Source organism: Hymenobacter taeanensis, from assembly GCF_013137895.1.
GTDB lineage: Bacteria > Bacteroidota > Bacteroidia > Cytophagales > Hymenobacteraceae > Hymenobacter > Hymenobacter taeanensis.
In genome coordinates this window covers 1,394,230-1,450,513 of the sequence record NZ_CP053538.1, presented here as the reverse complement: position 1 = coordinate 1,450,513, position 56,284 = coordinate 1,394,230, and the positions used below count along the sequence as shown (strand labels likewise).

Sequence of the window (56,284 nt, the reverse complement as noted above, 5' to 3'; positions counted from 1 at the left end):
GCGCTTCCTCTCCTGAATAATACACCGTATAGCCAGTCTCCTCTCCAATTAAAGCCATCAATCTTGCATTTTTGCTCAGGTCTTTTTTAATCGTGAATAAAAACTGAGGTGTGCGTACGAAGATGAAATAAACTGCACACCCCAAAGCAAAGGCGAAGCAGAATGCTATAAAGGCGTATGACAGATAAGTATTTAGTGCAAGAAACCGTTTAAACAGGCTCATATCAGGCGATAAATCAGGTGGCGCATGATGCCAAGTGACTCAAAAGTGGCACATAAATGCACAAACGCAAACAGCCGCTCCGGGTATTCGGAGCGGCTGTTTTGTTGCAATGGTGTGCGAAGTTGGGTTTACACAGCTGCTTCGGCAGGCTGGGGGTGCTGGGTTGGCATTTCTACATCAACTCCCAGACCTTTGGCGATGTACATGCCCAGGCGGATGTCGGCGCGGAACCAGTGGCAGAGCTGGCGCTGGGTGATGAGGTCCTTTTTCGGACCGTTGATGCCGCTCATGGAGCCGACGATGTTGTCGATGAGGTTGCGCTGAGCCTGGGCGTCGAGGAGGCGGAACAGGTTGCCGGCCTGGGTGTAGTGGTCGTCGTTGCCGGGGCCTTCGTTGCGGTCGTAGCGGGCAGCAAAACCGTTGAGCTCCTGGGCGGGCTCACCCTGGGTTTTGTCTTCCACGGGGCCGTCGAAGGAGTTGGGGAAGTAGTTGGGGCCGGGGCCGCCGTTGTCGCCGAGGGCCATTTGGCCGTCGCGCTGGTAGTTGCTGAAGCCGAAGGGGCAGGCGTTTACGGGCAGGTGCTCGTAGTTGGCACCCAGGCGGTAGCGGTGCGCATCGGGGTAGCTCAGGATGCGGCCCTGCAGCATTTTGTCGGGCGAGTAACCGATGCCGTCTACCACGTGGGCGGGGGCGAAGGCGGCCTGCTCTACATGCGCGTGGTAGTTGTTGGGCACTTGGTTCAGCTCCATCACGCCTACCTGCTGCAGCGGAAACTCGCCCTGGGGCCACACTTTGGTCAGGTCGAAGGGGTTCCAGCGGAAGTCGCGGGCCTGCTCCTCGGTCATGGTCTGGATGAACATCGTCCAGCGCGGGAAGTCGCCGTTGTCGATGGCCTCTACCAAGTCCTGCTGCGCGAAATCGGGGTTTTCACCCTTCAGGCGGGTAGCCTCTTCGCTGGTTAGGTTCTTGATGCCCTGCTGGGTGTGGAAGTGGAACTTCACCCACACGCGCTCATTCTCGGCGTTGATCAGGGAGAAGGTGTGCGAGCCGTAGCCGTGCATGTGACGGTAGCCGTAGGGTGTGCCGCGGTCCGACATCAGGATAGTGACCTGATGCAGGCTCTCGGGGTTCAGGCTCCAGTAGTCCCACATCATGGTGGGTGACTTCAGGTTGCTGCGCGCCTCCCGCTTCTGGGTATGAATGAAGTCGGTGAACTTCAGCGGGTCTTTCACGAAGAATACGGGCGTGTTGTTACCCACCAGGTCCCAGTTGCCATCCTCGGTGTAGAATTTCAGGGCGAAGCCGCGGGGGTCGCGCTCGGTGTCGGCTGAGCCTTTCTCGCCGCCTACGGTGCTAAAGCGGGCAAACATCTTACACTCGTTGCCTACTTTGCTGAAGAGCTTGGCGCGGGTCAGGTGGGTGATGTCGTGGGTGACGGTGAACTTACCGTAGGCGCCGCTGCCCTTGGCGTGCACTACGCGCTCGGGGGTACGCTCGCGGTTGAAGTGGGCCGACTTCTCGTGCAGGAAGTAGTCCTGGAGCAACAGGGGGCCGCGTGCGCCGGCCGACAGAGAATTTTGATTGTCGAATATGGGGCGACCAGAAGCAGTGGTAAGCTTCTTCGGTTGAGTTGATTCTTCCATAGGAAAAGAGAGTAAGGGGTGTCGGCTGCGGCCCGCTTTGGTAGCAGATCTGCGGCAAAGGTTGAGCTTAGTTAGGTATAAGTAAAATCGATTGTTTTTATAGTAGTATAGTGTGTGTCTATATTTGTTCTGATGCAGATTCCCGCGGAGGGCGCGGAGTTGTTCAAAAGGTTAATCAATGAATATTCAGCAGCTTGAGTACTTAGTGGCGCTTGATACCCACCGGCAGTTTGTGCTGGCAGCGGAGAAGTGCCATGTCACGCAACCTACGTTGAGCATGCAGCTGCAAAAGCTGGAGGAGGAATTGGGCGTATTGCTCTTTGACCGCACCACCAAGGGCGTGCAGCCCACAGCGGTGGGCGCGAAAGTGGTGCAGCAGGCCCGGCGGGTGCTGCGCGAGGTGCAACAGCTGCGCGAGGTAGTGCAGGTAGAGAAAGATGAGCTGGTGGGGGAGTTGCGCCTGGGCATCATCCCGACTTTGGCGCCTTACTTAGTGCCGCTATTTCTGGTGGAGCTGGTGGAGCGCTACCCCAAGCTGAGGGTGCAGGTAGAGGAGTTGCAGTCGGCCCAGATTATTCAGCAGCTCAAAGACAACCAGCTCGATATAGGCCTGTTGGTAACACCCCTCGACGACCGGCAGCTGCGCGAGATTCCGGTGCTGGAAGAACCCTTTCTGGGCTACATTTCCGAAAACCACGAGCTGTACCCGCAGGCCACCATCAGCCCCCAGGATATGGGGGCCCCAGGCCTATGGCTGCTGCAGGAGGGCCACTGCTTCCGCCACCAGGTGCTCAACATCTGCTCCCCGGCCCCGTGGATACCACCCGACCCTTCACCTACGAAAGCGGTTCTATTGAAACGCTCAAGCAGCTGGTGCGCCACAACCACGGTTATACTTTGGTGCCCGAGCTCTCGGTGCTGCCCGAGCTCAATAACCCCATGGTGAAGCGGTTTGAGGCGCCTGAGCCCGTCCGGGAAATCAGCCTGGTGGTGCACCACGGGTTCGTGCGCCTGCCGCTACTTACCACCCTGCGCGATATTATTCTGCGCCAGGTGCCCGAGCGGCTACAGGCGGGCAAGGCCCAGCAGAAGATAAAGTGGCGCTAGGCCAACTATAGCGCAACTGCCGGACCCGAAACGCCTAGTTCGCGTAGAAGCAGGTATGCCCGACTCCCTCACGTTTATCGGCCTGCACTACTGGGCCGGCTCCGGCCGCGAATTTCAGCAGGTGGCGGCGCTGCTGGCCCCCGCCTACTCCTTCCTGGCCCCCGACCTCTCTGGCTTTGGCGAATCGGTGCCGCCCGTTGGGGGTGGTTATTCAATTGATGCCTACGCCGACCAGATAGCCAGCATCATTGCGGAAAAGCAGGTGGGGCGCTACGTGCTGGTGGGCCACAGCATGGGCGGCAAAATTGCGCTGGCGCTGGCGGCCCGCCAACCCGCGGGCTTGGTGGGCGTGGCCCTGCTGACGCCCTCGCCTCCCACCCCAGAACCCATGACCGATGAGGAGCGGATGGCCAGCATGCGCAGCTACGGTAAGCTGGCCGAAGCCGAGAAAACCTTCCAGAAAATAACCGTCAGGCCACTGCCAGAAGATATCCATCAGCAAATTCTGAAGGACAACATGCAAACCACCCGCCTGGCCTGGGATGCCTGGCTGCTGCACGCCAGCCGCGAAGACATCAGCGCCCGGATGTGCAACGTGCTGGTGCCCTGCACCATCGTGGCCGGCGACCAGGATGATGTGATGTCGCCCTCGGTGCACGGCCTGGAAACTCTGCCGTTGCTACCCACAGGTACGCCCCTGGAAATTATCGGCGGCACAGGCCACCTATTGCCCTATGAGGCCCCAGAAGAGGTTGCGCAGCTGCTACGCGCATTCGCGCAACGATTGTAGCCACGCAGCTGCTTTCCAAAGAACTGTCATTCCGAGCAGGTTGCGCATCAAGCCGGGAGCGAGGAATCTAGGTCGGCTGCCAGGCCAGTCTTGTACCCGGTAAGCTGCTTGACAAGCACGACTGGCTGTCATGCCTGATCTGGCCAGAGAAAATCCGATAAAGCAACTGCTACACCCATAGGCCAGTCGGGCACCTGAACACGCATCGTGCAACGGTTAAAACTCCGAACTTGTGGACCCATTCCCGCTCCGCATGAAATCCTGGCTTTTCCTACCGCTGCTGCTCTCCTTGGCGACGCTCACCACCTGCCGCACCGCTCGCATTACAGACCCGTATGCCCTGTACCCTACCTATGATGGTCCCGACCTAGGCCTGACGTTCGTGCGGGGCCAAGCGCACCTGCGGGTGTGGGCGCCTACTGCGGAAACGCTGGCGCTGAAGCTCTATGCGGAAGGCGCTGGGGGCACGCCGGTGGCCGAATACGCCATGCAGAAATCAACGGGCGGCACCTGGACTTACACGCTGCCGGCCCAGCCGCCGGGCCGGTTCTACGTGGTGCAGGCCACCATTAAGGGCAAGCAGCTGGCTGAAGTGCCAGACCCCTACGCCCACGCCGTAGGCATAAACGGCCACCGGGGCGCCCTGCTAAACCCCGCCACCGTGAACCCGCCGCAGTGGGAAGACGACCTGCGCCCCAGACTCAGGCAGGCCACCGACGTGGTAATTGGCGAAGTGCACGTGCGCGACCTGACCATGCACCCGCAGTCGGGGGTGCAGCACAAGGGCAAGTTTTTGGGCGTGGCTGAAAGCGGCACCCGCGGCCCGGAAGAGGTAAAAACTGGCCTAGACCACCTCACAGAGCTCGGCCTGACCCACGTGCACCTGCTGCCCACCAACGACTTCGCCTCCGTAGACGAAAGCCTGCTCCAGCAGAACCGCTACAACTGGGGCTACGACCCGCTGAACTACTCCGTGCCGGAGGGCTCCTACGCCACCGACCCCGCCGACCCGGCCAGCCGCATCCGGGAGATGAAGCAGATGGTGCAAACCCTGCACGGCAGTGGCCTACGGTTGGTGCTGGACGTGGTGTACAACCACACCGCCGACGCCGGCCGCAGCTCCTTTGAGCAGCTGGTGCCTGGCTACTACTACCGCCACAACCCCGATGGCTCCTATTCTGATGCTGCCGCCTGCGGCAATGAAGTAGCCTCGGAGCGGCCCATGGTGCGCAAGCTCATCGTGGAGTCGGTGGCCTACTGGGCCCGGGAGTACCACGTTGATGGGTTCCGGTTCGACCTCATGGGCATTCTGGATATCCGGACGATGCGGGCCGTGCGCGTGGCCCTGGATCAGATTGACCATAGCATTTTCGTGTACGGCGAAGGGTGGGCCGCCGGCGCCAGCCCCCTGCCTGAGCAGGAGCGGGCCGTGAAAGCCAACGTAGGCCGTCTTGACCGCATTGCCGCCTTCGGCGATGAGCTGCGCGACGGCGTGAAGGGCCACTACGCCCGCCAGACTGAGCCCGGCTTTGCCAGCGGGCAGCCGGGGCTGGAGGAGAGTGTGAAGTTTGGCATTGTGGCCGCCACCCAGCACCCCCAGCTTGATTACGCCAAGGTCAATTACTCGAAAGCGCCCTGGGCCACTTCACCTATGCAGGCCATCAACTACGTAGCCTGCCACGACGACCGGGTGCTCTGGGATAAGCTCACGGTTTCCAACCCCGGCGCATCAGAAGAGGAGCTGATAAAGATGGATTTGCTCAGCAACACCATCGTGTTTACCTCGCAGGGTGTGCCGTTCCTGCCCGTGGGTGATGATTTCCTGCGGACTAAAGGCGGCTCCCACAACTCCTACAACCTCCCCGATAGCGTTAATCAGCTTGATTGGGCGCGGAAAGCGCAGTACCTGCGCATCAACCAGTTTTACCGCCAGCTCATTGCCCTGCGGCGCGCCCACCCGGCCTTCCGGCTACCCACCCAAGAGCTGGTGCAGCAGCACCTGGAGTTTTTGCCCAACCTGCCGGCCACTACCATCGGGTACCGCCTGAAAGGCTACGCCGGCGGCGATACCTGGAACAACATTGTGGTGCTCTTTAACGGTAACCGCCAGACCGCCAGGCTGCCCATTCCCGGCGGGCGTTACTCCGTGGTGCTGGCCGGCGACCAAATCAGTCAGCAGGGAATCCGGACGGTAGAGGGCGCGGGCGAAACCCTGACCGTGGAAGTGCCTGCCTCCTCGGCCCTGATTCTGGTGCAGCGCTAGGCCAGGGGCGGGCAGCTGTAAGCTCGGGCGTAGTAACTGCGTACGGTGGGTTTCGTTGTAGCTAGGCCACTCTTCCTGCCCGTGGTTGCTCCATGCTCTTCCTCACCCAACTTCGTTCCGCCTTCCGTCGTCATTGGTCTCATTACCTAGCCGAAGCACTCGGTATTGGCTTCTTTGTGACGAATGCGGGACTCCTGACTACTCTGCTGGAGCACCCGGCCTCACCCGTGCGGCAGGCTCTGCAAACTAACGACACGGCCCGGCACTGGCTGATGGGCCTGGCCATGGGAGTAGTGATTGTGCTCATAGTGTACAGCCCCTGGGGCAAGAAATCGGGTGCTCACATCAACCCGGCCGTTACGCTGGCCTTCTGGCAACTAGGCAAAATCCGGACTGCCGATGCCGTGTGGTACGTGCTGGCTCAGGTAGCCGGGGCCATTAGCGCGGCGCAGCTGCTGAAGCTGATACTAGGCAAGCTCTACGCGCATCCTACCGTAAACTACACCGTTACGCAGCCCGTACCGCTGCCGCGGGGCGTGCTGCTGGCTTTTGCCGGAGAATTTGTCATTTCCTTTATCCTGATGCTGGTGCTGCTCCTGGCTCTGCATTCCAAAAAGCTCAAGGAGCTGGCCGGTTGGCTGATAGGTGCCCTGCTGGCTCTATACATCGTGTACGAAACGCCCTATTCAGGCATGAGCCTGAACCCGGCCCGCACGCTGGGCTCGGCAGTGGCCGCTGGTGAGTACTACGGCATGTGGGTATACTGGGTGGCGCCTTCGGTGGCCATGTGGCTGGCTACCGTTCTGTTCCGGCGCTTCCATCACGGCGAGAACCTGCAATGTGCCATCGTGGCCGGCTGCAGCCCCAGCCCTTCCTCACCCCATTCCCCCGGCGAAGAGCCCCCGCAGTACCCAAATGAGGGAAATACGTGATGAGGTGATGGCGTAATTAAGAGATGAGGTGACAAAGGAGTACGGGTGATGTGCTATTCACTTCTTACCTCTCCCTGTATCACCTCATCTCATAATTACGCCATCACCCCTATTCCAGTGACCGTTCGCGGAAGAGAACGTACCCGATATGGGCAAATACGCCGAAGCGGTGGTTGTCGTCGTCGTAGTGAATGGCTTGCACGGATAAAGGGCCCACGGGGGTCTGGTAGACCAGGCCCGTCATGAGGGTCAGGTAGGGGCGGCTCACACTATTGGCGCGGCGCACCAGCACGGGGTTGTCGTAGGCCTCTTTCCAGGGGCGTACCAGCACGTGCGCGTAGCCTTCGGTGCGCCACTCCAGGCCCCGGAAGATGCCTCGGACGTAGCGCAAGCCAACTGCGGCGTAAGCTGTACCCCGGTAATTATCCAGAAACAGCGTGCGAGAATCGGGCAGGGGCAGGAAAGCAGCGGAGGTAGTGAGGGAAGAACGGTACGTAGCAAACGCACCCTGCGTGCTGGCTACGGCATCAACCAGATAGCCCCAGGCATTGGTTTTAGCCCCTACCGAGTCGCTCTTGCTGAGCGAGTAATACTGCTCCGAAAAGATAGAGCCCCGCACCCATTGTTGGTTTTTAGTGCGGGCGAGCACCCCATTCGCGGTAGAGCCCGGACTGTATTTCTCCTGGCCCGTCACTCCCCGGAAGGTAAATTCTACCCGGCGGCCCTTGGTGGAGTACTGGCGGCGGTCGAGGGAGTTGCGCTCAAAGCGGACGCCCGCCGTGATGCCCTGAAAGCGGTTCAGGTCCAGTACGTCGGTGCTACTTAGCTCCTGGGTGTTGGCAAACCGGTCGCGGTTGGTAAACGCGGCTATATCCAGTATATATCGGCTGCGGTAGTTAGGGCTGATACCAACGGTGAGACCCGTTTTTAGGTCGCGTTGTACCAGCTGGCTGGTTTTGGCATTCTCCCCAAGCAGCCCGCCGGTATCTTGGTAATTAAGGTTGTTGAAGGTAACGATGGGCTCAAAGTAGAGTGGAATCTGACCCGGCACACTCACTCGAAAAGCTCCCTGCACTGCATTGTAAAAGCGGCCAACGGTGGCATTAGCGCGCACCGTATACAGGTAGCGGCTCAGGTAGCGGTAGGCCCCTCCCAGGTAAAAGTTGCTCATGGAGCGCGACGAAAGCAGCACACCCAGGTCGGCGGTGAGGTTATTGGCCTGGCGGGCATCAATGCGAAGCCCGTAGCCCTTTTGCTCTTCAGAGTAACGCACCCGGGGGTACACGTTGGTAAAAAAGTCGTTGCTGACCAAGCGGAAGTAGCCCTCCTCAATGTCGCTGGGGGAGTAAGCAGAGCCACTGCGCTGGAAGAACCGGCGCACAAACTCCTGCTGCTGCCGCGGCAGGCCCTGCACGGTTACGCTGGTAAACGTGGGGCGGGGCGCCCGCTCCTGAAACGCCCGCCGCCGCTGCTGCAACGACACGGTATCCTCCCGGCGCTGAATGCGCTTGAGCATAAGGGGGAGCTTCTCGTTGGCTGCGTTTTCCCCCAGGGCTACCAGGCGGCGCACCCGTCCAAAATCAGCGGCCGTGAAGTCCGTCAGGTCTGGCTGAATAAAAATGCCGTTGGGTCCTACGGAGGTGGTATCGGCCCCGTTCGAACCCAGGAAGAGCAAGGTGCTGGTAAGCAGCTGGTCGTCTTTCTCTTTAGGATATTTGTTGTAGGCCACATCCCCCACGTTCACCCCAATAATAATATCGGGCTTAAACTCATTCTTGATAACCCCGGTAGGAAAATTGTCTACCACGGCCCCATCAAACAGGTAGCGGCCATCTTCCTGCCGAATGGGGCGGAAGGCCAGCGGAAAGGCCATGGAGTTACGCACGGCATCGGAAAGGGAGCCGCTGCGCTGAATAACCTTCTGGCGAGTAAACACCTCTGAGGCCACGGCCCGGTAAGGCACAAACAGGTTATCAAAGTTGTAGTTGGAGATGGCGCCGGCCGGAGCCAGCATAGTGGCCAGCACGTAGTTTAGGGTGGCATCGTTAATGATGCGCGGCGTTACGCGCGTGCGGAAGGCTGAATCGACGGCCAGGCCCAGATGCAGGGCAGCGGGGGAGGGGTCGGCATCGTAGAAGTTGAACACCTTGCCCTCCAGGGGGCGGTTGGCCACCCAGTTCTGAAACTCCGGCTTCAGCACAATTTCCTCAATTTCCTGGGGGGAGTAGCCGGCCGCGTACATACCGCCCACAATGGCACCCATGCTGGTGCCCACAATGTAGTCGATGGGGATGCGGTTTTGCTCCAGCACCTTCAGCACCCCCACGTGTGCCAGGCCCTTCGCGCCGCCCCCACTAAGCACCAGGCCCACCTTTTGTGCGTGCGTAGTAGGTAAGTGCAGCAGCCACAAACAGAGTAGCAGCAGAAAATAGTATTTTTTTGACATACGCAGGGCGGAGAACAGAAACATGAAAAGCCCCTGTAGTGGGGCGCGTTTCCGTACGCATACGCAGCAGCGGGGTTGCCTGGCCAGGGCCAAAAATTACTATTTCCTGTGAATGCTTACGTAAACAACCCGCCAAGAAAGCTCAACACTTGGGTGGGTATGCAAACATCACTAACAAGGGACTCTGCGAGGCTGCACCCTCTTACCATTTCTTGAATATTACGTACACGGCCGCCACCAGCAACACAAAGCCGACCACGTGGTTCCAGGCCAGTTTATCCGTCTTGAAAACAAACACGGCGCACAGCGTGAATACCGTCAGCGATACTACTTCCTGAATCACCTTCAGTTGAAACAGGTTGAAGGGGCCACCGTTCTCCTCAAACCCCATACGGTTAGCAGGCACTTGAAATACATACTCAAAAAGCGCCAGACCCCAGCTAATCAGAATTACGGAATGCAGGAATAAAAAGCAGTAGATACGCCAGCGGCCGGAGCCAGGGCTTGCGCATCTACTGCAACCATAATAAATCGTTTCGGCCTCGGGCGGTGGCGTAGCTCCTATTCCTCGTGGCCAGGTACGGGGGCTTTAGTAGTTGGCTCGGCCGTTTGCTTGGCCTCAAGGGCCAGGCGTTCCTGTTCCCTTCTGGAGGGGGAGCGGGGCAGCTTATCTAGGTCGGGCTGGCCGGCATCAACCCATGCGGTGTACCAGAAGGCACCCACCAGCCGCAGCGCCAGTCGCATTTGCCGCTCTACCTGCCCGTTGAGGCGCTGGTGGTACTCGCGGGCGAAGTCGCGGGAGTAGGCGCGCACCGTTAAGTTGCCGCGCTGCTCAAACCCATACTTGCGGTCTTCGGGGAATTTCAAGGTCAGTTCCCGCTCAAAGCGGAGCACCGAGTCGGTGGCCGCCGCCGAGCGGCCCACCGCGGCCCAGATAACATCCGTAGGCCTATCCAGGTAGGGGGCGGGGCCGGTAAAGAAGTCGTAGCCCGAGCTCAGCAGCTCCGGCAGGCGGCTTTCCCAGAGGGCATGAATACCGCGCTGGTTGGTAAGCTGCCCGTTGTAGTTGTGGGTGGCGTGCAGCGGCACGCAGGCATCGGCAATGTAGTGGCCTAGGTCGGCGGAGAGGTGCAGGATCCGGTCGGTTTCGTGAGCCCGGAAGGCTTCCGTCAGCTGGCCTTTCATGCGGACCACCTGCCAGGGTACTATACCGTGGCGCAGCAAAGAGTCTTCGCCCAGCAGGGCCACCGCATCGGCGTAGGAGCGGGGCAGCTTGTACACGGCGGAGTCGCCGTACACGTCCACGTCGAGGAAGTGGCGCGGGGCTTCGCCGGGCACCACCGTGCGGCGGGAGTCGGGGCGGGTGGCGTTGTCGGTGAGGTAGTCAATGTTGGCTTTATAGAACCCAATCATCTCCCGCGGCAGCGTGTACACCGCCAGCCGGTTGATGAGCCTATGGCTAAAGAACCCCCAGGCCCGTGCTGGCTGAGCAGCCACGAGATACGCGCACAACATAATATATACTCGCCAGTACTGCATTACCTATACGCTAAGGCACATAAACTATTGCCAGTTAATAAGCTGAAAATCAGTTAGTAGCCGGCAGGGGCGGTTTTGGGCATCTAGGCCCACATAGGAAGCATAAGTACCATCGCCCAGGCCAGTAGAGAAAGTAGCAACGGTATCACGTGGGGTGGCATACAACAGGCCTAGCAGCGGGGAAGATGTTTCCAGCCGGAAGCTCTTGATAAATAGCTGCTCCCAAACGGCATTATCTTGCAGAAAAGTAGTGAATGGGAGTAGGCGGTGGGCATCGATAAACAGCCCTGTGCCCCCATCTACGGGGTAGCCATAATACTTTTCTCCAAACAAAGGCAGCGGTTGCTGGCCGGGCAGCAGGGCCGGCTCCCACTTCACCACAGGCGCTTCTGAAAAAAGAATGCGGGCAAAGGCCACCCGCTCGTCGCCGCCGAATTGGGCCACGGTCAACTCCACCGGAAAGCGGCCCTTGGGAAACAGGGTAGTAAAAGCTTGCGCCCCGCCCGTCAGCGGCTCACAGGCAACAACCCTTCCTGAGTTAATTGGGAGGTTGCCGAGGAAATTGCGGTAAAAGCGAAACGTAAGGCTGTCCTGCGCAACCTGGGCATCGGGGAAAAAGCTGGATTCAAATATCTCCGGCTTGGCTGTTACCTGATAGGGCTGCCGGTTCAGGGTCATGCGCCCCGGCGATAAAACAGTGCCTTCTATTGGCTTAGTACAGCCCGCTAGCCCTAGCGCCAGCCAAACGGCTGCAGCGCCAATCAGTCGTCGCATAGATATAGAGTGGGTAGAAATAGACCTATAAAAAAAGCTGAGTAACCGCCAGACAAAGTACGGTTACTCAGCTTTGTAAACCTACTGCGGCTACCTGGCCTAGCGGCGGCCCTGCCCGGCAAATTTCATCCGGTAGTCGGCCTTCACGTCGCCTTTGCTGATGCGGCTGAGCTTGCCCTTCAGCAGCTGCTTTTTCAGCCCCGATACATAGTCGGTGAACAGCACGCCTTCCAGGTGATCATACTCGTGCTGAATCACGCGGGCCGTCATGCCCGAGAAGGTTTCCTCGTGCTGCTGGCGTTCTTCATCCTCGTAGCGGAGCGTAATCACTGGCTTGCGGTACACCGTTTCCCGAATGCCGGGAATGCTCAGGCACCCTTCCTCAAAGGCCCATTCCTCGCCGGTTTCCTCTACTATTTGGGGGTTGATGAAGGCGCGCTTTACGGGCGCCGCCGTAGGCTCCGGGATAATAGGGTTGCCTTCTTCGTCTTCATCCAGCATGGGCTCAGAGTCAATCACAAACAGCCGGATGCTCTTGCCCACCTGGGGCGCGGCCAGGCCCACACCGTGGGCGTAGTACATGGTGTCGTACATGTCCTGCACCAGCTGCTTGAGTTCAGCCGGGGAGAAGTCAGAAGCTATGGGTTTGGCCGGGGCTTTCAGCACCGGGTCGCCGAAGGCAACAATAGGGTAAATCATCGGGATTCGAGGAAAGATTGCAGAATGATAGTAGCGCTTACGCGGTCTACGGTGGCTTTGTCGCGGCGGTCCTTTTTGCTTAGGCCCCCGGCCAGCATGGCAGCATGTGCCATGCGGGAGGTAAACCGCTCGTCAATCTCATGCACGGGCACCTCCGGAAACTCCCGCCGCAAACGCCGAATGAGGCCTACTACGGCGCTGGTGGAGTCGGTGGCCTCGTTGCTCAGGGTGCGGGGCATGCCTACCACCAGCGCCTCCAGCGGCTCACGCAGGTGGTATGCCTTCAGGTAGGCCACTACATCCTGACTATGAATGGTTTCGAGGGGAGTGGCAATCAGCTGAAGCGGGTCCGTTACGGCCAGCCCCACGCGCTTGTTGCCGTAGTCGATGGCAAGAATTCGGCCCATCACAAAAGAATTGACTTGAAAAAGCAAAGGTCCGGTACGCCAAGAAGTTAAGCGAACCAAGGGGCAAAGATACGGCGCTGCGCCGGAAAGATGACAGTGCTCTCCTGGTACTGGTAAATCTGTGGCGAGAGGCGCTGCGTAGGTGGTAGGGCCCCCATGAAGATGCTCATGAGAAGGGTTTGCCTTGATATAGTTACAAAAAAGTGTTGTTTGTGTATCGGCTATCAAGTTGCTAAGAATTGTATTTTCTATCTAAAATAGGCTCATTTTGGTATTAAATAATAAAAAATTGCACTGATATTTGAAGTTTATGGTTGTTATTGAAAGATGACGTGTTTCTTAGAAAAGTTTCAATAGTTTTGAATACATATTTGTTACATTTCCGCCGCACATAGTAACAACATTTACTTTCTCAACGCCTTATGAACACCGAGCCGAACGTCTCGCCGCTACCCGCGACGGAGCCGGCCCCGCGAAATACGCGGCGGCAGGTGCGCCAGCCATTGCTGCTGGCTCTGGCGTTGGCTTGTGGAATATTGCTGGGGGCCAACCCCTTTCGGCCTTCCAGTCAAAACCCCGATGGCACCGCCCGGGGCTACCTCAAGTTCAAGGAAATTCTGAGCTACGTTGACCGCGACTACGTAGACTCGGTGAATGCCGAGGAGCTCTCGGACTACGCTATCAGCCGGATGCTGGAGCGCCTGGATCCGCACTCCGTCTTTATTCCGGCCAAGCAGCAGCAGCAGGCTTCTTCGTTCCTGCAGAGTGATTTTGACGGTGTAGGAGTGGAGTTCAATATCTTCCACGACACCGTAACGGTGGTGTCGCCGGTGAGCGGCGGGCCCGCTGAACAAGCAGGGCTGCAACCCGGCGACAAAATTCTGGCGGTGGCCGGCGAGAAGGTGTCCGGGATTCATACCACCACTGAGCAGATGTTTAACCGGCTGCGCGGGCCCCGCGGCAGCAACGTGGTGCTCCAGATTGTGCGGCGTGGCATGGCCAAGCCCATGAACGTGCAGGTAACGCGCAACCGCATCCCAAACTCCTCGGTAGACGTGGCCTACATGGTGGATAACCAGACTGGCTACATCAAGGTAAGCCGCTTTGCTAGTGGTACTTACGACGAGTTTAAGGCTGCCCTCGGTGATTTGCGTCGGCAGGGGCTTACCCACCTCATTCTCGATTTGCGCGGTAACCCCGGCGGCTACCTCGACCGCGCCACCAAAATGGCCGATGAGTTTATCGGGGGCACCAAGAAGATTGTATACACCGATGGTAAGGGTGACCAGTATGACTCCCAAACTTACTCCCGCGTAGCCGGCGAGTTTGAGCAGGGCCCGCTGGTGGTGCTGGTAGATGAAGGCAGCGCCTCCGCTTCTGAGGTACTGGCCGGCGCCCTCCAAGACCATGACCGCGCTCTGCTGGTAGGCCGCCGCACCTTCGGAAAAGGCTTGGTGCAGCAGCCTATTGCGCTTAATGATGGCTCAGAGCTGCGCCTCACCATTGCCCGCTACTACACGCCCTCAGGCCGCAGCATTCAGAAGTCGTACCAGGGTGGCCTAGAGGCCTACGAAAAGGACCTGGTGAACCGGCAGCAGCACGGCGAGTTCTTCCACGCCGACAGCATTCACTTTGCCGATTCTCTGCGCTACCGCACCACGCACGGCCGCACCGTGTACGGCGGCGGCGGCATCATGCCCGATGTGTTTGTGGCCCGCGACACCATGGCTTTCTCGGCATACTACACCCGCCTGCAAAGCCACAACCTGATTCGCAAGTATGCCCTCGACTACGTGCAGGACCACAAAGCGGAGCTGGAAGGCCTGCGCTTCGAGCAGTTCAACCAAAGCTTCCGTATTACTGATATTCAGCTGCAGCGCCTGGTAGGCATGGCCACCCAGGATGGTATACCCGCCGATGCTGCAGGCCTGCGCCGCTGCGCCACGCTGGTGCGCAGCCAGCTCAAGGCTCTCATCGCCCGGACTACATATGGCAAAGCTGCCTACTTCCAGGTCCTGAACCAGAACGACGCCGAGATGCAGCAGGCCCTGCAGGTCATTCATGACGGCCGCGCTACCCTAATGCAAGGCCTTTCAATGAAATAACCGACCAACCTAACACCTAAATCCAAAAAGAAAGCGCCCGCAGCTAGTAGCTGCGGGCGCTTTCTTTTTGCTATAAATAGCAGCCTTACTTAACCGCTACGAGGTCTTGCACCCGGAACTGCTGCTGTAGGCCACTCACCGGCTGGCCATCGGCTTCGGCGTAAGGATAGATGAAGTAGTTGAGCGCCCCACTATGCTGACGCGGGGCTAGCACCAAGTCGCGGCCCCGGGTAAACTCCAAGCGGTTTTCGTCGTGGGCCCCGAAGAAGTAGGCGCGTTTGGCGGGGTTCTTGGCTGCCTCGGAGGCATCAACGGGTACCCAGCCGGTTTCCTTGGTGTAAAACTCGGCCCAGCAGTGGTAGCCTTTCACCTCGGCAGTGCCGCGCTCAGGTGGCAGCGGGAAGCCAATGCTGAAGCGCGCCGGAATGCCCACTGCCCGGCAGTAGCCAATGAACACAGCGTGAAAATCAGTGCAGTTGCCGCGGCGGGCGTCGCAGGCGTAGTAGATGTCGCCGCGGCCCCAGCCCTGGCCGGTCTTGTCGTAGGTCACGGTATTTACTACGTGCTCATAAATGGCCTTGGCTTTTTCCAGATCAGTTTTGGCGTTGGCTTTCGTGATGACCTCGTGCGCCCACAGCCGGATTTTGGGGTCTAAGGGCACGAGACTATCCGGGGCTAGCCAGCGGTTCATGTTGGGGTCGGCGGGGGCCAGTTCTTTGCGCGACACGGGCTGGCCCGTCAGCGTAGGGTTAAGGTGCTCCCGGCGCGTAGCCTGCAGCTTCATGCTCACTGTGAAGCCCTGCAGTGCCGCGCCCGTGGCGTGCACGTGTAACACACGGTTGCCATAAGAGCTGGTTTTTACCTCGTAGGCTACGGGTGCCGTGATTTTGAGGTCCCGGATGTCCTGCGACTTGTCATCGTGCGGCACGGGTAGCCACAGGTCTACCTCCTTCACGCCAGCACCCTGGGCGGGCACCGTAGCAGTGTACTCGAAGTTAAACGTGCGGGTACGTGGCTCCGCTGGTTTAGGCACTGAGGCAACGGATAACAGGCCTAGGCCAGTTAGCAAGAGCGGCAGCAAGCGGGACATAGAAGAGGGCACGGGCAAGAGGACTAATAAGCGGCTGGAATAAAACGCAAAGATACTATAGGAGTGAGGGTTCAACCATGATAAGATTCAAATGGTTGCAAGCTTTACCCCACCCCCCCCAGTCCCACGCTGGGCTGGGGGTGGGGTCCCGCAAACCTTCTTACCTTCACGTAACCTACCTACCCACCGTATTTCCCACCCAACTCATTTCTGCACCATGGCTTTCTACCACCGCCTCGGCCAGATTCCGCGCAAGCGCCATACCCAGTTCCGCCAGCCCGATGGCTCCCTGTACTCGGAGCAGCTGGTGGGCACGCTGGGCTTCCACGGTGTCTCGTCGCTGCTCTACCACAAGCATCCGCCCACCGAAATCAGGACGGTAGGCCAGCCGGAGCCGTTTGCGCCCAAGCTGCTCAAAGACCGGCCCCTAGAGCCCGCTCATCTGCGCACCTTAGCCCAAACCACCACCGGCGGCGACTACCTGCAAGCCCGCCAAACCATGCTCGGCAACGCCGACGTGACGCTCAGCATCTGCAACCCCACGGAGCGGCGCATGGAGTACTACTACAAAAACGCCTTGGCCGATGAGGTTATCTTCGTGCATGAAGGCCGTGGCGAGTTGTGGAGCCAGCTGGGCAAGGTGAAGTTTGAGCCCGGCGACTACGTTATCATTCCGCGCACTATCATTCACCAGCTGCACTTCGAGGAAGGCCCCGTGCGCCTGCTCATCATCGAGTCATTTAGCCCCGTGGAGACGTGCCGCCGCTACCGCAACCACTTCGGGCAGCTGCTGGAGCACTCGCCCTACTGCGAGCGGGACATTCGGCCTCCGCATGAGTTGGTGGAAGGTGACGAGCGGGAGTCGGGCGAGTATGTGGTGAAGATCAAGAAAGATGGCCTGCTGCACACGCTCACCTATGGCCACTCACCGTTTGATGTGGTGGGCTGGGACGGCTACTTCTATCCCTATGCCACCAGCATTCATGACTTTGAGCCGATTACGGGCCGCCTGCACCAGCCACCACCCGTGCACCAGCACTTCGAGGGCCACAACTTCGTCATCTGTTCCTTCGTGCCGCGTCTCTTTGATTATCACCCGCTGAGCATTCCGGCACCTTACAATCATTCCAACGTCGACTCCGACGAGGTGCTGTATTACGTGGCCGGCAACTTCATGTCGCGCAAGGGTGTGGATCTGGCTTCGTTTACCTGGCACCCCAGCGGCATTCCGCACGGCCCGCACCCCGGTACCGTAGAGGCCAGCATCGGCAAAAAAGAAACTCATGAGCTAGCCGTTATGGTGGACACATTCCGCCCGCTCTACCTCACCGAAGCCGCCCTGCCGTACGTGGACGGCCGCTACCCCATGAGTTGGCAGCCCGGCTTCGTGCCCGACCCGCCCCGTTCCGCCGACATGATGGATTAATGGCAGCCTAGGCCAGTAGCATATTATTCCGAGCAGATTCGAGAATCAGGGAGAGGTCTAGCGGCCATTCCGAAATTCAGGATTTGCTCGGAATAATAGTTTTAAGAGGTTATGCAGGACTTAAGGTAGATGTTGAATCTGAGTTGAAGTGGATTGCGTAACTTCCGCTCAAACTGCAACAAACATGAAAAAAGTCCTCTTTCTAGCTCCCCTCTTGGTCCTGCTGGCTTTTGTGTCTAGCTGCGACAAACTTGATAAGCTGCTGACCTTCTACATCGAAGACTCGCAGTCAGTTAAAATTGCCAGCGGCTTCCCGGTAAACGTGGTTACACCCGTTTCGCCCCTTACCGTTCCTACCCGCTCCGACGAGAAGTTCAAGAACGAAAACACCAGCGCCAACCTGGTAAAGGATGTGAAGCTCGACCGCCTCACGCTCACCGTTACCGACCCCAGTTCCGAGAACTTTGACTTCCTGAGTAGCATCAGCCTCTACATCAGCACCGACGGTAACGACCGGATTCTGCTGGCCTCCATGGATAACGTGCCCATGGGTGTCAACACCATCCAACTTAACGCCACCACCGAGAAGCTCGACAAGTATATTAAGGCTAGCAGCTACACGCTCTCCACCGAAGCCCGCATCCGCAAAGCCATCAGCAAGGACATCACTATCCGCGCTGACTCGCGCTTCAAAGTAACCGCCGACCCGCTGTAGGCCAGTTATAGGTAGCAAAAAGAGAGCCCCTGGCCTAGGCCAGGGGCTCTCTTTTTTAATTCAGTATATCTGTTACTTCAACAGTTCGTGCAGTACGGTTTGCATGGAGAACACCCGGTTACCTGCTTCCTGAATTACCAGGGAGTTGGGAGAGTCCAGAATAGCATCCGACACCTCCACGTTGCGGCGCACGGGCAGGCAGTGCAGGAACTTGGCGTCGTGGGTGCCAGCCATGTGCTCGGGCGTCAGCATCCAGCTAGGGTCATTGCTGATGACCTGGCCGTAGTCTTTATAGCTGCTCCAGTTCTTGGCCTGCACAAAGTCGGCACCTTCCAGGGCCTTCTTCTGGTCGTACTCAATCCGGGCTCCTTTCGTGAACTTGGGGTCCAGTTCGTAGCCTTCGGGGTGCGTTATCACAAAGTCCACCCAGTCTACTTCCGAGAACCAGTCGCAGAACGAGTTGGGTACGCACTGGGGCAGGGCGCGTACGTGTGGGGCCCAGGTCAGCACCACTTTCACCCGCTCCTTCTGCTTGGTTTCCGCTACCGTAATCAGGTCGGCAAACGACTGCAGTGGGTGCAGCGTGGCGCTTTCCAAGCTGATAACCGGTACCGTGGCGTACTTTAAAATCTTGTTGAATACTTCCTCGCTGTAGTCGGCCTCCCGGTCCTTGAGCGTGGGGAAGGTGCGCACGCCCAGCACGTCGCAGTACTGGCTCATCACGGCAATAGCTTCCTTGATGTGCTCCTGCGTGCCGCCGTTCATTACCGCGCCATCGGCCATTTCCAGCGTCCAGGAATCAGCACCAGCGTTGAGCACCCAGGCTTGTGCGCCCAGGTTGTAGGCCGCCTTCACCGAGCTAAGCCGGGTACGCAGGCTGGGGTTGAAAAAAATCAGCCCGACGGTCTTGTTCTTGCCAATGTGCTGGTACCCGTACGGATTCGCCTTGATTTCCAGGGCTTGCTGCAACAGCGCTTTATAGTCGCCCGCATCGGCGAAGGAGGTGAAGTTTTTCATTGGAGAATGCTTGGTCACAGTGGCACACTGTGATTTGGTAGTGAGGGTAATGGCCTTAAGGTTGACTATTTAGTCTGACAAGTAAACGGCCCTTTTTCATAATTAACTTCGGATGCGTCCGGATCTATCTGACTGTATTTTATTTCGAGACAGTCGCCAAGCTTCAATTGATCTAGTTTCCTTTCAAATGTTTGTTGATGAGGTTTGCCATTGACGTAGTACCTGCATTCTACTTGTTTTGGGCCTACTCTAATGCCTGATGGAGTGCCAAGCCAAATGACTTTGCCCTGTGTAATAGAGTAATTCAACATTTTCTGCTTCTTATTAAAAGAAGAATGCACGCATAGAATAATTAATACTGATATAACTACCGCCATTATGCGGTTATAAACCTTTCCTGATTTAGCAGGAGTTACCTTCTTGCGCTTGTTCATCTAGGATTCACAAAATCAAAAAGAAACGTCATGCTGAGCATAGCCAAGCATGACGTTTCTTTTTGTTACGCTTACTCTTACATCGCCTTATACTCGTTCCAGCTCTTGATCTTCAGGTCCTTCATTTCCAGGCGGCAGAAGGCTTGGATGAAGGCTTTGGCTAGGCGGGCGTTGGTGAGCAGCGGGATGCCGAAGTCGATAGCCGTGCGGCGGATTTTGTAGTCGTTGTCCAACTCGCCCTTAGAGAGGTTCTTGGGGATGTTGATGACCAGGTCAATCTTCTTCTCCTTCAGGTAAGTCAGCACGTTGGGCTCCTGGTAATCATCGGGCCAGAAGAGCAGGCTGCTGGGGATGCCGTTTTCGGCGAAGAACCGGTGCGTACCCTGGGTAGCGTAGATGGTGTAGCCCTTCTTAACGAGCAGCTCCGTGGCCGAGAGCAACGCTACTTTCGACTTGATGGGACCACCGGAAATCAGCACCGACTTCTGCGGAATCTTGTAGCCCACGCTCAGCATCGACTTCAGCAGGGCTTCGTCGGCGGTGTCGCCGAGGCAGCCTACTTCGCCGGTGCTCACCATGTCCACGCGCAACACCGGGTCGGCGCCGGGCAGGCGGGTGAAGGAGAACTGGGGCGCTTTCACGCCCACGAAGGGTAGGTCATACACCCGCTCGCTCTCGTCGCGCGTCACTTTCTTGCCCAGCAGCACCTGCGTGGCCTTCTTAATCAAGTTGTTGCCCGATACTTTCGACACGAAGGGGTAGCTGCGCGAAGCGCGGATGTTGCACTCAATCACCCGAATTTCGCCGGCTTTCTCCAGGAACTGAATGTTGAACGGCCCGCTGATTTCGTAGCGCTTGGCAATCTTCTCGGCAATGATTTTCAGCCTCCGAATGGTGCGCACGTACACCTTTTGGGGCGGATAGTACATGGTAGCGTCGCCGGAGTGCACACCCGCAAACTCCACGTGCTCCGAAATGGCATAGCTCACGATTTCGCCCTTGTCTGCTACCGCGTCCAACTCAATTTCCTTCGCTTCCTGAATAAACTCCGATACCACCACAGGGTACTCGGCGCTTACTTCGACGGCAGCTTTCAGGAACGCCTGCATCTCAAACGCGTTGGAAACCACGTTCATAGCCGCGCCCGATAGCACGTAGCTCGGACGGATCAATACGGGGTAGCCTACCTCGCCCACAAACTCGAACATGGCGTCGAGGGAGGTCAACTCCTTCCAGCGGGGCTGAGCAATGCCCAACTCATCCATGATGCTCGAGAACTTGTGGCGGTTTTCGGCCTCGTCGATGCGGGCCGGAGCCGTACCCAGGATGGGGGCTTTGGCGTCGGCGAGGCGGGTGGCGAGGTTGTTGGGAATTTGGCCGCCGGTGGAGAGAATCACACCCTCCGGCTGCTCAAACTCTAGAATATCCATCACCCGCTCAAAGCTCAATTCCTCAAAATACAGCCGGTCCGATACGTCGTAATCGGTGCTGACGGTTTCGGGGTTGTAGTTGATGATGATGGTTTTGTAGCCCTCTTCGGCGGCCGTTTGCACGGCATTCACGCCGCACCAGTCGAACTCCACAGAGCTACCGATACGGTACACGCCTGAGCCCAGCACCGCAATAGACTTGCTGGTTTCCGGCTCTAGGTCATTTTCGGTGCCGTGGTAGGTGCTGTAGAGGTAGTTGGTTTTGGCCGGGAATTCGGCCGCCAGCGTGTCAATCTGTTTGATAACTGGCAGCACGCCAAGGGCCTTGCGATGGGCCCGCACCAGCAGCTCGTCTGCTTTCACGTCGCCTTCGCCTAGCAGCTTCACTGCAATCTGCTGGTCAGAGAAACCGGCTTTCTTGGCTTCGCGCAGTAGGCCAGTTTCCAGGGCGCCTAGGCCACTGCCACGGTGGGCAGCCAGCTTATTGCTCAGCTCGAAAATGGTGTAGAGGCGCTGCAGGAACCAGTGGTCAATCTTGGTCAGATCATGCACTTGCTCCAGGGTGTAACCGGCCTCAAATGCCAGGTTGATGGCGAAGATGCGCTCCTCGTTTGGCTCGCTCAGCAGCTTATCAATGGTGGCGTTGTCAACCTGCTCGGGCTTGTTGGCCACGAAGCCACGCTTGCCGGTGTCCAGCATGCGCAGGCCTTTCTGAATGGCTTCCTCAAAGGATTTGCCGATGGCCATTACCTCGCCCACGCTCTTCATAGCCGAGCCAATCTGCCGGTTCACGCCCTCAAACTTGGCCAGGTCCCAGCGCGGCAGCTTCACCACCACGTAGTCTAGAGCAGGCTCAAAGAAGGCCGACGTGGTCTGCGTTACGCTGTTTTTCAACTCCGAGAGCGAGTAGCCCAGGCTCAGCTTAGCCGCCACAAAGGCCAGCGGGTAACCCGTAGCCTTAGAGGCCAGCGCTGATGAGCGCGACAAACGGGCATTCACCTCAATTACGCGGTAGTCCTCCGACACGGGGTCGAGGGCGTACTGAATGTTGCACTCGCCCACAATGCCGAGGTGGCGGATGGTCTTGATGCCGATGCTGCGCAGCTTGTGGTACTCGCGGTTGCTCAACGTCTGCGAGGGGGCCACCACAATGCTCTCCCCAGTGTGAATACCGATGGGGTCGAAGTTCTCCATGTTGCAGACCGTGATGCAGTTGTCATACTGGTCGCGCACTACTTCGTACTCCACTTCCTTCCATCCTTTCAACGACTCTTCCACCAGAATCTGGTCCGAAGTCGTGAAGGATTTCTGCACTAAGGCCCGCAGCTCGTCCATGTTATTGGCGAAACCACTGCCTAGGCCACCCAGCGCAAACGCCGCCCGCACAATGATGGGGAAACCGATTTTCTCGGCTGCGGCCAACGCGTCTTCCATGGTCGTCACGGCCACGCTGCGGGCTGAGAGCACCCCAATCTGATCGAGCTTCTCCTTGAATATGTCCCGGTCCTCGGTGTCGATGATGCTCTGCACGGGCGTGCCCAGCACCTTCACGTTGTACTTCTCAAACACCCCGCCGCGGAACAGCGCGACGGCGCAGTTCAGGGCCGTCTGGCCACCAAACGCCACCAGAATGCCATCGGGCTTTTCCTTCTTGATGACTTCCTCCACGAAGTAGGGCGTCACGGGCAGGAAGTACACGTCGTCGGCAATGTTGTCCGACGTTTGCACGGTGGCGATGTTGGGGTTGATGAGGATGGTGCGGATGCCTTCCTCTTTCATCGCCTTAAGGGCCTGGGAGCCGGAGTAATCGAACTCACCGGCCTCGCCAATTTTCAGCGCGCCGGAACCGAGGATGAGAACTTTCTGTGGTTTTTCCATTCTAAGGGTTAGGGTAACAGGCCGCTGGTGCGGTCATGTTAAAAGGCAGTCGGGCAACCCCTGCCGCAACCTACTGGCACATGCAGGGCAAATTTTCTATTCGGTAAAGACGGTGTCGCTTTTTATTATCTCCCAGTCGCCGGACGGGCGCTTGGCCATCCAGAGCCGGACGGTGGCGTCAGCACGCTCCCCATCCAGGAAGAACCGGAAGGAGAGCGAATCCTTTTTAGCACCAAGCTTCTCCAGCTTGAAGTTCTTGGCGGTTATTCTTCCCGTTCTACTGGTTATTCGAGACGAAACCCGGGCCGAACTCATGGCCTTGTTAATCAAATCAGCTGGCTCACCCAGCACTGCTTTCAAAATTGTTCGCTGCCCCATGTTCTTGATGAAATAGAACCCTGCGAAAGCCAAAGCGCCCAACAACACATATCCCCAATTCGGAAAACCTCTACCTTTTTCTTGCATGAAAGTGGTGCGTTGGGATGAGTGGTGGATAACTGGCCGTCATGCTGAGCTTGTCGAAGCATCTCTACCGCTTCTCCATTACCAAGTTTATCCCGTCGTACAACTGAAATAAATGGTGGCCGCAATGTTCAGTAAAAACAGCTACTTCTTTGAGTTCAGGAGCTTCTATAGCGAAAGCATATTTGAATTCAACTTTTGAGTCGTCTTCAAATAGGATGCGCACTACGCTATCAGTTGGGAAATCAGTAGTACCTAGCATCTCACTGCTACTCCCCTTCGCAGTCAGGTAGTCTCGCAATTTAATTTTCCACTGTTCGGGCAAATCGGCTTGGCGCATCCGGTCAGGTCTTTTTGATATTTAGCGACGAAGCGGTAGAGATGCTTCGACAAGCTCAGCATGACGGTCTAGAGGGCTGATGTGCTAGGCCACTCTACTTCGATGCTTTGTGCTCGGCCACGGCTTTCAGGAAGTCGTCGAACAGGTACTCCGTGTCCTCGGGGCCACCGGCGGCTTCGGGGTGAAACTGGGTGGAGAAGAACGGCTTGGTCTTGTGCTTGATGCCTTCGCAGGTGCCGTCGTTCAGGTTCTCGAACAACATTTCCCACTCGGCGGGCAGCGTGTTAGTGTCTACCGCGAAGCCGTGGTTCTGGCTGGTGATGTAGCTGCGCTTGGTGCCCGTGAGCAGCACCGGCTGGTTGTGGCTGCGGTGGCCGTACTTCAGCTTAAACGTGTCGCCGCCCGCGGCTAGACCCATGAGCTGGGAGCCCAGGCAGATGCCGAAGATGGGCTTGTCCTGGCCTAGCGCGGTTTGCAGGTGCTGGATGGTGGCGGTGCACATCTTCGGGTCGCCGGGGCCGTTGCTGAGGAACAGACCGTCGTAGTCGAGCTTGGTGAAGTCGTAGTCCCAGGGCACGCGGATCAGCTCCACGTCGCGCTGCAGGAAGCAGCGGATGATGTTGGTTTTGGTGCCACAGTCGACTAGTACAATCTTGTGCTGACCGGTGCCGTAGTGCTTCACCTCGGTGGGGCTCACCTGGGCTACCAGGTTGTCCTGGTTGGGGTCGTGCAGCTCTACATCCTGCTCGGCCACAATCTTGCCCAGCATAGCACCTTTCTCCCGCAGGATTTTGGTGAGCATGCGCGTATCCACCCCAAAGATGCCGGGGATGTTGTACTCCTTGAGCCAGTCGCCGAGGCTCTTGGCCGCGTTCCAGTGGCTGTGCTCCTCGGAGTAGTAATTCACTACCAGACCGGCAATGTGAATCTTGTCCGATTCGAAAATCTTGGAAATTGACTCGTACAGTTCTTCGCCTGGCACGCCGTAGTTACCCACCATCGGGTAAGTCAGCACCAGAATCTGACCGGCGAAGGACGGATCCGTTAGGTTTTCGGGGTAGCCGGTCATGGCTGTGCTAAACACCACCTCGCCCGCAGCGGAGGTAAAGGCGCCGAAAGAAGTACCCTCGATTTCAGTGCCGTCTTCGAGCACCAGCTTCACCGATTTAGCGTTTTCCACTCTGTTTTGCGAAAAAGGGTTTACTCTATTATTTATTTTCTGCAGTATTCAGGCACGCTGCCTCCTTGCTCATTGAGGTGGGGAAGCGGCAGGTAGACCTATCATTCCAATCGATGCTGATCGGAACCTTGCCATGGAAGGGAATGCGACGATTCGGCGCTGGGCGTTTTGCGAAGGCGCGGAGTAGTCTCAGTCAGTTTTCGGGACGGCCCGGATACGATTTCGGCTGGAACAGAACCAAATATTAGAGGTCTATTCCAGCCGAACGAGGACTTAAGCCAAACGGAAGCGAGAGAAGGTAGTTCAATCGGTCCCGCACCCTGCCACTCCCAGATGTCAGGCATCGGGAAGTTTGGCGGGCACGACTGCTGAAAGAAAAAGTGGGAGGCCGTTCTTTCACGGAAAGAACCAGCCGGTTGCTGCGCAAGTGTGGCCAATGGCAGCGTGCAGCTAATCAGAAGGGGAGCCTGGCTCGTAAACCTCATCGTGCTACTCATTGGGGCTGCAAGTTAGGCCACAAGTCGCTTACTTTTTCACCTCGGCCGGAATAAGTGTGTACAGTGCCTGCAGGAACCGGTCAACTTCGGCCTTAGTGATGTTGAGCGGAGGCAGCAAACGGAGCACCGTGGGGTCGGAGGCATTGCCTACGAAGATGTGATGCTCAGTCAGCAGCTTGTCGCGCACATCCTTAATAGGGAAGTCGTACTTGATACCCACCATCAGGCCCCGGCCGCGGATTTCCTCGGCACCCGCATTGGCTTCCAGCTCCGAGCGGAGGTAGTGGCCTAGCTCAGTGGCGTGGTTCAGCAAGTCTTCCTGCTCAATGACTTCTAGCACCGCCAGAGCGGCAGCGCAAGCAAGGTGGTTGCCCCCGAACGTGGTGCCTAGCAAACCATAGGATGCCTTCAGCTCCGGAGCAATCAGGATGCCGCCGATGGGGAAGCCGTTGCCCATGCCTTTTGCTACCGAAATGACATCGGGGCGGATGCCAGCGTGCTGGTGAGCAAAGAACTTGCCGCTGCGGCCGTAGCCACTCTGCACCTCGTCGGCAATCAGTAGGGCACCGTACTGCTTGCACAGCGCGGCTAGGCCAGTCAGGAACTCATCGGAAGGCATGATGATGCCGCCGACGCCCTGAATTGGCTCAATGATGGCCGCGCAAACGTCGCCGCCTTGCAGTACCTGCTCCACCGCCGCCAAGTCATACTCCACGAAGGAAATGGCGTGGTCGGCGTTGAAGGGCGCCACAATTTTCGGGTTATCAGTTGCGGCTACGGCCCCGGAGGTACGGCCGTGAAAAGCACCTTTGAAGGCCACCACGCGTTTTTTGCCAGTGTGAAAAGACGCCAGTTTCAGGGCATTTTCATTGGCCTCAGCCCCGGAGTTGCACAAGAACAACGAGTAGTCCTCGTAGCCCGACACCTGGCCTAGCTTCTGGGCTAGCTGCGCCTGAATCGGGATCTGCACCGAATTAGAGTAGAAGCCGATGTTCTGCAGCTGCTCGGTGAGGCGCTGCACGTAGTGCGGGTGGCTGTGACCGATGGAAATAACGGCGTGGCCGCCGTAGAAATCCAGGAATTCCTGGCCTTTATCGTCCCAAAGTTTCGCCCCCAGCGCCTTTACTGGCGTGATGTTGACGAGCGGGTACACGTTGAAAAGCTCCATGATTGGTGGTGTCAGAGCGTAGTTAATATGACAATGTCATGCTGAGCGCAGCGGAGCGGAGTCGAAGCATCTCTACTGCTTCGTTGAGGTTAAGCCAAACACTGTTACTTGTTTGGCTACTATAGTATGAGAGCCAGCGGAAGAAGAAAACGAACAACCTATTGCGTCACCGACTTCCTCGAAGTCAACGCTGAAAAGAACAGGAACATGGTCAAATGTGAGGAATGTGTCTTTCACATTTTGAAATTGCAGTTCTATACTACAGGGCTTGAACTGCTTGTAGTGTCCCTTTTCATCAAGCTCGTTTACGAATTCAGCTGTTTCAATTAGAAACGTAATCGTGCTTTCGAAAGAGTGAATTTCAAAATTCATTCTTTCAAGTGTGGCATCATGAAAATTCGGCCAGTACCCAAAATATTGAACTACAAGCTCAGAATTAATTATTCGGTTGATGACGGGATTTTCAATTGCCGACATGGATTATCGTTCGGTAGAGATGCTTCGACAAGCTCAGCATGACGTTCTGATGGGTTAAAACAGCCCTGCTTTCAGTCCTAGGCCTGTCGTTTCTGGCAAACCGAATATCAGGTTCATGTTCTGCACGGCCTGGCCCGAAGCGCCTTTCACCAGGTTGTCGATAACCGAGGTGATGAGCAGCTGCTTGCCGAATTTCTGCACGTGCAGCAGGCATTTGTTGGTGTTGACTACCTGCTTTAAGTGAATTTCCTTGTCCGATACCGTGGTGAACGGCGCATCGGCGTAGAATTTCTGGTACAGCTCTCGCGCTTCCTCTTGGGTCAAATCCGACGGCGTATAAACGCTGGCGAAGATGCCCCGCGAGAAGTTGCCGCGGTACGGGATGAAGTGCATGGCACTATCCAACTGCGGTTGCAGCTGCGCCAAACTTTCCCCTATTTCGCCGAGGTGCTGATGGGTGAAGGGCTTGTAGATGGACACGTTGTTGGTGCGCCACGAGAAGTGCACCGTCTCCGACAAGCTCTGGCCCGCACCCGTACTGCCGGTAATGGCCGATACGTGCACATCATCCGTCAGCTTGCCGGCCTGCGCCAGCGGCAGCAACGCCAGCTGAATAGCCGTAGCAAAGCAACCGGGGTTGGCAATGCTCTGTGCCTGCTGGATGCGGTTTCGGTTCAGCTCGGGCAACCCGTACACAAACTCCCGGCCTTCAAACTCGGCGTCGGCTTCCAGGCGGAAATCGTTACTGAGGTCGATGATGTGGGTGGTTTCGGGCAGCTCGTGTTTCTCGAGCCACGCCTTGGAGTTACCGTGGCCTAGGCACAGAAATACTACGTCTTCATCACCGTCCAGCTCCGAGGCAAACACCAGGTCCGTTTCACCCACTAGGTCGTCGTGGACCTGGTAGATGGGGTTGCCGGCGTTGGAGGAGCTGACGATGGCACCTAGCTCCGTGTACTCGTGGTGTAGCAGAATGCGGAGCAGCTCACCGGCCGTGTAGCCAGCGCCGCCTACGATGCCAACCTTAATTTTCATCGTTGAACGAGCTATGAATCCGCAGCTGGTTGCTGAAGATTTTGATGAAGCCCTTGGCGTCGCGGCCATCCCAAGCGTCGTTTTCCTCGCCGTAGGTGGCCACTTTGGAGCGCATCATGTCGTACTTCGACTCAACACCCTGCAGCTCGAACTGGTAGGGCTTTAAGGTCACAAACACCTTGCCCGATACCCGCTCCTGCGACGACGTGAGGAAAGCCTCCATATCGCGCATCACGGGGTCGAGGTACTGAGCCTCGTGCAGCAAGGTGCCGTACCAGTTAGCGATGTAGTCCTTGTGCAGCAGCTGCCAGCGGCTGGAGGTATGCTTCTCCAGCAAGTGGTGGGCTTTCAGCAGAATCAGCGGTGCAGGCGCCTCGAAGCCTACGCGGCCTTTGATACCCAGAATCGTGTCGCCCACGTGGGTGTCGCGGCCAATGGCGTAGCGGCCCCCCAGGTCGTTGAGCTCCTGAATCAGCTCCACCGGGTTCATCGACTTGCCAATCAGCGCCACGGGCTCACCTTTGGCGAAGGTGATTTCCACCGTGGTTGGCTCGTTGGCGGTGAGTTGGGTAGGGTATGCTGACTCGGGTAGGGCCTGGTGCGAGGTGAGAGTTTCTACGCCGCCCACGCTGGTGCCCCAAATACCCTTGTTGATGGAGTATTTGGCCTTTTCCCAGCTCATCTCGAAGCCGTGCTGGTTCAGAAATTCAATCTCAGCCTGGCGCGACAGTTTCAGGTCGCGGATGGGCGTGATGATTTCGGTGTTGGGCGCAATAACCGAGAAAGCCACGTCGAAACGCACTTGGTCGTTGCCGGCGCCGGTGCTGCCGTGGGCAATGTAGTCGGCCTTGTGCTCCCGGGCGTACTCCGCCAGGGCCAAGCTCTGGAACATCCGCTCCGCACTGACACTCAATGGGTAAGTGTCGTTTTTGAGGATGTTGCCAAAAATGAGGTAGCGCAGGCAGTCCTGGTAGAAACGCTGGGTCACGTCGATTACTTCATGCTTCGAGGAGCCCAACTCATAGGCGCGCTTCTCGATGGCGGCCAGCTCTTCCTCAGAAAAGCCGCCGGAGTTGACGATGACGGTGTGCACTTCCAGACCCAGCTCGCGGGTCAGATACACAACGCAGAAGGACGTATCCAGGCCGCCGCTGTAGGCTAAAACTACCTTTTTCATTAAATAAAAACTTAGAAATCAGATGGTAGAGCTTAAAAAGCCGGACTCGGAAGATTGAAGTGAGAAAGAGAAAATCCGTCAGAACAGCTCTAAGCTCTAACTTCTCACCTCTTAGTTCTCTACCGCTCCTGGCTAAGAATTTCGATGGTGGCCTGGCTGAATTGGTCGTCGAGCTTGTCGTAAACCATGCCGGTGCACAAGCACATTTTGCGCTCGTTTTCCATCAGAATGCCGTAGTTTTTGCAGCTTGAGCAGCCTTTCCAGAAATCGTCGCTCTGAGTTAGCTCAGGGAAGGTAACCGGGCGGTAGCCCAGCTCATTGTTGATCTTCATCACGGCCGCCGAGGTCGTGATACCAAAGATTTTGGCCGCCGGATATTTCGTGCGCGACAGCTCAAACACCCGGTGCTTGATGGCGCGGCCCAAGCCCTCTTTGCGCAGCTCCGTGTTAACGATGAGGCCCGAGTTGACTACAAATTTGTTGTCCTCAAAGGTTTCGATGTAGCAGAAGCCCGCCAGCTGATCATCAATGAAGGCAATAATGGCGTCGCCCTTATCCATCTTCTTAATCAGATAGTTAGGGTCACGCTTGGCGATGCCGACTCCGCGCGATTTGGCGGATTCGGCGTACCATTGACAGAGGATTTCCACATACTGCGCATCGGCAGCATTGGCGACTCGTAAAAGCATGGTCGGAGCTCAGTTGGTTACCGCTTTGTACGGCAACAGACTCGGAAAGACGATAAGGGAGGAGCTAGAAGTGCAGCCGGGAGATGTGGCTGCGCCGTAACCAGATCAGGTTCTGGTGCCCGGGAAAGAAGCTCAGAATGATGGGGTAGCCGGTTCAGCAGGTCGCTACAGCGGTGTGTGCAGTAAAATCGGCTAGGGGAGGCGCACCAGGGCTTACACTCGTGTCAATTCGTTGTTCGTAGAAACTTTCTTCAGCAGGCCACTTTGGTTGGGGCCCTTTCGTCGGGGAGAGCAGGATGCTTGCTGGCCGACGAACTATTGCATGCCAGCTCTTAAGCTGGCATTGTTCGCACGACCAGGTTGGGTCGTCGCAGAAGCGCAATAGAAGAGAGACGAATCATGAAGACTGCCGTAAGGCGAGGGAGAGGTTTCTGCGGTTTAAAATGAATAGGACCGCTAAATCGTTGCAAAACTAGATGTTTTTTTTCGGAAACTTTGTCGGCCCGCGGGCAAAAATAGTTGCTGCCTAATGCATGCCGTGGGCAGATAATAACCGAATGGAGCATCTGTTTTGGCGCTGCGTGGCACGCTGTGCCGCATTTTACCTCTTCCAAGAACCATGCGAGAAGGCCTGAAAATTTTTAAGATTGGCGGCGGCATCATTGATGATGAAGCTCAGCTAGGCCACTTCCTGCGGGAGCTGGCCCGAATACCCGGCCAAAAAATTCTGGTGCACGGCGGGGGCAAAGGTGCCAGCCAAATGCTGTTAGACCTAGGCATTGAACCCCAGATGGTGCAGGGCCGCCGCATCACCGACGCCCCGACTCTAGATATTGTGACGATGTTTTACGCCGGCAAAACCAACAAGCAGGTAGTGGCGCTGTTGCAAGCGGCTGGTGTGAACGCGCTAGGCCTGTCGGGGGCCGATGGCAACGCCATTAGGGCCGTAAAGCGCCCTGTAAAGGAAATCGACTACGGCTTTGTGGGCGACCTGCCCGAGGGCAGCGTGAATACCGCCCTGCTAGGCCAGCTGCTGCAGGCGGGCATCACGCCCGTGTTTTGCGCCATCACGCACAATGGCCTGGGCCAGTTGCTCAATACCAACGCCGACACCATTGCCAGTACCCTGGCCCGCGCCCTAGCTGCGCAGTATGAGGTGGAGCTGCACTTCTGCTTCGAGAAAGATGGCGTGCTGGCCGATATCAACGACGAAAATTCCGTTATTCCGCAGATAGTGCCGGCTCAGTATCAGCAGCTGAAAGCCAAAGGCGTTATTGCTGCGGGCATGGTGCCCAAGCTTGATAATGCCTTTGCCGCATTGGAGGCCGGCGTGGAGCGCGTGGTAATTGAAAACGCGCTTAAAATCAACGAACCCGTGAAAACTGTGCTATGCCGGAGCTAGTAGAGCGGCTGACGGAGGATGCCATCGAGCTGCTGCAGGAGCTGATTCAGACGTCTTCTCTCTCGCGGGAAGAAGATCAGACCGCAGAGTTGCTCTTTCGGTTTCTGACCTTCCACGGTGCCCACCCGCACAGGGACAAAAACAACGTCTGGGCCGTATCAAAGCACTTTGATGCGGCCAAGCCCACCATCCTGCTTAACTCCCACCACGACACCGTAAAGGCTGGCAACACCTGGACCTACGACCCACTAGGCGCTACCGTGGAAGGCGACAAGCTGATAGGCTTAGGCAGCAACGATGCCGGGGCTTCGGCGGTGAGCCTACTGGCCACGTTTCTGTATTTCCATGAGCGCACCGACCTGGCCTACAACCTGATCTGCGCCATCACGGCCGAGGAGGAAATTTCCGGCGTGAATGGCATCCGGAGTGTGCTACCCCAGCTAGGCCACATAGACCTAGGCATTGTAGGAGAGCCCACCCAAATGGACCTCGCCGTGGCTGAAAAGGGCCTTGTGGTGCTGGATTGCGTAGCCCACGGCCACACCGGCCACGCCGCCCGCGAGGAAGGCGAAAACGCTCTGTACAAAGCTGTGGCGGATATTCGGTGGTTTGAACAGTTCCGTTTCCCGGAAGTGTCGGAGCTGCTGGGCCCGGTAAAAATGACTGTGACCCAAATTCAGGCCGGCTCCCAGCACAACGTCGTGCCCGACCGCTGCACCTTCGTGGTGGATGTGCGCACCAACGAGTGCTACTCTAACCCAGAAGTGGTAGAGCTGGTACGCCAACACATTACCTCCGAGGTGACGCCGCGCTCTACTCATCTTAACTCCTCTCGCATTGACCTAGGCCACCCGCTCGTGCAAAGAGGCCTAGGCCTGGGACGCCGCACGCTTGGCTCCGTCACGCTGTCGGATCAGTCGATGATGCCGTTTACCACCGTCAAGATTGGCCCCGGCGACTCGGCCCGCTCGCACACGCCCGATGAGTATATTCTGCTCAGCGAAATCAGAGCGGGTGTGCGGGGCTATATTGAGTTGCTGGACGGGCTGGTGCTGTAAGTCGGTGCTGTAAAGACCGTCATGCTGAGCGCAGTCGAAGCATCTCTACCGCAGTGCTAATCAACTGGCCTAGAACATCAGCAACGAAGCGGTAGAGATGCTTCGACTGCGCTCAGCATGACGGTCTTATTTGCAAAGCCATCAGCAGCTAGGCCTGTTCCAGCGTGGCAATTTCGATTTTGTGCATCTGCATCATGGCGGCCATTTTGCGCTGGGCGCGGGCTGGGTTGTCGCTCCGTAGCAGTTGGCCCATATTCGCCGGAATTATCTGCCAGGATACGCCAAACGGGTCTTTAAGCCACCCGCACCGGCCTGGTTCACCGCCATTGGCCGTGAGCTTGTTCCAGAGCGCATCAATTTCCGTCTGATCGGCGCAGCTTACGGCCAGCGAAATACCCGTGCTGAACGTGAAATGCGGTCCACCATTCATGGCAATGTACTTTTGCTCCGCTAACTCAAACTCCACTGTCATCACGCTGCCGTTTGGCAGCTTGGTTACGCGAGTGATTTTTGAATCCTTGAAAACGCTGGTGTAGAGCGTTGCCGCTTCTTCGGCCTTATCATTAAACGTCAGGAAGGTGGTGATTTTCTGCATGGCTGATGATAGTTGGCGGGTGAGCTGGGGTAAAGGTAGTGCCCTGCGTTACTCGGCAGCGCGGCCGAAGGCGACAAAAAACGAGCGTTTTGCGACACGGCAGTTTCGCGCCGGTACAAGCTCAATGAGGTAGATAAAACGTAGTACCCATTTCCCGGTCGGGGGCCGGAACCATACACAGTCAACACATGAAAATCTGGGATAAGGGCATTGCCGTCGATAAGAAGATTGAACAGTTTACCGTGGGCCGCGACCGGGAGCTGGATATGTACCTCGCGCAGTTCGACGTGCTGGCTTCCAAGGCCCAAGCCAACATGCTGGCAAAGGCCGGGCTGCTTTCGGAGGAGGAAAACCAGCAGCTCCAGCAAGGTCTCACGGAGCTGGCCGCGCAACTTGAAAATGGTACCTTCACCATCGGGGAAGAGTTCGAGGACGTACACTCCAAAATTGAATACTACCTAACCGAGAAGTTCGGCGACGCGGGCAAGAAGATCCATACGGCTCGCTCCCGCAACGACCAGGTACTCACGGCTATCCAGCTCTTCCTGAAGGACTACACCGAGCGCGCCGCCGCCAAAACGCTGGAGCTGGTGCAAGTGCTCCTGCAGAAAGCCGAGGCGCACCAGGAGGACCTGATGCCCGGCTACACCCACTTCCAGGCGGCCATGCCCAGTTCCTTCGGGCTGTGGTTTTCAGCTTACGCTGAACACCTGCTGTTAGACCTGGCCCTGTTTGAAGCTGCTCACACCGTAGCCGACCAAAATCCGCTGGGTTCCGGGGCCGGCTTCGGCAGCAGCTTCCCCATCGACCGCAAAATGACGACCCAGGAAATGGGCTTCGGCAGTCTGGCCGTAAGCAGCGTGGGCGCCCAAATGCTACGCGGCAAAACCGAGAAGACGGTGGCATTTGCCCTGGCCGGCATGGCCGCCACCCTCGCCAAGATGGCCTACGACCTAGTGATGTATAACGGCCAAGATATGGCGTTTGTGGAGTTGCCCAAGGAGTTTACCACAGGCTCCAGCATCATGCCCCACAAGAAAAACCCCGATGTGTTTGAACTGATCCGGGCGCGCTGCAACGCCCTGCAAGCTCTGCCGAACACGCTCATGCTAGCCACCAGCAACCTGCCCAGCGGCTACCACCGCGACTTCCAGATTTTAAAGGAGCTGCTCTTCGAGCCCATGACCCAGTTCCTCGACATCCTGGACATCGTGCTGTTTGCCTTACCGCAGCTGAAAATCAAGCCCAACCTGCTGAACCAAGAGAAGTACGACGCCGTGTTTACCGTCGAAAACATCAACCAGCTCATCCAAAGCGGTACACCGTTCCGCACCGCCTACAAACAGGTAGGCCTGGCCGTGGAAGATGGCAGCTACGTGCCCCACAAAGAATTCCACACCACGCACCTGGGCAGTGTGCACAACCTAGGCATAGAAGAAATACAGGCGAAGGTGCAGCGGCTGCGGGAGAAGAGTGGGTTGGTGAAAGAGTAAAGCCGGCATGTCATTGCGAGGAGGCACGACGAAGCAATCCTTCTTTAGTCTGCGCGCGAATCGTCGACCTACTTAAAAGCCCTTACTTCCACGGCGGTAGTAAGGGCTTTTCGTGTTTCATCAGATGCATATCCTACAACAAGGAAAGATTGCTTCGTCGTGCCTCCTCGCAATGACGGTGGGGCCTACTTCTTCAGCGGGTCGGCTATTCTCATTGTCAGCCGAACGTCTACTGGCTTTCCGTTTTGGTAGCCTAGTTTGAAGCTTTCGATAGAAGCAAAGGCTGTAGCTAGGGCTGGATCTACTGCTGCTTCTGTTTCTGCTGGGTTGGGCCCTGAGGCTGGGCGACGGGCTTTACCGGTTTGGTCAATTATGAAGCTGATGTAGGCACGCTACCTCTGGCTGCTCCGCGCACGTGGCTGCTGATAAACGCTTGCAAGCCTTCTTTGCCGTCGTTCGAGTACACGGGCATCTTTTCTACATAGAAGTAGACGGGACGCCCATCTAGCTTGTTTTGACCGTTTTGATTAGCTGAAACAGCATTAGGCATGGGCACCGGCGTGGGGCTGCTTTGGGCGTGAGCACCTACACGCGGAAGGAGCAGTCCGCAGAGAACTACACCGGAGAGTTGGCGGAAGTATGAAATAGACATTGGCCAAAAAATAAGCTGTTAAGCGGTGGAGTATAGTAATTTGAGCCATAGATGATATAGCATAAGTGCCTATACATAGGCACGCGAGATTCCTCGCCAAGCTCGAAATAACGGTCTAGTCTAGTGCACACAGGCATACGCTACCGGTTGCGCCCATACTGTTCGTGTGAGCTTACCCAATCGGAGCTGCTGATGGCAGAGCCGAGGCTCAACTCCCCGGCCAGCACCACGCCGGCCACGATTTCAGCGAACTTATTCACGGTGCCGCGGCCCACGCAGCCCAGCATGCGCAGGCACTCATTCTGAGTGGCTAGGCCAGTGCCGCCGCCGTGGGTAGCTACAATGAGGGAAGGAATGGTGATGCTCAGGTACAGGTCACCCTCCTTCGTGACTTCGGAGTACAGTACACCCGCCGAGGATTCTGAGACGTTGGCTACATCCTGGCCGGTGGCGATGAACATGGCCGTGATGCCATTGGCGGAGTGGGCGCCGTTGTTGTTGGCGCCCGAGAGGAAGGCCCCCACATTGCTCACCTGGCCGTGGTAGGCCAGTTGTTCGGGCGTTACGCGCATGCGCTGCTGCAGCACGTCGCGCTTGATGACGGCCTCCGCTACTACGCGCTTGCCGCGGGTGCGCATCACGTTGATTTGCGAGGCTTTTTTGTCGGTGGCGAAGTTCGACTCGAGGTAGAAGTGGCGGATGGGCGCGCCTTTGTAGTGCTCCAGAATCCAGGAGCAGGCGGCAAAGGTGGCGCGGCCCACCATGTTCTGGCCCGCGGCGTCGCCGGTGCTGAAGTTGAAGCGCAGGTAGGCGAACTTGTTGGCCAGGTAGGTGTCGATGTACTGGAGCTTGGCCACGCGGGAGGTGCTTTCAGCCTCGGGGCGGATGCGCTCAATTTCCTCTTCCACCCATTTGCCAAAGTCGCGGGCCCCACGGGCGTCGTCAAACACGAACACCGGGGCCCGCTGCATGGCGTCGCCAATAACGGTGCACTTCACGCCGCCGCAGAGGTTGAGCACCTGGATACCGCGGTTGTAGCTGGCTACCAGCGTGCCCTCGGTGGTAGCCATCGGGATGAGAAAATCGCCCTGGGCGTGCTCGCCGTTTACGTGCAGCGGGCCGGCTAGGCCTACCGGAATCTGGGCCACTCCCATGAAATGCTCGCAGTTGCCTTGCAGGTCGTGGGCATCAAACGAGTAGTTTTTTAGGTGCTTGAACTCCTGGCCCGAAAACTCCTCCGCAAAGCGCTGGCGGGCCTGAATGGCGGCGTCCGAATAGTCGTCTTCCTCAGAACGCGGAATACGAGTGCGGTTTTCGAACTGCAGCGCAATAGCATCTTCCACTTCCACATTTAGCTCGCCAAACGGGTCGACTGAGAACTGCACCTGCACGGTGTGCATGCCTTCCTTTAGGTGTTCCGTAGCCAGATGAAACGTAGCCGACTGGCCTACGGGCAACGTGAAGCCTGCCTTATCGGCGTTGAAGGTGGTAGCCGGCCGCACGTCTCCCTCGCCCAGGTCCAGGGCAATCTGCTCTACGCCAATCCGCTTGCCATCCAGCATCACTGCCTCAACGCGGGTGATACGCACCGTATCGAGGCGGTTCTTGATGCTGAAGGCTACCCCTTCGGGCGTGTTGTGCAGGCTGCCACGGGTGTAGAGCAGCTTGAGCAGCATGGGGCTGGGCGTGAAGAGCATAGAGCGGGAGAGGTTAGGTTGGAGGTGCGGGTAATGTCTGAAACTTCTGGTAAAAAATGAGATGCCACAGCCTTTTACGTCCTAATTCACTCCCAGAGGAATAAAACCGGTACTACCATCTCATAGGGCCGCGCTATCCCGCCACATATGGCTGGTGAAAAGTGGCCAGATAGTAGCTGGACCGCCCGCAGTGCTTCAGCATCGAAATCGGGGTGGAGCCCTTTCACAATCTTGGCACGGTACACGTTGCCATCCGTACCAACCACAAAGGATACGAATACTCTGCCTTCAACATCTACTCGCCCTCCTATGACGGGCCAATGAAGATGTTCTTGAACAAAGAGAGGAAGACTGTCTTTCTTATTGCGCTTCTGATACGCCGGCACGGACTCACAGATTACTATAGGGCCACCAGAGGCAACTGCGTGATAATCTGCCAGCATAATAGCATCTGATAGGCCGTCCTCCTGCTGCGCTTCAGGTTTGGGCTTTACCGTTTTGCTTCGCAATCCAGTCGTATCCACAATACCTGCAGGAGATATTTGAGCGACAGTCAGATGGCTAATAAGGCTCAGAAAAATGCACTTAGTAGAATACGAAGCCTATTCATCTTTTCTGAAAAGTGATGGGCAATGTATACCGGACATCTACGGGCTGGTGGTTTTGCTGTCCTAGAGTAAACTGGCCATCTAGTAGCTGCACCAATCGAAGCGCTTCAGCATCTAGGGCTGGATGAAGTCCCTTTATTACTTCAGCATTGCGTAGATGTCCCTCCTTGTCGATAATGAAGCCCACAAACACTTTGCCTTGAAGCTGCGGCGCTTCGGCTGGTCGCCGCAGCTTCAAGGCAATAGCTTCAATAAGCGTTCTTGGCCTCCTTGGAAAACAGGCATCTGTTCCACACCGCCGAAGGGTTGATTGGCTGAGTGCTCCTGCGGGGCCTCCGGTGGCGTTGTAGCCAACGCCCCTTTCCGTACCTGCGCCAGCGCCTCCTGCCCCGATAGGCCTAGGCCACACACCAGCGCCACTAGAAACCGCCGCAGCTTCTGGCGCAGCAGTGGCCTAGGAGCCAGCTGCTCCGGCCGAAACCGCCCGCAGACGCGGCCATCGGGGGAGCTGTGAAAGGCGGCGGCTAGATCTGCTTGAGAAGAAGTGGTGAAATCGAGTACAACCCGGTCGCACTGGGCGCAATGGTGGCCTAGCGCTACGGGCGTCATCTGCTGCCAGTCTTCGTGGCAGGTATTGAGGCGCACATTCAGGATAGGTAACGGAAGCATAGCGGTAGCGGATAGACCGTGGAAAATACGGGTTTATCAGCTAACGTCGGATACTGGCCTAGGCTATATAACCGCTGCGCTTACTCGAAAAACTCCTGGCCGTTGGCGTCGATGTAGCCGGGCTGGCCGCTGGCGGTGATGACGCGGGCAATGTCACCCAGGAACGGGTCGGCCTGACGGTAGCGGAGCTCAGTGAGGGTATTGCCTTCCTCATCGAGGTAGCCCCATAGGCCTTCGCGCTCCACAGCGGGAAACACTAAGTTGCCGTCTTTCCGGATGGCATCATACACCAAGGGCTGTACTAGCTTGCCTTTGCTATTGATAACGCCCCACTTGTTGCCTTGGCGCACAAACAGCAGCCCATTGTAGTTCTCGCGAATCTCATCGTACTCAGGCGGAACCGTGGCCGAGCCTACGGTGAAACGGAACCCCACTTTCCCATTTTTGCGTACGAGGTCACCATGCTCCAGGGGCTCTATTTCCGGCTCGGGCGGAGCGGGGTCCGTCAGGCGGCGGCCGCTGAGGTTGATATCAAATGTTTCACCGTTGAGTTCTACTGTAGCTCGCTCGCGTTTAAAGGAACTGGCCTGGGTGTACTGGACGGGCGTTATGGGGTTGCCGCCGCCATCAATATACCCATAAAGGGAGCCTTGGCGCACCCAGGCAATTTCTCCCACAAAGGGCCCGGCCTCGTCGTAGCGCACGGGCAGCACCAGGCGGCGCGTATGGTCGGCGTAGCCCCAGCGCGTGCCCTGCCGGAAGGGAACCAGGCGGGAGGGCGCGGTTTGTGCCCCTGCCTGCTCCTGGACCAGCGCCAGCATTCCCAGCAAGAACAAGAAAGCAGCACGATTCATGAGCAAGGAGAGCGAGAGGCAATAGGGTGTTGGAGCGAAGATACAGGTCCGGCTTAAACCTTCCGCCCACTTCTTGGTTAGTTCACCCGTTCTTCACTAGGCAGCACAGATTTTGGTCGTTTGGGTTGGCAGCTTTCAGTGGAAATGCTGGATTTTACCACTAGGCCACCATTGGTGTTGTATCTTTGCCCTCTCTCAACAGGCGCTTATTGAGTTGCCTTTGCTATATGTCATCTCCACTACCGAACTATCCTCGCTTTACGCTCGGCGACAGCTTAACGCCGGAGCAACTGGATTTTTTCAGCGAATACGGCTTCTTACACTTCCGCGCATTTATCTCCCCCGAGACAGTTCAGGATTTATTGCGGGCTTCCGAAGATGTGCAGCACCGCTGGCTGGCTGAGGGCGTGCAGAAGGTAAATGGGGTGCCCATTAAGTACGGCAAGGATGTAGACGGCTCGCCCATTGTGCAGCGGTTTGCCTTTGCCTCGCACCACAGCCCCGTATTGCACGAGTTCCTGCAAGATCCCCGGTTTCAGGCCCTGTTTCCGCTGCTGGAGGCCCCCCACGGCCGCGTAGGCGAAAACGAAAAAGATGGCCTCGTAATCAACCATTACGTGAACGTGCCGGGCAGCGAGTTTTCCCAGATGGGCTGGCACACTGATTCTCTGCGCGACGTATTCTACGGCAAGAAAATCGGGCCTATGCTCAACGTAGGGGTGCACCTGGATGGCACCCCCGCCACCAATGGTGGCCTACGCATTATCCCTGGTACGCACCGGCAGGGCCTGCGCGATATTCTCTTCCGCAAGAAGTACTACAAAGATGTAAGCGCCGACTCCAACGAAGTGGCTGTGGAAACCGAGCCCGGCGACCTGACCGTGCACGACGGGCGCATGTGGCACCGCGTGGCGCAGTCGCCGCTGGTGGGGGAGGTCTCGCGCCGCCGCGTGATGTATGTGCCCATTATTGCCGGCAAATATGAGCCCAAGCACGAGAACAGCCCCACGCCGTTCTACCTCCGTTTCCTTCACTTAGTGAAATAGTGAAGTAGTAATTAAGTGTTCTAGTGAGGTTGATGTACGAATAGCCCAGTTTGCACATGCAGCGCTATTCCAGTCATTATCCCCCATAATCTACTTTATCACTCGGTCACTACATCACCCTCTCACTAGTTCACCGCTTCGCCCTTGAAAACTGCCCTGATAACTGGTGCTTCCCGCGGAATTGGCCGCGCCCTGGCGGCTGAGCTGGCCCGGTGCGGCTACCATCTGCTGCTGGCTGCCCGCTCCGCTGATCAGCTGGAGCAGGTGGCCGCCGAGCTGCGCCAGCGCCACGGCGTAGAGGCCCACATATACGCTGCCGACCTGGCCCAACCTGGGGCTGCCGCCGAGCTGGCCGCCTGGGCCCGGGAGCAGACTACGGAGCTGGCCGTGCTGGTGAACAATGCCGGCTACGGCTTATGGGGGCGCTTTGAGGAGCTGCCGCTGGCTGAGCAGCAGAATATGCTACAGCTCAATATGCTGCTGCCCACAGAGCTGACCCATGCCTTACTGCCCCTGCTTCGGCAGCAGCCGAAGGCCTACATTCTGAACGTAGCCAGCACCGCCGCTTATCAGGCGGTGCCCACCCTCACGCTCTACGCCGCCAGCAAGGCGTTTCTGCTGAGCTTCTCCCGGGGCCTGCGCTACGAGCTGCGCGACACCAACGTGTCAGTAACCTGCCTCAGCCCCGGCTCCACTACCACCGATTTCGCCGACCGGGCCGGGATGAATGCTGAGCTGCAGGAAACCGCCAACAAAGTTTCCATGACGCCCCAGCAGGTAGCGCAAGCCGCAGTAGCCGCCCTCCTGACGGGAGTAGCCGAAATCATTCCGGGCACGCTCAACAAAGTCTCCGCCAAGCTTACCAGCTTCGTACCCAAAGCCCTGACTGAGCGTATTGCCGCCGGCATTTACGAGAAACATCTGAAGTAAAGGAGCCTCTTCCACTGCGCCCCGAGCCGCTGCACCCTGTAGCGGCTCGGGGCGTTTTAGGGCGGCTAGGCCAGTGCTAGGGCGCCTTGGTAATGCGGCCAGCCAGCCAGTAGGCCAGTAGGGTAAACGGCACGGCTCCCAGCACATCATATGCATAGTGAGCGTGCTGGATCAGCACCAGGCTGCCAATTAGCAAAGTGCCGATGGCCAGCATGGACCGTTGCCAACTGGGCGGCACCGCCAGCGTGAGCAGCAGCAAGGTGGCAGTATGGCCTGAAAAAAACAGGTCTTTGGTAATGGGAGTGGGCGCCGCGTAGAAGAAGCGGTCAACCAACGGGTCGTGCAGGAGAATAAGCCCTTGGGGAGGCTCCAGAGGCAGCAGAAACAGCATACAGCACCGCAGCAAATGTAGCAGCAGGTACGCCCACAGTGCCCGCAACAGCCGCAGGGGCCTGGGCGCCAGCGTTGCCACGCCTAGGCCTATACCCAAATAAATGACCGCAAAGGCCGGCCCCGATACATCGTGGGCGGGTAGCCAGGCCAGGAAGGGGTCGGGGAGGAGCCGGCCGGGGCGGGCCTGCACCCAGGCAAAGAAGCGGGGCAGAGCGGTAGCCAGCACCAGCAACAGGCCGAGCACCGTGAGCAGCCGCCCCCGAAACGCAGGCTGCGCCCACGCTTCTCGCCACGATATGGAAGTTAAATGCATCAATAAGAACAGCGCCCCTTAACCCCCGAAAGCAGTGCGGGGCCGGGCGCGGCTGCAAGTTGGTAAAGCTGCCGCCAAAATAGGTGGCACTGGCCTAGGTGTTTTTTTATCGCAAGCTTTTCGTTGCAGTTGGTTTACGGCGTACCTTTTCGGCTACCTGTACTCTGTACTGCCTAGCCTATTGCCCACTGATGAAGTTCTTTTCTGCTGCTACTCTCGCTGTTGCCCTAGGGGTTGCCACTCCTGCACTGGCTCAAAATACTGCTCTCAACGCCCGCATTGCCCAACTGGCGGCGCAGGAAGAAGGTAAAGTCATTGCTTGGCGGCGCGATTTTCACCAACATCCCGAGCTGGGCAATGAGGAAAAACGAACGGCAGGCATTGTGGCGGCTCACCTGAAAAAGCTGGGCCTGGAGGTACAGACGGGTGTGGGCCGCACGGGTGTGGTAGGCGTGCTGCGGGGCGGCAAGCCTGGCCCCGTAGTAGCCCTGCGCGCCGATATGGACGCGCTGCCCGTGACAGAAACTTCCGGCGTACCCTTTGCTTCTACCGTCAAAACCACCTACCTGGGCCAGCCGGTAGGGGTAATGCACGCCTGCGGCCATGATGCACACACCGCCATGCTGATGGGTGCCGCTGAGGTGCTGAGCCAGGTGAAAAAGGACCTGCCGGGCACCGTAAAATTCATCTTCCAGCCCGCTGAAGAAGGCTCCTTGCCCGGCGTAGAGGGCGGGGCCAAGCTGATGATTAAAGAAGGCGTACTCGAAAATCCGAAGGTGCAAGCCGTATTTGGCCTCCACATCAATGCCCAAACGGAGGTAGGCCAGCTGGCTTACCGGCCCGGCGGCGAAATGGCCAGCTCCGACCGGTTCACCATTAAAGTGCTTGGTAAGGGCGCGCACGGGGCCCGGCCCTGGAGCAGCGTCGACCCCGTAGTGACGGCCGCCCAGATCATTGTAGGCCTGCAAACCATCGTCAGCCGCCAGGTAAACCTCACCGATGATGCCGCCGTGGTAACAGTGGGCACCCTGAAGGCGGGGGTGCGCTACAACGTGATTCCGGCCGATGTGGAGCTGAGCGGTACCATCCGGGCATTCAACCCCAAAACGCAGGAACAGGTCTGGGCTGCTATCCGCCGGACTGCTACTAATATTGCGGAAAGCGCCGGCGCCACCGCCGAGGTGAGCATTGAGCCCTATGTGCCCGTTACCTTCAACCACCTGGCTCTCACGGCCCGCATGGTACCCACCCTGCAGGCTGTGGCTGGCGGCCCCGATAACGTGAAGGAAGTAAAGCCCAACACCTGGGCCGAGGATTTCTCCTTGTACCAGGAGAAAGTGCCGGGGCTGTTCGTGTTTGTGGGGGGCATGCCCAAGGGCCAGGACCCTGCCACCGCCGCCGACCACCACACGGCCGGCTTCCGGCTTGATGAGAGCGGTTTCACGCTGGGCGTTAAAACGCTGGCTACGCTGGCCACCGATTATCTGGAAATGAACAAATAAAGGGAGCTAGGCCAGTCTGCGCTTGCCGCCTTTTATTTCTTGGGGCTACTTCCCCACAATGTCTTTTACTTAAGTACCTCTTTTACTTATGAGAGTAACGCATTACGCCCTGCTTGCCCTACTGGTAGGGAGCGGCATTTCTCAAGCCGCCGCTCAAAACACTGCCCTCAACGACCGTATTGCCAAGCTTTCTGCTCAACAGGAAGCCCAGGTAGTGGCCTGGCGGCGTGATATTCATGAGCACCCTGAATTAGGGAACGAAGAAAAACGAACGGCTGCCCTGGTTGCCGCTCAGCTTAAAAAGCTGGGCCTGGAGGTGCAAACCGGCGTGGCCCGTACCGGCGTAGTGGCCGTACTGCGCGGCGGCAAGCCCGGCCCTGTGGTAGCCCTGCGCGCCGACATGGACGCGCTGCCCGTGACGGAAAGCGTGAATATTCCCTTTGCCTCCAAAGCCCGCACCATGTACAATGGGCAGGAAGTGGGCGTGATGCACGCCTGCGGCCACGATACTCATGTGGCCATGCTGCTAGGTGCTGCCGAGGTGCTGAGCCAAGTGAAAAAAGACCTGCCCGGCACCGTGAAATTCATCTTCCAGCCGGCGGAAGAAGGCTCCCTGCCCGGCGTTGAGGGCGGGGCCAAGCTTATGGTGAAGGAAGGCGCCCTCGAAAACCCTAAGGTTGATGCCATCTTCGGCGTTCATATCAATGCGCAAACAGAAGTGGGCACCCTCAAATATCGCCCTGGCGGCGAAATGGCTTCTTCTGATGTATTCAACATCAAGGTAAAGGGCAAATCGGCACACGGGGCGTATCCGTGGCTGGCCGTTGACCCCGTGGTAACGGCTGCCCAGATTATCATGGGCCTGCAAACCATTGTGAGCCGGCAAACCGAGCTGACGCAGGATGCCGCCGTGCTAACGGTTGGGATGGTGCACGGTGGGGTGCGCAACAACATTATCCCGGAGCAGGTGGAGCTAACGGGGACCATCCGGACGCTGGACAAGGACATGCAGCAGAAAATCTGGGCCGCTATTCGGCGCACGGCTACTAACATTGCCGAAAGCGCTGGCGCCACGGCTGAGGTAGAAATTACCAACTACGCCCCCGTAACCTTCAACGACCTGCGCCTCACGGAGCAAATGGCCCCCAGCTTACGCCGCGTAGCCGGACCCGAGAAAGTAGTGGTGCAAAAAGCCGTGACCGGGGCCGAGGACTTTGCCTTTTTCCAGGAGAAGGTGCCGGGCCTGTTTGTGTTCGTGGGGGGCATGCCAAAGGGCAAGAACCCTGCAGAAACGGCCCCTCACCATACGGCTGGCTTCTTCATTGACGAAAGCGGCCTGACGCTGGGCGTGAAAACCCTGGCCACCCTCGCCGCCGACTACTTAAGCGCGGCCAAAAAATAATGCGCTCAGCTTCTGCACTATCAGGTGCCGAGCGCAACTGCGCGTTGGGCCTTACGTCTGATATCCCACCACGGAGCTGCCTTGCGGTTCTGGCTCCGTCAACACCCACTCCAATTGCGCCACCCGGCATCCGCGCAGTTTCATAATACCGTTACCCCCACCATGAACATTGCCCTTGTTACTTGTGAGAGCCTCGCGCAGTACGCTGCCCCCAACGTGGAGGACGAGGATAGCCTGCTCACCCGTTACCTGCGTGAGCAAGGCCACACCGTAGAGCCCCGGGTCTGGACTAACCCCGCCGTGGATTGGTTGCGCTACGATGTAGTGGTAGTGAAATCCCCCTGGGATTACTTTGATCGGGTAGAGGAGTTCTACCAGTGGCTCGACCGCATGGAGACGCTGGGTGTGCGCATGCTCAACCCCGTAGCCACGGTGCGCTGGAATGCCAATAAAAAGTACCTGCTGGAGATGCAGCAGGCCGGCGTGAGTATTGTGCCCACGCACTGGCTGGAGCGCGGCAGCTCAGTCAATATCAATACACTATTTGATATTCTGGGCAGCGACGAGCTGGTGGTGAAGCCGGCCGTGAGCGGAGGGGCCAAAAACACCTTTACGCTCACCAAGCAGGAGTCGGCCGTTCGGCAGCCACAGCTGGCAAGCCTGCTGCAGCACGAAGACTTTCTGGTGCAGCCCTTTCAGCCTGAAATTCAGCAGGAAGGTGAGTGGTCTTTGATTTATTTGGGCGGCCAATACAGCCACTGCGTACTGAAAACTCCCAAGTCCGGCGACTTCCGGGTGCAGCATTACCTGGGCGGCGGTATTGAGCCCCGCGAGGCCCCCACTCACCTGCGCCGTACCGCCGATGCCATAGTGGCTCGCTACGCCGCCGACTGCCTTTACGCCCGCGTAGATGGCGTTGATGCTAACGGCGAGCTGTTACTTATGGAGCTGGAGCTTATTGAGCCGTTCCTCTACCTGGCCTCCTCTGAAGGAGCCCTGGCCCGCTACGAAGCCGGGCTAGCGGTGAATTTGTGAAGTGGCCTAGGGCCCCATTTCATGGTGAGATGAGCAGAACAAGCCACCCGCAGGACAGTGCAACTAATCATTTCTTAGGCCGTTGCCATCTTTAATCCATGCAAAAGCCCTTACTTCCTTGCAGGAGGTAGGGGCTTTTCATATTCACTGTGAAGAAAAAGCTGTCTTCAACACTGGCTTGCTTGGTGCTAATAGCACAGCCTAGGCCACTTCCCAAGGTCACCACTTCCCAAGTTCACCGTCTAGAAGCCGTTCACGGAGAAGCCACCATCCACGCTGATGGTTTGGCCCGTGATGTAGGCGGCGGCGGGCAGGCACAGGAAAGCTACTGCGGCGGCCACTTCCTCCGGCTCACCTACCCGGCCCAGGGGTGTACGGTCTGTTACTTGTTTTAGGTACTCCTCATTCTGGAGCACGGTGCTGGCCAACGGGGTTTTAATGTACCAGGGAGCTACGCAATTCACCCTGATACCTGCCGGGGCCCACTCTGCAGCCAGGTTGCGCGTAAGCTGCACCAGCGCCGCCTTGGTCATGCCATAGATGGAGCCCGTCCGGACGTGTACCAGCCCCGCCACTGACGAGATGTTCACGATGCTGCTCTGGCCCGCGGCCTGCAGCAGCGGGTGCGCCGCCCGGCTCAGCTCCCACGCCGAGTCGAGGTTAGTGGCCAGCAGATGACGGTACTCTTCGGAAGAATACTCAGTGGTGGGCTTGCGAATGTTGGTGCCTACGTTGTTAACCAGAATGTGCAATTGAGGCCAGCGCTTGCTTACCTCAGCTACTAGTGCTTGGCGGTCAGAGGCCTGGCTGAGGTCGGCGGCAAAGGCGTGCGCGTCCAGGCCCTGCTGCTGCCACTCCGCTACTTGAGCTTTAAGCGGGGCTGGCTGGCGAGCTACGGCCAGTACAGTGGCTCCCAGGGCTAATAATTCAGCAGCTATGGCGGCGCCAATGCCTTTAGAGGCACCGGTAACTACTGCCACTTGCCCGCGCAGTGACCAGCGTTTGGAGAGTGATGAGCTTATGGTGTGTTCCATTAAGGAGGGTCTTGAAAATGTATAAAATTATGTTGCTTGTTTCTGGCAAGTATACGGCTATAGCCAACACTTAGGGCTATTAAAAGGTATTCTATCGCAGGAATTGCATTTTGCCATATCATCTGTAGTTGTAGTTATCCATTGCAGAATATCTAGTGAAACGACGTTTGGTAACATACTTTTTGTAGAAAACATATACTAATATTAAAAAATGATTAATTTGGTCGCCTTCTATCACGGTTTGTTTATTCCAAACCCAGAGTAGAAGGAATAGCTTTCCCCTCTTTTCCACAACCCACTTTCTTTTATGACCAACAAATACCCAACGGCAGCGTTGCTGCTGCTAGGCGGCCTGGCTGTATCTACTGCACAGGCGCAGGATTTGTCCCGCGTTCAGAGCAAAGAGCTCAACGACAACGGCACCCCATTTCTAGTCAACTTTAAGACCCAAGCCGGCGCGTACAAGCTTAGCCAGGCTGACCAGGCGCTTAAGGATCAGCTTCAACTGACCTCCGATGACCAGATGCTGCGGGCTAAAACCGACATCGATGAATTAGGCTTTGTGCACGAGAAGTACAATCAGTACTACAAGGGCATTAAGGTAGAGCAGGCTTCGTACACGGTGCACGCTCGCCAAAACGAAGTGGCCAGCATCAGCGGCCAGTTTGAGCGCATCAAGGGCCTGAACACCACACCTTCTCTGAACGCTCAGGCTGCACTGCAGCAGGCAATGGCCTTTGTAGGGGCCCAGAAGTACATGTGGCAGGACGCCCGCGAAGAGGCCGGCCTGAAGATTATGGAGAACAACGCCAATGCTACCTATCAGCCCAAGGGCGAACTGGTAATTGTGCGCAACTCCCGCACTGCCGACCGGGCGTTGGCTGGTAAAGCTACCCTGGCCTGGAAGTTTGATATCTATGCGCAGCAGCCAGTTAGCCGGGCCTACATTTATGTAGATGCGCACACGGGTGAGGTAGTACTGCAGGATAACATCATTAAGCACGCGGCCGCTACAGCCACGTTTGCTACTGCTTATAGCGGCACGCGCTCCCTGGCCAACGGTACCGCTACGGGTGGCTACAACCTGCGGGAGGTAACGCGGGGCTTGGGCATTGAAACCTATAACTGCAAGAAAGGCAGCAGCTACACTGCCGCCACCGACTTCATTGACGCTGACAATAACTGGACGGCAACGGAGTACAACAACGCCAACTTCGATAACGTGGCCGGCGATGCGCACTTTGGCGCGCAGGCCACCTACGATTACTGGAAGCTGGTGCACAACCGCAACTCTTTCGATAACGCGGGCGCCAAAATCAAGAGCTACGTGCACTTCGACGACACCCCCGGCGACGGTGTGGGCTACGAGAATGCCTACTGGAATGGCTCGGTAATGACCTACGGCGACGGCGCTACCACGTTCAAGCCCCTGGCGGCGCTAGACGTGTGCGGCCACGAAATTGGTCACGCCGTGTGCGAAAAGACCGCTAACCTGACTTACCAGAACGAGTCGGGCGCCATGAACGAAGGCTTCTCCGATATCTGGGGCGCTTGCGTAGAAGCCCGCACCGTTGGGGTGTATGGCCTCACGGGCAAATCAACCTGGCTCATTGGCGAGGAAATCAAGAAAAGCGGCGGCGCGCTACGCTCTATGAGCAGCCCCAACACCTACGGCCAGCCCGATACTTACAAAGGCACCTACTGGAAGGCTACTACCACCTCGCCTACCTCGGCTAACGACTACGGTGGAGTACACACCAACTCAGGCGTACTGAACTACTGGTTCTACCTGCTCGCGCAGGGCGGCTCAGGCACCAACGATATTGGCAGCGCTTACTCAGTAACCGGCGTAGGCATTGATGCCGCCGCTAAAATTGCTTACCGCACTGAGAGCGTGTACCTGACGGCTTCCTCTACCTACGCCAATGCTCGTACGGCGGCTATTTCTGCTGCTACCGATTTGTACGGCGCTGGCTCAGCCCAGGTAACGGCTGTTACCAATGCGTGGTACGCCGTGGGCGTTGGGGCTGCTGCGGGTGGCACTACTCCTCCCCCCACTACAGTGACCTACTGCACTTCAAAAGGCACCAGTGTGGCCTACGAGTGGATCGACTACGTGAAGCTGGGCACCATTGCCCGCACCTCCGGTGCTGACGGTGGGTACTACGATGGCACGGCTTCGTCTACGTCAGTAGCTGCCGGCTCCTCACAGACCATTAGCTTCTCGGCCGGCTTCGCCTCTACGGCTTACACCGAGTACTGGAAAGTGTTCATTGACTATAACCAGGACGGTGACTTCATCGATGCTGGCGAAACGGTGGTATCGGGCTCTTCTTCCAGCACGGGCACTCTCACCAGCACGTTCACGGTGCCATCTACGGCTAAGAGCGGCGCTACTCGCATGCGCGTAGTCATGAGCGACGCTTCAGCTACCACCAGCTGCGGCAGCTACAGCTACGGCGAAACCGAAGATTACACCATCAACATCAGCGGTGGTACGCTGGCTCCCGAAACCCTGCCTTCACTGGCCGGTGGCACTACTCTCGGGGCAGAGGTATCCAAGCAGCTGGAAATCTATCCGAACCCAGCCGCCGATGTACTGAACATCTCCCTGCCAAATGGCGCTCAGGTGCAGTCAGTAGTTATCACGGACCTGCGCGGTGCTAAAGCAGCGGGCGTACGCTTCGAGAACGGTCAGCTTAATGTGGCTTCACTGGCTAAAGGCCTATATATGCTCACCGTAAGTGACGGACAGAAGTCGTTCCATCAGCGCTTCATGAAGCAATAGTCAATAGCTAAGCGCTTCAACAGACAAAAAGGGCCCACCGTTTGGTGGGCCCTTTTTGTTTGGTATTCTAATAAGAAGTAAGCTGCCTCTTGCTTGCTGCATATGAACTGGCCTAGCGGCGCCACGGTGCATACTCAAGCTTTATCTCGGCAAGGCCATAGCCATCATTCCGGTTTCTATCGGAGATGGCGCGCCCTGAGGCGGGGCTTACATCATCTAGTTGGTCGGTGGCGGTAAAGTAGTAAGTGCCCTCAATGGAGGCGTTGAGCTTGCGCGTGAGCCGGAGCGTAACGCCCACCCCTACAGGCGCTACCACCGTTAGGGCCGGATAATCGAGCCGCTCAGGGGCTAAAAAGTTGGTGCCATTGCTGGGGCGCTCAGTGCCCATGTAGGCCTCGGGGTTGTACAGCAGAAACCCACCACCAGCCTTGAGATAGGGCTTAACCAGCGCTGCCGGGCCACGTGGGTCAGCGTAGGCTACTTCATCGTGGAAGGGCTCCCAGCGCAGAAACACCACGCCAGCACCATTGCGCCCCCTAAAAGCCAGGTTGCGCTCCGGGAAGTGGTCTTTGGCCCCTAGCTGAAAGTAGGTAGCCTCGCCGCCTACCAGCCAGTGTGGTCGGAACTTATACAATAGGCCTAGGCTGGCACTGGGTCCCACAAATTGGTCGCCGAGGCTGCCGGTGATATCACCATTGTAAAAGGCAGCTCCCAGGCCCAATGTCAGGCGCACGGGGCCCCGGTAGTACGGCCGGGCATTGCTGTCATAGTGCCGCCGACGGCGCTCAGGGCCACCGTTTTGTGCGTAGGCTTGCTCCGTTGCAACAACAGATAGCAGCAATAGGGTGGAAAGCAGAGGGCGAAGTGTCACGCGAAGGAGGGTTGGTGGGTGGCTACGGCATACGCTGCCAAGGTGCCGACTGTTGTACAACGCTTCCGCTCACGGCTTTATTTGAACTGGCCCGCCGGATCTGGCAGCTTGGCTATGAGGTCAGAAATGAGGTCGAAATCGAGGCTGCTGACGCTTATTTGCTGGCCTTTGTGTACTGCCTCCCAGGCCTGGGGGTATTTCTCCTGGTAAAAATATACGCGCGCCAGCTGCTGCCAGGCATCGGCGGGGGCTACCGGCTGCGCCACCGACTGCTCCAGGTAGCTTGCTGCGGTAGTGAGGTCCTTCTTTTTCTTCGACTGCTCATACACAATAAGGTAGCATGCGCCCAAGTCGTTGAGCAGGTTGGCGTTCTTCGGATCAAACGCCAGGCCCTGACCAAGCAACCCAATGGCGGACTCCGGAGTAGCTTTCTGGCTGGCAATAATGCCCAAGCCCCGATAAGCATCGGGGTTTTTCTGGTCGAGGAGCCAGGCCAGGTTAAAGCGGTATTGGGCGGTGTCGGCTTGGTTCTCGCTCAGGTATTCGTAGCCTTTTGTAGAGAAGAAGCGGCTGGCTTCTTCGCGTGAGGCAAAGCTGCGGGAAATGTCGGCCAGGAAGGCCGGCCCCACGGCCTGCTCCGCCTGAGCAGGTGTAAGCCCGCCAAAAAGCGGCTGTAAGCGGTTAGCTGAACTGATGGCCGCGGCAGCTTCGCCTTTAGCCTTGAGCTTGGTTTTGCGTTGAGCCTGGGCGGGAGCTGCCTCCCACACGAGGAGGGCTGCTGCCAGCAACAGCGTCGATTTAAAGAATGTCATAAGGGAAAGTAGGGCCGAAGAAACAGTGGCTGATACTCAAAGATAAGCTGATGGGCGCAACCCCGCCTACGCCCGCGCGTTGGGAAAGGCAGCCCGGCAATCCGGCCACTAACTGGTAGAGTATATACCCCGTCCGGCGTCCGGCAGCTTTTCGTTGAGGCTAACGGCCGGCACCATCCTTTTTGTGTTACATGCGCACTTTTTTCTTCAGAATATTACCCGGCTGTCTCTTTCTGGCGTTGCTGTTAGGCCTTGCTAATGAGTACGCCGTAGCGCGACCCAGCCGGCGCACTCAGGATATAGCCTACGTCCCTACCTCTGACCCGCAGTTTAACGCAGAGCGCCACCTGCTTGATGTGTATGCGCCCAAACAAAAAACGGCGTTTCTGCGGCCCGTGGTGGTGTTTATTCATGGCGGCAGCTGGAACAGTGGCAACAAAAACTTCTACTCGTTTATTGGCCGCCGTCTGGCTAAGCAGGGGGTAGTAGCGGTAGTTATCAACTACCGACTTGCTCCGCAGGTAGAGGTGCCGGCCATGGCCGATGACTGCGCCCGGGCCGTGGCCTGGGTTGCCCAGCACAGCGCAGAGTATGGCGGCGACCCGCAACGGCTGTACGTAATGGGGCACTCCGCCGGAGGTGGCCTAGCAGCCTTGCTCACGGCCGATAACGCCCTGATGGCCCGATGGGGAATGCCGGTTAACCCCATTCGAGGAGCAATTCTGGATGACCCCGCCGGCCTGGATATGTACGACTACCTGCGGAAGATGCAGTACCCCGGCGACGAAGAGTACCTCGTGCCTTTCGGCAGAGACCCGGCCGTGTGGCGGACAGTATCTCCCATGTATTATTTAACGCCCGGCACGCCGCCGTTTTTGCTGTACGTGGGAAGCGAAACCTACCCCTCTATCCGAAACAGCAGCGAGAAGTTTCAGCAGAAGCTGACCGCTCTGGGCCACCCCGCCGCCATGAAAGTGCTGCCAGGCAAAAAACATGTGCCCATGGTGTTGCAGCTATACTGGCAGCACAACATCATTTATCAGGATCTGCTTCAGTTTGTAGGAAGCAATGCCCAACCTCACGCGGCCCAATAGGCCTAGGCCCCTAGAGCAAAATTATAAGGCAAACAGCTCGCCCTGCGTAGCGGGGCGCTCAAACGCCAGCAGCCACCGCTTGCGAGCCAGGCCGCCGGCGTAGCCCGTAAGTTGGCCGCTGGCTCCAATAATCCGGTGACAGGGCCATACAATGGCCAAGGGGTTTTGGCCATTAGCGGCACCCACTGCGCGTACTGCCCCGGGGTTTTGCAACAGGCGAGCCAGGTCAAGGTAAGAGGCCGTACGGCCAAACTCTACCTGAGCCAGCACCGCCCACACGTTGCGTTGGAATTCGGTACCCTGAGTAATGGCGTAGGAGAGGCTGAAATGCTGCAACTCCCGGTTGAAGTAAGCCTGCAACTGGCAATAGCCCTCCAGCAAACACTGGGGCACTGCTTCTTTCCGGGTTTCGTGCAATCCTATGGCCGGTTCATCCACAAAACGGATGGTAGTTAAGCCGGCGTCTGACCCTCTAATTTCGAGTAGGCCTAGCGGAGAAGATAGACAAGCAGAAACTTCAGACATAACAAGAAAAAACGATGGCCAAAGCTGCACATAAATTGGTTGTGCATGCTCTTCGATAGGAGGTAAAATTACGCTTTTTGTGTATTAAAATCCTGATTAATAGTAGTATGGCAAGGTTATGTGGTAAATGCCGGTTCAATTGATTTATATTGTGATGGTCTTACGAGTGATTAGCGAAAATCTGTAACTAAAATCATCGTCTAAGACCTTGTGAATTACATACATGTGCTGCCGTTTTTCGCTATCAACATCTTTTCAGCTGTGCAAAAACTACTGTTCTGTTCTATTCTGAGCTTAAGCTTCTTTGGGGTGTCATCGGCTGCTTCGGCGCAAGGTCTTGGTACCGGACTTACGGCCCTGTACTTTAACAATGGTACGTTGGCAGGGGCGCCCGTTCTGAAGCGCCTTGACCCAGTAGTTGAGTTCCGCTGGAACAGCGGTTCCCCGGCTCAAGAAGTGTCTAAAGATGATTTTTCAGTGCGCTGGGAAGGGCTATTGGCGGTGCCTGCTACAGGCAGCTACAAGTTTGCGGTAGCTACCAACGAAGGAGTACGGCTGTGGGTGAATGGTAAAAAGGTTATTGATACCTGGAATGGCAAGGGCTCAGTGCGTTTAGATGGCAACACAGTGAGCTTGGCTGCCGGCGAGAAAACCCCTATCAAGCTGGAGTATTTTGATGAGGAAGGTGATGCCAGCGTGATTCTCCAGTGGATGCCGCCCGGACAAGCCCTGCAAACTATACCGGCCGGCGACCTATACCCTGTGGGTTCACCTACTACGCCTGATCCGGCGGAAGCGGTGCAAGCAGCCTTGGCCGCGAAGGCGGCCGCAGCCCAGGCAGCGCACCCATTGGCAGCTAAAAACCCAGCCCCGGCCGCTCCTGTAGTTGCCACAGCGCCGGCTACAGCGGCACCTACCCAGACGCCTGCAGCTAAAGCTACACCCACTAAGACAGTAAAATCAAAACCTGTTGCCGCTACCACCCCTAAAGAAAGTGCGCCTAAGCCAGCTGCTAAACCCACGGAGACGGTTGCTAAAACTCCCGCTGCACAGGCTGCTGCTACCGCAACGGCAATAGCGCCAGGTGCCCTGGCTGGCGGCGTATTTACGCTTAAGTCAAGAGCAACTGATACGCCCCTTGAGGTGGTAGACGACAGCCACCCGTTCCGGGGTGTGCCCACCACAGCGCAAAAGCGTAACTCACCTCCACAGTGGAGAATTGAAAGCGCCGGGGAAGGCTTTTATCGCCTCTTGGTGCAAGGCAGCCCCAAAGTGCTGGAAGTGCTGGGCAGCTCCACCTCTAACGGAACTCCCATGAGCCTGTGGAGCTTCTATAGCGGCAACAACCAGCTATGGCAGATTGAAGAAGTAGGCGACGGATACTATAAGCTAATAGCCAAGCACAGCCGCAAGGCTCTGACGGCCAAAGACTCCGTAAACGGTGGCATTCAGCAGTGGCGCTACAAAGGCGAGCCAACCCAGCAGTGGAAGATAGAGCCTGCCGTTGTGGAAGTGCCCAAAACAGTATTAGCCGCCAGCAAAATTCCGGGCGTTGGGGCCAACAACATGAGCGTGTACCCGAACCCATCTAACGGAGTGGTACAGATGAACTACACCCTGGCCGAAACTATGCCGTTAGGGTGGGTAGTGTACGATCAGCGGGGCATTGTGGTGCGCGTGTCAGACTACCGTAAGCAGGCACCGGGCCAGCACAACCAGTCGCTCGACTTTACCAGCCTGCCCGCCGGCGACTATAACCTGCACCTCACCGTAGGCACCGTTACCACCTCGCAGCCCCTGCAGATCCGGCGGCCTAAGGCAGAACCTACCGAAGTCCAGACGGCGGCTCAGTAGTTTCTGGCGCCTCCCCAAACACGGCCATTTGCTCCCACAAGCGCGCAAATTCCTGCACGTACTGGCCTACAATGACCGGGTCTTGAGTGATGAGCAGGTTCTCGTGGTTGTGCGCGGCGGCTGAGCGCGTCCAGTTATAGCTGCCGGTAAGCACGGCTTGCTCATCGGCAATGGCAAATTTATGGTGCATATGATACTCCGTGCGGTCGGTGCGGGTAGGGATACCCGCCGTGTGCATCTGCTGTACATCGGAGCCGCGGTCATGCACTTTATCGTTGTCGGTGAGCAGGCGCAGCTTCACCCCGCGGTGGTGGGCCAGCAGCAGCGCCTCCGTAAGCCGGTCGTCGGCAACGGTAAACACACAGATATCCAAGGTGTGCCGGGCTGTGTGGATGAAGCCTTTAATGGCGTCAACGCACGCCAGCCCCGGACTGAAATACACACCCGCGCGGTAGTTGAGAAAAGTAGCTGGTGGAGCGGCTGCAGCGGGCGTCCCTAGGCCACTAGTTGGCACCAATGCGCTGGCCTCCTCCAGCCACTCCAGCACGGCTTTGTCTTTGAAGGTGTTGAAGCGCTCATGAGCCAGGGCAAACAGCTGGTGCCGCAACGCATCAAGAGAGCCCCCGCTTTGCGTGTAGCTGGCCAGGCTATGGCGCAGTTGCCGGGCCTCCTCCGGCGAGAGGTTTACATCGGTGAAGGCTTGGCGGAATTGCTGTAGCAGCTCAGTAGTTGATACAGGCACGGAAGGTTGGCTCATACGGAGGGAATGGCTTGTGCCAGACGGCGCTTGCTGATGGGGGGCTGGGCCGCCGCTACTTGGGCTTGCGCCAAGCGCAATGCCTCGGCAGAGGGCTCGTGTAGTACCCGCGTCAGGCCGGGCTCGGGGTGGCTGAGGTCAGCATCCCAGAGGCCCGCACGGTGCCAGGGCGTGAGGTGGTCCCAGTCAGGACGGTCGATGATAGGATAGAGGCACACGCCCAGCAAAGGCACACCGGCCTTAATGGTAGCGGCGGCTTCTTCGGCTATCATTTTAATCCAGGAGGGGCGGTCTAGGCCAGGGTGGCTGGTTTCGGTGAGTACTACGGGCCGCTTGTAGCGTTTGTGAGCCTCAGTCAGTAAGGAGCGCAATGGCCGCCAGCGTGGGTCGTTGCTTTCGTTTACCCAGGGCAGCGTCTGGTGAGGGTGGAGCTGCCACTGATTATCGTAGTAATAGTTAAACCCAAGCAGATCAAGGTACTCGGGTTGGCCTCCTAGCTCAGGGCACAGCCGCCCGCAGAGCATGTCCACGCTCTGGTACTGGTTTTTATGAAATTCCCGGGCCCGCTGCACCTCATCTTTCCTGGCTCCAAACCGTGGCACAATGTTAATCAGAGGCTCAGTGGTGAGAATACGAATGGTGGGGTCAGCTTCCTGTAAAGCAGCTACTCCCTCAATGTATGCCCGCATCAGCCCGCGCTTCACCTCCCAGCCCTGGCCTACGCAGTAGGGGCTAGTGCCGCGCACATCACCGCCAAGCCAGCTCATAAAGCTTACTTCGTTAATGGGGGTCACAATCAACACATCGTCGGGGCGCTGCTGACGGTAGAAGTCCACGAAGGCCCGGCACAAAAAGGCAAAGCGCCGGGCAAACATAGGGTGCAACGGCGTCAGGTCGTCGGGGTAGCCGAAGTGGCACAGGTCCCACACCTGCTGAATACCGTGGCGGCGGCCGGCA

52 protein-coding genes and 1 pseudogene (2 of these 53 running past the window's edge) are annotated in these 56,284 nt (G+C 57.5%); 19 read left to right on the top strand and 34 right to left on the bottom strand.

All coding sequences use genetic code 11. The features are described 5' to 3' along the window. Together HMJ29_RS06220 and HMJ29_RS06215 are read right to left on the bottom strand one after the other, a co-directional pair. Window positions 1-223 carry the 5' portion of a hypothetical protein gene (locus tag HMJ29_RS06220; protein ID WP_171590662.1) on the bottom strand. Its footprint begins 137 nt before the window's first position, so the window shows 223 of its 360 coding nt (coding positions 1-223); its start codon is at window positions 221-223; its stop codon lies off the left edge, out of view. Between the two features lie 128 nt (window positions 224-351). Beyond that, the gene (locus tag HMJ29_RS06215) at window positions 352-1,866 is read right to left on the bottom strand and encodes a catalase (protein WP_171590661.1); all 1,515 of its coding nucleotides are present in this window, start codon (window positions 1,864-1,866) and stop codon (window positions 352-354) included. Between the two features lie 178 nt (window positions 1,867-2,044). Here HMJ29_RS06215 and HMJ29_RS06210 point away from each other — a divergent pair, with 178 nt between their 5' ends. From HMJ29_RS06210 to HMJ29_RS06195, 5 genes are all read left to right on the top strand, one after another. Then, on the top strand, window positions 2,045-2,812 hold the full coding sequence (locus HMJ29_RS06210; protein WP_253805668.1) for a LysR substrate-binding domain-containing protein: 768 nt from the start codon (window positions 2,045-2,047) through the stop codon (window positions 2,810-2,812). Beyond that, window positions 2,740-2,973, top strand: a complete 234-nt coding sequence (locus tag HMJ29_RS20445; protein WP_253805667.1) for a type 2 periplasmic-binding domain-containing protein — start codon at window positions 2,740-2,742, stop codon at window positions 2,971-2,973. The genes HMJ29_RS06210 and HMJ29_RS20445 overlap by 73 nt, the downstream gene beginning before the upstream one ends. A gap of 55 nt (window positions 2,974-3,028) precedes the next feature. Then, complete coding sequence (locus HMJ29_RS06205) at window positions 3,029-3,763, top strand: alpha/beta fold hydrolase (protein WP_171590660.1); 735 nt, start codon at window positions 3,029-3,031, stop codon at window positions 3,761-3,763. A 253-nt stretch (window positions 3,764-4,016) separates the two neighbouring features. Continuing rightward, window positions 4,017-6,026, top strand: coding sequence for a type I pullulanase (gene pulA, locus HMJ29_RS06200; protein ID WP_171590659.1), 2,010 nt, complete (start codon window positions 4,017-4,019; stop codon window positions 6,024-6,026). Window positions 6,027-6,118: 92 nt separating this feature from the next. Beyond that, window positions 6,119-6,958 (top strand): MIP/aquaporin family protein, encoded by an 840-nt coding sequence (locus HMJ29_RS06195; RefSeq protein ID WP_171590658.1) that lies wholly within the window; start codon window positions 6,119-6,121, stop codon window positions 6,956-6,958. Between the two features lie 109 nt (window positions 6,959-7,067). Here the strand turns inward: HMJ29_RS06195 and HMJ29_RS06190 are convergent, their stop codons facing one another. From HMJ29_RS06190 to HMJ29_RS20605, 7 genes and pseudogenes are all read right to left on the bottom strand, one after another. Further along, window positions 7,068-9,404, bottom strand: coding sequence for a patatin-like phospholipase family protein (locus HMJ29_RS06190; RefSeq protein WP_171590657.1), 2,337 nt, complete (start codon window positions 9,402-9,404; stop codon window positions 7,068-7,070). A gap of 202 nt (window positions 9,405-9,606) precedes the next feature. Further along, window positions 9,607-9,867, bottom strand: a pseudogene (locus HMJ29_RS06185) (DMT family protein); the annotation flags it as partial. Between the two features lie 98 nt (window positions 9,868-9,965). Further along, on the bottom strand, window positions 9,966-10,919 hold the full coding sequence (locus HMJ29_RS06180; RefSeq protein ID WP_253805666.1) for a zinc dependent phospholipase C family protein: 954 nt from the start codon (window positions 10,917-10,919) through the stop codon (window positions 9,966-9,968). A 48-nt stretch (window positions 10,920-10,967) separates the two neighbouring features. Continuing rightward, entirely contained in the window at window positions 10,968-11,717 is a 750-nt protein-coding gene (locus HMJ29_RS06175) for a DUF4241 domain-containing protein (protein ID WP_171590655.1), read from the bottom strand. Window positions 11,718-11,816: 99 nt separating this feature from the next. After that, window positions 11,817-12,416: a peptide deformylase gene (gene def, locus HMJ29_RS06170; RefSeq protein WP_171590654.1), complete on the bottom strand. Its 600-nt coding sequence runs from the start codon at window positions 12,414-12,416 to the stop codon at window positions 11,817-11,819. After that, on the bottom strand, window positions 12,413-12,823 hold the full coding sequence (ruvX, locus tag HMJ29_RS06165; RefSeq protein ID WP_171590653.1) for a Holliday junction resolvase RuvX: 411 nt from the start codon (window positions 12,821-12,823) through the stop codon (window positions 12,413-12,415). Before ruvX ends, def begins: the two co-directional genes overlap by 4 nt. A gap of 47 nt (window positions 12,824-12,870) precedes the next feature. Next, window positions 12,871-12,993: a hypothetical protein gene (locus tag HMJ29_RS20605; RefSeq protein WP_262922206.1), complete on the bottom strand. Its 123-nt coding sequence runs from the start codon at window positions 12,991-12,993 to the stop codon at window positions 12,871-12,873. A 252-nt stretch (window positions 12,994-13,245) separates the two neighbouring features. Between HMJ29_RS20605 and HMJ29_RS06160 the strand changes: the two genes are divergently transcribed. Next, window positions 13,246-14,928, top strand: coding sequence for a S41 family peptidase (locus tag HMJ29_RS06160; RefSeq protein WP_171590652.1), 1,683 nt, complete (start codon window positions 13,246-13,248; stop codon window positions 14,926-14,928). An 85-nt stretch (window positions 14,929-15,013) separates the two neighbouring features. On the opposite strand, the gene HMJ29_RS06155 is transcribed toward HMJ29_RS06160, so the two are convergent. Continuing rightward, window positions 15,014-16,018, bottom strand: coding sequence for a transglutaminase-like domain-containing protein (locus HMJ29_RS06155; RefSeq protein WP_171590651.1), 1,005 nt, complete (start codon window positions 16,016-16,018; stop codon window positions 15,014-15,016). A gap of 217 nt (window positions 16,019-16,235) precedes the next feature. On the opposite strand from HMJ29_RS06155, the gene HMJ29_RS06150 reads away from it, so the two are divergent. Together HMJ29_RS06150 and HMJ29_RS06145 are read left to right on the top strand one after the other, a co-directional pair. Beyond that, window positions 16,236-17,444, top strand: coding sequence for a homogentisate 1,2-dioxygenase (locus HMJ29_RS06150; protein WP_171590650.1), 1,209 nt, complete (start codon window positions 16,236-16,238; stop codon window positions 17,442-17,444). Window positions 17,445-17,628: 184 nt separating this feature from the next. Beyond that, window positions 17,629-18,159 (top strand): hypothetical protein, encoded by a 531-nt coding sequence (locus HMJ29_RS06145; RefSeq protein WP_171590649.1) that lies wholly within the window; start codon window positions 17,629-17,631, stop codon window positions 18,157-18,159. A gap of 72 nt (window positions 18,160-18,231) precedes the next feature. On the opposite strand, the gene HMJ29_RS06140 is transcribed toward HMJ29_RS06145, so the two are convergent. The 10 genes from HMJ29_RS06140 to HMJ29_RS06095 form a co-directional block, all read right to left on the bottom strand. Further along, a complete protein-coding gene (locus tag HMJ29_RS06140; RefSeq protein WP_171590648.1) occupies window positions 18,232-19,176 on the bottom strand; it encodes an N-acetylornithine carbamoyltransferase in 945 nt (314 codons plus the stop codon). A 511-nt stretch (window positions 19,177-19,687) separates the two neighbouring features. After that, window positions 19,688-22,918 carry a carbamoyl-phosphate synthase (glutamine-hydrolyzing) large subunit gene (gene carB, locus HMJ29_RS06135; RefSeq protein WP_171590647.1) on the bottom strand — a complete coding sequence of 1,077 codons (3,231 nt, stop codon included), beginning with the start codon at window positions 22,916-22,918 and terminating at the stop codon, window positions 19,688-19,690. 96 nt (window positions 22,919-23,014) lie between these two features. Next, a complete protein-coding gene (locus tag HMJ29_RS06130; RefSeq protein WP_171590646.1) occupies window positions 23,015-23,383 on the bottom strand; it encodes a hypothetical protein in 369 nt (122 codons plus the stop codon). A 64-nt stretch (window positions 23,384-23,447) separates the two neighbouring features. Further along, a complete protein-coding gene (locus HMJ29_RS06125) occupies window positions 23,448-23,720 on the bottom strand; it encodes a hypothetical protein (protein WP_171590645.1) in 273 nt (90 codons plus the stop codon). A gap of 94 nt (window positions 23,721-23,814) precedes the next feature. Continuing rightward, complete coding sequence (gene carA, locus HMJ29_RS06120) at window positions 23,815-24,900, bottom strand: glutamine-hydrolyzing carbamoyl-phosphate synthase small subunit (protein ID WP_171590644.1); 1,086 nt, start codon at window positions 24,898-24,900, stop codon at window positions 23,815-23,817. A gap of 525 nt (window positions 24,901-25,425) precedes the next feature. Beyond that, window positions 25,426-26,565, bottom strand: coding sequence for an aspartate aminotransferase family protein (locus HMJ29_RS06115; RefSeq protein WP_171590643.1), 1,140 nt, complete (start codon window positions 26,563-26,565; stop codon window positions 25,426-25,428). Window positions 26,566-26,637: 72 nt separating this feature from the next. Continuing rightward, window positions 26,638-27,042, bottom strand: a complete 405-nt coding sequence (locus HMJ29_RS06110; RefSeq protein ID WP_171590642.1) for an Imm50 family immunity protein — start codon at window positions 27,040-27,042, stop codon at window positions 26,638-26,640. A gap of 54 nt (window positions 27,043-27,096) precedes the next feature. Further along, the gene (gene argC, locus HMJ29_RS06105) at window positions 27,097-28,077 is read right to left on the bottom strand and encodes an N-acetyl-gamma-glutamyl-phosphate reductase (protein ID WP_171590641.1); all 981 of its coding nucleotides are present in this window, start codon (window positions 28,075-28,077) and stop codon (window positions 27,097-27,099) included. Next, on the bottom strand, window positions 28,067-29,254 hold the full coding sequence (gene argG / locus HMJ29_RS06100) for an argininosuccinate synthase (RefSeq protein ID WP_171590640.1): 1,188 nt from the start codon (window positions 29,252-29,254) through the stop codon (window positions 28,067-28,069). Before argG ends, argC begins: the two co-directional genes overlap by 11 nt. A gap of 119 nt (window positions 29,255-29,373) precedes the next feature. After that, window positions 29,374-29,943, bottom strand: coding sequence for a GNAT family N-acetyltransferase (locus HMJ29_RS06095; protein WP_171590639.1), 570 nt, complete (start codon window positions 29,941-29,943; stop codon window positions 29,374-29,376). A 619-nt stretch (window positions 29,944-30,562) separates the two neighbouring features. Between HMJ29_RS06095 and argB the strand changes: the two genes are divergently transcribed. Further along, window positions 30,563-31,345: an acetylglutamate kinase gene (gene argB, locus HMJ29_RS06090; protein ID WP_171590638.1), complete on the top strand. Its 783-nt coding sequence runs from the start codon at window positions 30,563-30,565 to the stop codon at window positions 31,343-31,345. Continuing rightward, on the top strand, window positions 31,333-32,403 hold the full coding sequence (locus HMJ29_RS06085; protein WP_171590637.1) for a M20 family metallo-hydrolase: 1,071 nt from the start codon (window positions 31,333-31,335) through the stop codon (window positions 32,401-32,403). The genes argB and HMJ29_RS06085 overlap by 13 nt, the downstream gene beginning before the upstream one ends. A 148-nt stretch (window positions 32,404-32,551) precedes the next feature. Here HMJ29_RS06085 and HMJ29_RS06080 read toward each other — a convergent pair whose 3' ends face one another. Beyond that, complete coding sequence (locus tag HMJ29_RS06080) at window positions 32,552-32,998, bottom strand: VOC family protein (RefSeq protein WP_171590636.1); 447 nt, start codon at window positions 32,996-32,998, stop codon at window positions 32,552-32,554. 188 nt (window positions 32,999-33,186) lie between these two features. On the opposite strand from HMJ29_RS06080, the gene argH reads away from it, so the two are divergent. Continuing rightward, the gene (argH, locus tag HMJ29_RS06075; protein ID WP_171590635.1) at window positions 33,187-34,491 is read left to right on the top strand and encodes an argininosuccinate lyase; all 1,305 of its coding nucleotides are present in this window, start codon (window positions 33,187-33,189) and stop codon (window positions 34,489-34,491) included. Between the two features lie 370 nt (window positions 34,492-34,861). Here the strand turns inward: argH and HMJ29_RS06070 are convergent, their stop codons facing one another. The 6 genes from HMJ29_RS06070 to HMJ29_RS06045 all read right to left on the bottom strand — a co-directional run bounded on the left by HMJ29_RS06070 (window position 34,862) and on the right by HMJ29_RS06045 (window position 38,971). Continuing rightward, entirely contained in the window at window positions 34,862-35,143 is a 282-nt protein-coding gene (locus HMJ29_RS06070) for a hypothetical protein (protein ID WP_171590634.1), read from the bottom strand. Between the two features lie 140 nt (window positions 35,144-35,283). Further along, window positions 35,284-36,840: a hydroxymethylglutaryl-CoA reductase gene (locus tag HMJ29_RS06065; protein ID WP_171590633.1), complete on the bottom strand. Its 1,557-nt coding sequence runs from the start codon at window positions 36,838-36,840 to the stop codon at window positions 35,284-35,286. 86 nt (window positions 36,841-36,926) lie between these two features. Beyond that, window positions 36,927-37,283, bottom strand: coding sequence for an energy transducer TonB (locus HMJ29_RS20670; protein WP_366671508.1), 357 nt, complete (start codon window positions 37,281-37,283; stop codon window positions 36,927-36,929). 163 nt (window positions 37,284-37,446) lie between these two features. Further along, entirely contained in the window at window positions 37,447-37,635 is a 189-nt protein-coding gene (locus HMJ29_RS20665; RefSeq protein WP_366671506.1) for an energy transducer TonB, read from the bottom strand. Between the two features lie 47 nt (window positions 37,636-37,682). Continuing rightward, window positions 37,683-38,117 (bottom strand): hypothetical protein, encoded by a 435-nt coding sequence (locus HMJ29_RS06050; protein ID WP_171590630.1) that lies wholly within the window; start codon window positions 38,115-38,117, stop codon window positions 37,683-37,685. An 80-nt stretch (window positions 38,118-38,197) separates the two neighbouring features. Continuing rightward, complete coding sequence (locus HMJ29_RS06045) at window positions 38,198-38,971, bottom strand: WG repeat-containing protein (RefSeq protein ID WP_171590629.1); 774 nt, start codon at window positions 38,969-38,971, stop codon at window positions 38,198-38,200. A 227-nt stretch (window positions 38,972-39,198) separates the two neighbouring features. Between HMJ29_RS06045 and HMJ29_RS06040 the strand changes: the two genes are divergently transcribed. Beyond that, window positions 39,199-40,017, top strand: a complete 819-nt coding sequence (locus HMJ29_RS06040) for a phytanoyl-CoA dioxygenase family protein (RefSeq protein WP_171590628.1) — start codon at window positions 39,199-39,201, stop codon at window positions 40,015-40,017. A 144-nt stretch (window positions 40,018-40,161) separates the two neighbouring features. Then, entirely contained in the window at window positions 40,162-40,947 is a 786-nt protein-coding gene (locus tag HMJ29_RS06035; protein WP_171590627.1) for an SDR family NAD(P)-dependent oxidoreductase, read from the top strand. Window positions 40,948-41,023: 76 nt separating this feature from the next. Here the strand turns inward: HMJ29_RS06035 and HMJ29_RS06030 are convergent, their stop codons facing one another. Next, a complete protein-coding gene (locus tag HMJ29_RS06030; protein ID WP_171590626.1) occupies window positions 41,024-41,653 on the bottom strand; it encodes a phosphatase PAP2-related protein in 630 nt (209 codons plus the stop codon). A 191-nt stretch (window positions 41,654-41,844) separates the two neighbouring features. Here HMJ29_RS06030 and HMJ29_RS06025 point away from each other — a divergent pair, with 191 nt between their 5' ends. The 3 genes from HMJ29_RS06025 (at window position 41,845) to HMJ29_RS06015 (ending at window position 45,592) form a co-directional block, all read left to right on the top strand. Beyond that, window positions 41,845-43,155 carry an amidohydrolase gene (locus HMJ29_RS06025; RefSeq protein ID WP_171590625.1) on the top strand — a complete coding sequence of 437 codons (1,311 nt, stop codon included), beginning with the start codon at window positions 41,845-41,847 and terminating at the stop codon, window positions 43,153-43,155. 88 nt (window positions 43,156-43,243) lie between these two features. Then, a complete protein-coding gene (locus HMJ29_RS06020; RefSeq protein WP_171590624.1) occupies window positions 43,244-44,557 on the top strand; it encodes an amidohydrolase in 1,314 nt (437 codons plus the stop codon). Between the two features lie 162 nt (window positions 44,558-44,719). Continuing rightward, window positions 44,720-45,592 (top strand): ATP-grasp domain-containing protein, encoded by an 873-nt coding sequence (locus tag HMJ29_RS06015; protein WP_171590623.1) that lies wholly within the window; start codon window positions 44,720-44,722, stop codon window positions 45,590-45,592. Between the two features lie 242 nt (window positions 45,593-45,834). Here the strand turns inward: HMJ29_RS06015 and HMJ29_RS06010 are convergent, their stop codons facing one another. After that, window positions 45,835-46,626, bottom strand: a complete 792-nt coding sequence (locus HMJ29_RS06010) for an SDR family oxidoreductase (protein ID WP_171590622.1) — start codon at window positions 46,624-46,626, stop codon at window positions 45,835-45,837. A gap of 307 nt (window positions 46,627-46,933) precedes the next feature. Here HMJ29_RS06010 and HMJ29_RS06005 point away from each other — a divergent pair, with 307 nt between their 5' ends. Beyond that, entirely contained in the window at window positions 46,934-49,414 is a 2,481-nt protein-coding gene (locus tag HMJ29_RS06005) for a M4 family metallopeptidase (protein ID WP_171590621.1), read from the top strand. A gap of 112 nt (window positions 49,415-49,526) precedes the next feature. On the opposite strand, the gene HMJ29_RS06000 is transcribed toward HMJ29_RS06005, so the two are convergent. Together HMJ29_RS06000 and HMJ29_RS05995 are read right to left on the bottom strand one after the other, a co-directional pair. After that, window positions 49,527-50,285 (bottom strand): hypothetical protein, encoded by a 759-nt coding sequence (locus HMJ29_RS06000; protein ID WP_171590620.1) that lies wholly within the window; start codon window positions 50,283-50,285, stop codon window positions 49,527-49,529. A gap of 77 nt (window positions 50,286-50,362) precedes the next feature. Next, window positions 50,363-51,097 (bottom strand): tetratricopeptide repeat protein, encoded by a 735-nt coding sequence (locus HMJ29_RS05995; RefSeq protein ID WP_171590619.1) that lies wholly within the window; start codon window positions 51,095-51,097, stop codon window positions 50,363-50,365. Between the two features lie 191 nt (window positions 51,098-51,288). Here HMJ29_RS05995 and HMJ29_RS05990 point away from each other — a divergent pair, with 191 nt between their 5' ends. Next, window positions 51,289-52,191, top strand: a complete 903-nt coding sequence (locus HMJ29_RS05990; RefSeq protein ID WP_171590618.1) for an alpha/beta hydrolase — start codon at window positions 51,289-51,291, stop codon at window positions 52,189-52,191. A 21-nt stretch (window positions 52,192-52,212) separates the two neighbouring features. Here HMJ29_RS05990 and HMJ29_RS05985 read toward each other — a convergent pair whose 3' ends face one another. Then, window positions 52,213-52,716: a methylated-DNA--[protein]-cysteine S-methyltransferase gene (locus HMJ29_RS05985; RefSeq protein ID WP_171590617.1), complete on the bottom strand. Its 504-nt coding sequence runs from the start codon at window positions 52,714-52,716 to the stop codon at window positions 52,213-52,215. 261 nt (window positions 52,717-52,977) lie between these two features. On the opposite strand from HMJ29_RS05985, the gene HMJ29_RS05980 reads away from it, so the two are divergent. Then, entirely contained in the window at window positions 52,978-54,570 is a 1,593-nt protein-coding gene (locus tag HMJ29_RS05980) for a PA14 domain-containing protein (protein ID WP_171590616.1), read from the top strand. Here HMJ29_RS05980 and HMJ29_RS05975 read toward each other — a convergent pair. Further along, on the bottom strand, window positions 54,542-55,327 hold the full coding sequence (locus tag HMJ29_RS05975; RefSeq protein ID WP_171590615.1) for a phospholipase D-like domain-containing protein: 786 nt from the start codon (window positions 55,325-55,327) through the stop codon (window positions 54,542-54,544). The genes HMJ29_RS05980 and HMJ29_RS05975 overlap by 29 nt on opposite strands. Next, a protein-coding gene (locus HMJ29_RS05970; RefSeq protein ID WP_171590614.1) for a glycosyltransferase family protein crosses the window boundary here: on the bottom strand, window positions 55,324-56,284 show its 3' portion. The gene runs 254 nt beyond the window's last position; 961 of the gene's 1,215 nt are visible here — the last part of the coding sequence; the start codon falls outside the window, past its right edge; the stop codon is at window positions 55,324-55,326. Before HMJ29_RS05970 ends, HMJ29_RS05975 begins: the two co-directional genes overlap by 4 nt.

What these genes read in the sequence shown, in the direction of transcription:
- HMJ29_RS06190 (WP_171590657.1), bottom strand. Translation starts at nt 9,404, where the DNA reads ATGTCAAAAAAATACTATTTTCTGCTGCTACTCTGTTTGTGGCTGCTG.
- HMJ29_RS06145 (WP_171590649.1), top strand. Translation starts at nt 17,629, where the DNA reads ATGAAAAAAGTCCTCTTTCTAGCTCCCCTCTTGGTCCTGCTGGCTTTT.
- HMJ29_RS05975 (WP_171590615.1), bottom strand. Translation starts at nt 55,327, where the DNA reads ATGAGCCAACCTTCCGTGCCTGTATCAACTACTGAGCTGCTACAGCAA.
- carB (WP_171590647.1), bottom strand. Translation starts at nt 22,918, where the DNA reads ATGGAAAAACCACAGAAAGTTCTCATCCTCGGTTCCGGCGCGCTGAAA.
- ruvX (WP_171590653.1), bottom strand. Translation starts at nt 12,823, where the DNA reads ATGGGCCGAATTCTTGCCATCGACTACGGCAACAAGCGCGTGGGGCTG.
- argG (WP_171590640.1), bottom strand. Translation starts at nt 29,254, where the DNA reads ATGAAAAAGGTAGTTTTAGCCTACAGCGGCGGCCTGGATACGTCCTTC.
- HMJ29_RS06080 (WP_171590636.1), bottom strand. Translation starts at nt 32,998, where the DNA reads ATGCAGAAAATCACCACCTTCCTGACGTTTAATGATAAGGCCGAAGAA.
- def (WP_171590654.1), bottom strand. Translation starts at nt 12,416, where the DNA reads ATGATTTACCCTATTGTTGCCTTCGGCGACCCGGTGCTGAAAGCCCCG.
- HMJ29_RS06175 (WP_171590655.1), bottom strand. Translation starts at nt 11,717, where the DNA reads ATGCGACGACTGATTGGCGCTGCAGCCGTTTGGCTGGCGCTAGGGCTA.
- HMJ29_RS06140 (WP_171590648.1), bottom strand. Translation starts at nt 19,176, where the DNA reads ATGAAAAACTTCACCTCCTTCGCCGATGCGGGCGACTATAAAGCGCTG.
- HMJ29_RS06125 (WP_171590645.1), bottom strand. Translation starts at nt 23,720, where the DNA reads ATGCGCCAAGCCGATTTGCCCGAACAGTGGAAAATTAAATTGCGAGAC.
- HMJ29_RS05990 (WP_171590618.1), top strand. Translation starts at nt 51,289, where the DNA reads ATGCGCACTTTTTTCTTCAGAATATTACCCGGCTGTCTCTTTCTGGCG.
- HMJ29_RS06015 (WP_171590623.1), top strand. Translation starts at nt 44,720, where the DNA reads ATGAACATTGCCCTTGTTACTTGTGAGAGCCTCGCGCAGTACGCTGCC.
- HMJ29_RS20670 (WP_366671508.1), bottom strand. Translation starts at nt 37,283, where the DNA reads ATGCTGGCAGATTATCACGCAGTTGCCTCTGGTGGCCCTATAGTAATC.
- argC (WP_171590641.1), bottom strand. Translation starts at nt 28,077, where the DNA reads ATGAAAATTAAGGTTGGCATCGTAGGCGGCGCTGGCTACACGGCCGGT.
- HMJ29_RS06130 (WP_171590646.1), bottom strand. Translation starts at nt 23,383, where the DNA reads ATGCAAGAAAAAGGTAGAGGTTTTCCGAATTGGGGATATGTGTTGTTG.
- HMJ29_RS06215 (WP_171590661.1), bottom strand. Translation starts at nt 1,866, where the DNA reads ATGGAAGAATCAACTCAACCGAAGAAGCTTACCACTGCTTCTGGTCGC.
- HMJ29_RS06160 (WP_171590652.1), top strand. Translation starts at nt 13,246, where the DNA reads ATGAACACCGAGCCGAACGTCTCGCCGCTACCCGCGACGGAGCCGGCC.
- HMJ29_RS06085 (WP_171590637.1), top strand. Translation starts at nt 31,333, where the DNA reads ATGCCGGAGCTAGTAGAGCGGCTGACGGAGGATGCCATCGAGCTGCTG.
- HMJ29_RS06195 (WP_171590658.1), top strand. Translation starts at nt 6,119, where the DNA reads ATGCTCTTCCTCACCCAACTTCGTTCCGCCTTCCGTCGTCATTGGTCT.
- pulA (WP_171590659.1), top strand. Translation starts at nt 4,017, where the DNA reads ATGAAATCCTGGCTTTTCCTACCGCTGCTGCTCTCCTTGGCGACGCTC.
- HMJ29_RS06025 (WP_171590625.1), top strand. Translation starts at nt 41,845, where the DNA reads ATGAAGTTCTTTTCTGCTGCTACTCTCGCTGTTGCCCTAGGGGTTGCC.
- HMJ29_RS05995 (WP_171590619.1), bottom strand. Translation starts at nt 51,097, where the DNA reads ATGACATTCTTTAAATCGACGCTGTTGCTGGCAGCAGCCCTCCTCGTG.
- HMJ29_RS06180 (WP_253805666.1), bottom strand. Translation starts at nt 10,919, where the DNA reads ATGTTGTGCGCGTATCTCGTGGCTGCTCAGCCAGCACGGGCCTGGGGG.
- HMJ29_RS06150 (WP_171590650.1), top strand. Translation starts at nt 16,236, where the DNA reads ATGGCTTTCTACCACCGCCTCGGCCAGATTCCGCGCAAGCGCCATACC.
- HMJ29_RS06020 (WP_171590624.1), top strand. Translation starts at nt 43,244, where the DNA reads ATGAGAGTAACGCATTACGCCCTGCTTGCCCTACTGGTAGGGAGCGGC.
- HMJ29_RS06030 (WP_171590626.1), bottom strand. Translation starts at nt 41,653, where the DNA reads ATGCATTTAACTTCCATATCGTGGCGAGAAGCGTGGGCGCAGCCTGCG.
- HMJ29_RS06210 (WP_253805668.1), top strand. Translation starts at nt 2,045, where the DNA reads ATGAATATTCAGCAGCTTGAGTACTTAGTGGCGCTTGATACCCACCGG.
- HMJ29_RS06110 (WP_171590642.1), bottom strand. Translation starts at nt 27,042, where the DNA reads ATGTCGGCAATTGAAAATCCCGTCATCAACCGAATAATTAATTCTGAG.
- argB (WP_171590638.1), top strand. Translation starts at nt 30,563, where the DNA reads ATGCGAGAAGGCCTGAAAATTTTTAAGATTGGCGGCGGCATCATTGAT.
- HMJ29_RS06040 (WP_171590628.1), top strand. Translation starts at nt 39,199, where the DNA reads ATGTCATCTCCACTACCGAACTATCCTCGCTTTACGCTCGGCGACAGC.
- HMJ29_RS06070 (WP_171590634.1), bottom strand. Translation starts at nt 35,143, where the DNA reads ATGTCTATTTCATACTTCCGCCAACTCTCCGGTGTAGTTCTCTGCGGA.
- HMJ29_RS06065 (WP_171590633.1), bottom strand. Translation starts at nt 36,840, where the DNA reads ATGCTCTTCACGCCCAGCCCCATGCTGCTCAAGCTGCTCTACACCCGT.
- HMJ29_RS06115 (WP_171590643.1), bottom strand. Translation starts at nt 26,565, where the DNA reads ATGGAGCTTTTCAACGTGTACCCGCTCGTCAACATCACGCCAGTAAAG.
- HMJ29_RS06005 (WP_171590621.1), top strand. Translation starts at nt 46,934, where the DNA reads ATGACCAACAAATACCCAACGGCAGCGTTGCTGCTGCTAGGCGGCCTG.
- HMJ29_RS06095 (WP_171590639.1), bottom strand. Translation starts at nt 29,943, where the DNA reads ATGCTTTTACGAGTCGCCAATGCTGCCGATGCGCAGTATGTGGAAATC.
- HMJ29_RS20605 (WP_262922206.1), bottom strand. Translation starts at nt 12,993, where the DNA reads ATGAGCATCTTCATGGGGGCCCTACCACCTACGCAGCGCCTCTCGCCA.
- argH (WP_171590635.1), top strand. Translation starts at nt 33,187, where the DNA reads ATGAAAATCTGGGATAAGGGCATTGCCGTCGATAAGAAGATTGAACAG.
- HMJ29_RS05985 (WP_171590617.1), bottom strand. Translation starts at nt 52,716, where the DNA reads ATGTCTGAAGTTTCTGCTTGTCTATCTTCTCCGCTAGGCCTACTCGAA.
- HMJ29_RS06010 (WP_171590622.1), bottom strand. Translation starts at nt 46,626, where the DNA reads ATGGAACACACCATAAGCTCATCACTCTCCAAACGCTGGTCACTGCGC.
- HMJ29_RS06155 (WP_171590651.1), bottom strand. Translation starts at nt 16,018, where the DNA reads ATGTCCCGCTTGCTGCCGCTCTTGCTAACTGGCCTAGGCCTGTTATCC.
- HMJ29_RS06045 (WP_171590629.1), bottom strand. Translation starts at nt 38,971, where the DNA reads ATGAATCGTGCTGCTTTCTTGTTCTTGCTGGGAATGCTGGCGCTGGTC.
- HMJ29_RS06205 (WP_171590660.1), top strand. Translation starts at nt 3,029, where the DNA reads ATGCCCGACTCCCTCACGTTTATCGGCCTGCACTACTGGGCCGGCTCC.
- HMJ29_RS06050 (WP_171590630.1), bottom strand. Translation starts at nt 38,117, where the DNA reads ATGCTTCCGTTACCTATCCTGAATGTGCGCCTCAATACCTGCCACGAA.